Source organism: Leptothrix ochracea (assembly GCF_041083635.1).
Lineage (GTDB): Bacteria > Pseudomonadota > Gammaproteobacteria > Burkholderiales > Burkholderiaceae_C > Sphaerotilus > Sphaerotilus ochraceus.
Genome location: NZ_JBFPHB010000014.1, coordinates 56794 through 114021, shown reverse-complemented (window position 1 = coordinate 114021; position 57228 = coordinate 56794). Strand labels below are relative to the sequence as shown.

The window sequence follows — 57228 nt, the reverse complement described above, 5'->3', positions numbered from 1 at the left end:
AATGCAACCGAACGGCTTTTCCCTCATCCCGGTCACCGACCGGGACCCTCAAGCTGTGGCGAGAGCACTCAAAGGCGCGCATGGGCAGAATGCCGCCTAACCCTTCCTTCAAGCGGACCCGCCTACAGCGGTCCGCTTAAGTCAAACGTTAAGCCGCACCATCCACCATGGCCGCCATATTCGCCTTTAAATGCACCTGCTGCGGTGAGATCCATGAGGGATCTCCGAGCATTGGGTATCGAATGCCTGATCAGTACGCTTGCCTCTCCGAAGAGCAGCGCTCTGCAATGGGCAAGATCAGCAGTGACTTCTGCACCATCACCCACGATGAAGGCACGGACTATTTCATTCGCGCCGTTTTGGAGGTTCCCATCCATGGCGTTGAGGAGCCGTTCCTGTGGGGCGTGTGGGTATCGGCGAGCGAAAAGAGCTTCACTCGCTATGTGCAAACCTACGATTCGCCTGTCGAAGGCGATGGGTTTTTTGGCTGGGTTTGCAATGCGATTCCAGCGTACCCGTATGAGAATTCACGCCCGGCCGATGTAGTCGTGCAGATTGGTGGGCAGCGCCCGAAGGTAGTGCTGCACAAGGGCGAGCATGAAGACGACGCCTTGGTGATCGATCAAGTACATGGAATTTCGATTGCGCGTGCGCAGCAAATTGCGGAGCGTGCATTCCATGCTGCTTAACCACTCGCTCAACCGGACCCGCAACAGCATGCCCCCGCTAGGCCTCATTTCATTCTGGCCCAGCGGCGTCCTGCCTCTGCGTGCCGGTTAGCTCAAACGTTAGATCGCATGAAAAATATCCAAATCATCGACGGCGCAGATAATTGCGTCTACGACATTTTTGCAGCCACTGACGATGAGTTTGCGCTCATATTTCCAACGGGCGAAGACGTGGCATTCATCGATGAAGTAATGACTCGCGGGCCAAAGAGGAAGCTCGACGAAGCCTTCAACAACATATGGTCCCGGCGAATTCGAAAGTCGGACGTACAAGGTATACATGGAACACTCTTCTATGAGCTATCGCACAAGAAGCAGTACTACCCAACTCGGCGTGATGAAGACGCTGGTGAACCTGAGTGGGCCCGAGTTGCGCGAAATCGTTTGTGAGCATCGGGGGCACAGCTTGCGCTCTAACACGCTATTCAAGCCGGATTGCCTCCGGCAACCGGCTTAACCGCATCGTTAGGCCACTTCTAGCTACGACGTATATCATTCGCTAGGGGCGGCTAGAGCCACCACCACTACCGAGCAAAATCTCATTCATTCGCGATTGATCATGCTTTACTGCCAAAGCTGCAACACCGACAACAGTTCGCAAGCCACACGCTGCCAGGACTGTGGCTGCCCATATCTCTTACCGTATGCAGTGGTTCTGGCTCGGAGAGATGGAAAGCTTAAAGGCGTGAAATCTGGGTTTAACTTGCCGGCCGCGCTTTTCGGATTCGTGTGGGCTGCATATCACCGTGCGTGGAATCTTGCCCTCTTCTTGTTCCTTTTTTCGCTCGCACTTGTAGCCTTTAACTCACAGCTAGCAGCAGGAACAAATAGTCTTCTCCTAATGATCGCATTTCAGGCTGCATACATGGTCATTCGTGGGATGTACGCGAACAAATGGTTGCTTCAGGCGCTAAAGCGAAAAGGTTATTCGGAACGGACAACCCCCAACTAAGTTCTTGCACACCTATGTGCCTTAGTGCCCCAGCCTAACCGGGCGGTCAAGCGAACGCCAACAAGGGCCATGGCTTCGCCATTTTCATGGCCCTTGTTTGGTGCCCTGCGCACCTTCGGTGCTCCGGCGCCGCTTACCTCGGCGTTAGGTCTAGCATGCTCATCCGTCAGCTACTCGCCATCGTCATCTTTATGTTTGGCCTTTCATCGGCCAATGCCAGCTTGGTCTGGTCCGCAGTTGCGGTCGATCCAAACCAAATCCAGCGCTTGAAGTCAGACAACGATTTCTTTGAAGTGACGTTCGACAGTGCGCCCGAAGACAGGTCTGTCTACCTCGATAAGGCTTGGCATGGAATTCATTACCTACTCACAGGAAGTTCAACGGCTACAGCTACTTTGGCTTCGAAAGTGATCTTTGGCGGCGAGTCGTTTGGCCCGGATCAAGGTTACGGACAAGCACAGCTCTTAACACCAACTGAAGTCAAAGCGATAGCGGCTCTGCTTACCACGGAGACGCCCGAACGACTCGCTGCCCGTTACGAACCAAAAGCCTTGGAGCGTTCAGAAATCTATCCTTCCGTAATCTGGATTCGGGAGGGAAAGGAAGCGCTTGACTATGTACTCACGTTCTACAGGAAGCTCGTGAAGTTCTATCAACAGGCGGCAGAGCGAGGCGATGCTGTCATCTTTGCTGTCAACTAGACCTAACATGGCGGTCGACCTCGCTCCCTTCGGTCGCTGGACACTGCGCGATAAAGCCGCGCAGCGCCGGTCACCTCTACGTTAGCCGCCATGAACATCGCGCCACGAACAGCCATCGCGTTTGTCGCTGCAATTGCGGCTTCTGCTTGTTCGTTTGAGCTTCCGGAATTGAAGTCCGCGTCCGTTGAAAGCTATTCAAGGGGCGGTCTCATTCAATCGTGGGCACTCAACGAATCTCAACGCAATGCACTCTCGTCATGGTTCAAGCAGCATCAATCGGGTTGGTCTGCTAGCTATGTCTCGTATGCGCCAGCAATCCTAGTTCATGTTTCCTCAGCCCACGAGATCAACTCGGTAGTCAATATCCTGCCGGTGAGCAAAGTCGTGGTCTTCAACAATTCTGGTCAATACGAGCAAAAATTTGATGGATCAGAATTTCAAAAATTGCTGGACATTGTTACTCCCGTGGCGGCTAACCAATCATTCCAGCGGACCGCCTTCGGCGGCCGCTGAATTCAAACGTTAGGCCTCACACAAAACCATGCGCGCACTCCTTATAGCCATTGCAACCCTTGGCTCTCTCGCCGGAGCAGCCTCAGCCCAACCTCGTGAGTCGTTTGATTCAATCTCTATACCGTGTAGCTCAGCGCCTGCGGACGCGCGCACTGAGCTTCCGGCACAGCTCGCGCAATGGGCAACGTTCAGTTGCACGAGGTTCGGTCACGTCGTCAGCGCCGCGAAGGGATGGGTCTGGCACAACCCTCGTACGAATCGCTTTGTTCGTATCTGGTCACAGCCGAGTGATGGAAACCTTCAGGAATCAGGTCACGAGAACTACTTCAAGACACTTGAGTTCCGTCAACTCTCACCGCAAGAGGCTGAATCAGCCAATGCTGCATTGGCCGCCGAGCTCGGCGCCAAGGCGCAACAGGTCGCAGATGCCTACACATTGGTTGTTGTAGACGCGCGCGGTCGCAGCCAGACCACGAACTTCATTCGCGCTGAGGCCAATGTCAGGCTTGGCACGTTCTGGGGCTGGTCATGCACTTCGCCATGCTCCAAGCCTGAGGTCTTCATGGGTTTCAAGCCCTGAGAGTCGCCGGTGAGGCCTAACCAGTCGCTCAAGCCGACCCGCTACGGCAGGCAGCACAAACGCTCCCAGTTCTCGCACTTCAACCAATGCACTTCAACAGCCCCTCCTTCCCCTTCTTCACGGAAACGCCAGCTAGAGCTTTGACGGAAGTTGAACGTAAAGTCGTAGAGAAGTTGCTCGAGCGGCTTGAGCCACGATTCCAGCGGCAAGTAGCTAATCTGCGAGTCGTAGGGCGCTGTGGTTGCTGTCAGTGCCCGACAGTCTTCTTCTTGAAGCATGAGCCTCAAATTCAGGAACAAGACCTGACCACATACGCCGGAAGAGACGAATCCGATGGCATAGTTGCTGCCGTACTCCTCGAAAGGAACGGGCTCTTGTCACAGCTGGAGTTCTACTCAGTCGACGGTCATGATCCGTGGCAAGTACCGAGAGCTCAAGACCTTGAACCATACGCATAGTCGGGCGTCAACTCCAGTGCTGCCTAACCCTTCCTTCAAGCGGACTGGCCTTTGGCCAGCCGCTTAAGTCAAACGTTAGGCCGCAAAGTCCACATGTTCCAGTTCCTCCGCCAGTCCAAGAACGTCCTGCTGCTCAGGGATGCGGATGCATTCTGGAAGTACTGCGATGAAACGCAGCGCTTGCGACACACGCCGAAAGACAGGGCAGAGGAAGAAGAACGTCTTGATCTTCGTGCCGCTCAGAAGATCAAGATGCTTCTCGAAGAAGAGGTAGGTCCTGAAGAAGGCACCGACCCAATCCAAATGCAGAACTGGGACTGGAACGATGATCGCTGCCGCGGAGTCTCTATTCTCAAGAAGTCATTTAGCTCTGAACTGGTTTCCAAACTGCAAGCCGTTCTAGTCGGCGAGTTTGAAGACTTCCACATCATCTTGACTCTGTGCGAAGACTGGAACTCAGAAGCCTGGGGTCATCTTAAAATTGGTGCGTATCAAGTGGCAGTACAACGCAATGTCGCGCAAGCGTACGCGATTGCGGCCTAACCCCTCGCTCAAGCGGAGCGCCAACGGCAGGCCACATGAAGATCGTTCGCATCGTCTCCGCGTGCATAGCATTCTTCGTTGGTGCACTCTCGCTAATTTTTGGTCTGTTATATACGTTCGGACCAAGCTTGGCTTCAAAGACCATTGAACACAACAAGCAGATAGAACAATCGTTTCGCCTTGCCTCGCATTACGTCTCTACATTCAAGGAGACGAATGGGCGCTTGCCTTCTAAACAAGAATTTGAGAACTGGGCGTCAGGTCATCCATCAACACCATACAGCAGCCCTAACGGCATGTGGATTGAATTTAAGTCCTTTCCAGACGAGGCCATCAAAGAATTCGGTAAACCTACAGATGGATCCTACTTGTTGGTTTACTGGCGAGGTGAATGGTTCGAATATTACGCCTCATGGATAGATAGGACGTCGTTGGAATTCGATGAATCAAAATACTATGCACTCGGCAACAAATATGCAGATGGTAGTGTCGTGCTATTGCTGGGGCTGTGCGTAATCCTTCTCGGTCGCAAAATGTGGCCCAACCCATCATTCCAGCGGACCGCCTTCGGCGGCCGCTGAATTCAAACGTTATGACTCTCACATCATGAAGATAACCGTTGCAGCTTTTCTCATCTCTTCTATGGCAACGTCCGCCATTGCGAACGTCACTGATTCAACGGCGCAGCATCCGTTGTATGGAAAGTGGGCATGGACCTATGCAAAGAACAACTGTACAGAGGTGTACGACTACCGCCCAGACAATACTTCCATAGTGACTAGTGGCGAAGAGATAGGCGAGAGCCGATTTACTATTGGCGACAAGCCCGATTTGAATGGGTTCTATCGCATGACGGATGTAGTGACCAAAAGCAATGGTCGCACTGGCTGCGATGGCGAGCCGGGCGGAACGCCCGTTGGTGACTCGGCGACCAACTATATTTTTTTCAACCCCACGAAAAGCGAAATGGTCATGTGCCAAGAGCCGTCCTTTAACGCTTGCATGGGTCCGCTTCGGCGTATCTCGCCATGAGTCCTAACCCGGCGCTCAACCTCGCTCCCTTCGGTTGCTGGACGCTGCGCGATAAAGCCGCGCAGCGCCGGTCACCTCTACGTTAGGTTTCTTATGCGCATTGCAATTGTTGCCTTTGCCATTGTGCTTGCCTTATGGGCAGGTGAGTGGGTCTATCGCAGTTTCCTTCGGCCGATTGACCAACCCACAGAGCAAATGCTCGCGTTGGCGCGTCAATTCAATGACTCTGGTTTGAAGGGGCACATCTATGCTGTAAAGCATGGCTTTCGGCACTCCGAAGTTGTCGCTGCCGCTGCGTTCCAAATTGACGGTTTTCCGTTGCCTGTCTCGTTTGAACAATGCCCTACGGAGGTAGCAGCAGAAGCACACCTGCAATTTATGCAGCGTGGTCCAAACTTAATGCATCCGCAACGCAATGGATTGCTGGTCATGTACCTACCTATGTGGGGTGACGATACAGAGGCAATGGCAAGAAAGGTCACAAATGCGTTCGCTTCGCTCAAAGCCGGAACCTAACCCTACAGGAAGGCACAGCGCGGCACCGAGCCAAATGATCGAGGCTATTCGCGCGAAGCAGAGGAACTCATGAAGCGGCTTCTCCCGGAAGAACTGTCAGCGTTGCTCAACTCGGAAGTCGATGAAATCCTGCCCTCCGCAAAGCCCAAGAAGCGCCTGCCAGAAGACCTTCTTCCAACGAAGAAGGGGCGAGGTCCATGAACAATTCCTCCATGACTATCCGCTCTTCCTATGCCACTTCAGGCCCGAGCGTTTTCCCGCCGGTAAAACTGGTTCCGCCGAGAGTCTCATTCCGCCCACGAGCATTCAGCCGCGCCATAGTCTGTGGCACGCATACAGTGCGGCCTACCCCCTCGCTCAAGCGGAGCGCCAACGTTAGAACTCATGGCCAACACTGAACTGACCGCTCGTGCTTGGGTTGCCGTTCTTGCAAACCGCACCGAGCTTCCGTTCGGATCCAACCTTCGAGAGCACTTTTCACGGGCAAGAATCACTTCTCTGTGCGACTGCGGGTGCAATTCTTTTGAGTGCAAAGTTGAGCCTGACTCCTCGCTCCACCCGCTCTTTGACAGAATCGGTCCTTTGCCTTCCTTTGAAGCGGCGTTCGAGACAAATACTCAGGAGCCGGTGGACGTAATTTTCTTCACTGACGCCAACGGGTACTTGTCCGGAATCGATATCAGCCTTGGTTTATCGAACCACGCGCCAGTGCCCGAGCAGGTCCAACTCGGCAAGCTGCTCTACACCATGCCAGATCTATGAGTTCTAACACTGCGCTCACCGGACAGCCGAACACCGCCGTCCTTCGCTTCGACCGTGGCAGTGCGGCTGCCGGTTGGCTCCACGTTAGGTCGCGCAGGACCCAATGAGTTTTTTCGTAACGCAGTGTGAATACGTCAATCCCAGAATGAACCACTACCTCATCTCGTTTCCCAGTTCTGCCATGAGTCACATTTCCGATGACGACTTCCCGTCAGTAGGAGATTCAGCTCGCGCCGTGATTCGTGAGGCAAAGGCTGCCGGCGTTTATGTGTTTGGCGGTGGAATAGACGAAACAATCCCGTCGGTCCTGGTTACGGGAGAAGGCAAGATTTCTCCTGGAACATATCCGGAGACGAGTAAGTTCAATGGTGGTTTCTGTGTGCTCAAAGTACAGACACGCAAAGAGGCTGAACAATGGGCAGCAAAGATCGCGGTTGGGTGCTGGTGCGCTCAGGAACTTCGACAATTCATGTACGACCCAGAGTCATAAATGCCTGCGAGCGGCCAACACAACTTTACCGCCATCGGTGCGGCCCAACCCCTCGTTCAACCCCCGACGCGCTACGGCAGGCGGGGTTAACTCGAACGTTAGGCGCCTATGAGCAAACCTGCCCTGTCCACACTTGCGGTCCTTGCGTTAGCTTGCGGTGCCTGCTCCGCCGAGCCGCCACTTGCCTTTCCGGCGAACAGCGCGCTCGAAGTCACGATCATTTCTGGCGACGGCGAGCCAAAGCGCTGGAGCATTTCGCCACCCGACCCACGCTACACGCAAATGCACGAATGGCTCGCGCGCAATCAGAGCGGTTGGTCTGCATATCTGGCCACCCAACCGGGTCGTGGCATCCTCGTATCTGCAGGTGAACTCCATATCCAGTTTCTAAGTGCAAGTGCTTTCGCATGTCGCAGCGGCGCTTCATGCCTACAGAAGAGGATACAAGAGGCAGATTATGGGTTTCTCGTCAAGTAGCAGTTCGGGCTCCAGCGCGGCGCCTGACCTTTCCTTCAAGGGGACTCGCCTACGGCGGTCCGCTTAAGTCAAACGTTAGGTCGCACAAAAATTGGGAGAACAGGTGAAGCTCGAAAAGACAACGCTCGTCGGCACGAAGGTCAAGCTTGAGCCGCTCGCTCAGAGCCATCTGCCTGGTCTCGCTGAGGCAATCACTGACGGTGCGTTATGGGAAGTACCAGTCACCATCGTTCCTCATCCGCAAGACCTGCCTCAATTCCTGAGCAACGCCGAGACTGCCTTTCTTGCCCAAAGAGAGCTTGCGTTCGTCACCATTGACATGACCTCAGGGTCAATCGTTGGAAGCACACGGTTCCGCTGCATTGACATCCCACACAAGCGCGTCGAAATTGGCTTCACGTTCATCGCCAAGTCTTGGCAAAGAACCTACGTCAACACAGAGGCAAAATACTTGATGCTTCGTCACGCATTTGAGCAGTGGGATTTCAACCGCGTTGAGTTCCTGACCGATGTCTTAAACACAAAGTCCCGCAATGCCATATCTCGCATTGGTGCGCGAGAAGAAGGAACACTTCGCAGTCATATGGTGATGCGTGATGGTCGTATTCGAGACTCAGTCATGTTCAGTGTCATTGGCACGGAGTGGCCGCTGGTGAAACGCTCACTTGAGGTGAAGCTCGATGCAGCGACCTAACCCGTCGTTAGGTCTTTTTCCAACATCAGGCGGGAGTAAATTTTGTTCTCACGAATAGCGCAAACGCTAAATTTTCTCTACATCGCAGTCGTGCTATTCGGAATGTCCAAGGCGGAGAACGTTGGCCGTGCAAGTCTTGGAGCATCCGTGCTGGTGGCTCTCTCACTTCTTAGTATTGCGGCGTTACACAAGCCACATTTACAGCGGTTGCGGTTAGTCGCCTTGGTAGCTTCAAGCCTATTCGCTGTCCTTGTTTTTGCATGCACAGGCTTCTTGCTTTGGTGTCGCCTAGGCACGATCCCAGCTAAGCCTGTGTTCTTGGCAGCAGTGCTATTTATGGGCATGGTTCCCAGCGTCACAGCCCTAGCTCTCGCAAAATACAAAGGGTAAAAGAGTGTCCCTCCAACCCAGACCTAACCCCTCTACAAGGACTTCCCCATAAATCGATCAAATCGGTGCACTGGGTCCAACACCGCCACAGAGAACAGACTGCACATCGATGAACGGCCTTGTTGAATCCACAGCCACCATCGCATAGCTACCCGTGCAACAGGGCAAATCTCTGACCCAGTGCCCCCAAGCCGCAAAATCTTGGGGGCTTGCTGGCAAATCTTGCCCAGCAGGTGTGCGGAGATTGCCCCCGATGTTTCCGTGCTTGCCCCCAAGTCGCCGGCGCTTGTTCTCAAGCACGGCCATTTTGCCCGCAGATCATGATGATCTCGCCCCCAAGTACAGCGTGCATGGAGGCAAGTGCAGCGATCCTGCCCTCAATGTGTGCGTGGATTGGGGGCAAGCGACCGGGTTTTGCCTGTGGAATCAAGGTGGATCACCCCCAAGGCCAGAGATTGAACAGTGTCGAGCAAGACCATTGACAAGCTCAAAGATCGCATGCGACAACCGCGTTCATCTTTTCGCGAGGCCTCCGATGAACTCAACCACGGACCCTGAGCCGCTTTTGTCATTTGAGAGCGATGCGGCCTGGGCCGTGTGGCTGGCGGAGAACCATGGCGTTTCGTCAGGTGTGTGGCTGCGATTGGCGAAGAAGTCCTCGAAGACTTTGTCGGTCTCATATGCGCAAGCGATCGACGTGGCTCTGTGCTACGGATGGATCGATGGGCAGAAGAAAGGCGAGAGCGAACAGCATTGGTTGCAGCGGGTCACGCCAAGAACACGGACGAGCATCTGGTCGAAGATCAACCGTGAGAAGGCGCTCGCGTTGATCGCAAGCGGTGACATGAAGGCTGCGGGGTTCAAGGAAGTCGAGCGCGCAAAGAACGACGGCCGCTGGAAGGATGCTTACGATTCGGCCAAAAGCGCCACCGTGCCGAGCGATCTTCAGGCGGCCCTGAATCTCAACGCTGAGGCGAAGGCCTTTTTTGCGACGTTGAACGGTCAGAATCGATACGCGGTGTTGTTCAGAATACAGACGGCCAAGAAGCCCGAGACGCGCGCCAAGCGAATTCAGATGTTCGTCGAAATGCTGGGGAAGCACGAAACGCTCCACCCGTGAAAGCCCAACAGTGAAGCAAGACGCATGTTTTGACCCACAAAAACCAAACGGGCCAGCCTCTTGCGAAGCTGGCCCGTGAATTTGGTGCCGGAGAAAGGAATCGAACCCTCGACCTTCTCATTACGAATGAGCTGCTCTACCGACTGAGCTACACCGGCGAAGAACGCAATTATAGCAACAAGAAAGAGCTTTTCTTAAGCCCTTAGCTGGCGTTGCGGTGGTAATCGGTCACGACTTGAACTTCGTTGCGGGAGCCGAGGACCACGGAGACGCGTTCGTGGAGTTGCGTGGGTTGCAGATCCATGATGCGTTCAAGGCCGTTGGTGGCCATGCCGCCGGCTTGTTCGACCAAGAAGGCCATCGGGTTGGCTTCGTACATCAAACGCAGCTTGCCGGGCTTGGTGGGTTCACGGCTGTCCCAGGGGTAGAGGAACACGCCGCCACGGCACAGGATGCGATGCACGTCGGCCACCATGCTGCCGACCCAGCGCATGTTGAAGTCCTTGCCGCGCGCTCCCGACTTGCCTTCAAGGCATTCGCCGATGTAGCGCTGCACCGGCGCGGCCCAATGGCGCTGATTGGACATGTTGACGGCAAATTCCTTGGTGTTAGCCGGGATCTGCACGTTGTCGTTCGTCAGCACGAAGGTGCCTTGCTCGCGGTCAAGGGTGAACATCACCACGCCTGAGCCCACCGTCAGCACCAAGGTGGTTTGCGGACCATAGACGCAATAGCCGGCGGCGGCTTGGCGCTGACCGGCTTGAAGGAAGTCTTGATCGCTCACGCCGATCTGGCCTTCGGGCTTGGTCAGCACCGAGAAAATCGTGCCGATCGAGACATTGACGTCGATGTTGCTGGAGCCGTCGAGAGGATCAAACAGCAACAGGTATTCGCCTTGCGGGTAACGGTTCGGCACGACGTGGATGTCATCCATTTCTTCCGACGCCATGGCCGCCAAGTGGCCGCCCCATTCGTTGGCTTCGATCAGCACCTCGTTGGAGATGACGTCGAGTTTCTTTTGCACTTCGCCTTGAACGTTTTCTGTCCCAGCGCTGCCGAGGACTTCGCCCAGCGCGCCCTTGTTGACGGAAATGGCGATGCGCTTGCAAGCGCGCGCCACCACTTCGATCAGCAAACGCAGCTGCGACGGGATGTTGCCGTGCTCGCGTTGCTGTTCCACGAGATAGCGGGTCAGACTGATGTGCTGGGTCATGAAAGCTCTTTCAGCAAAGAAGGGGAGGGACAAGGTTCGGCATTGTCCCTCAGCTTTTGTCAGAAAAACGTCAGATTGAGATTTCTTGACTCAATCAGGGCTTGCCTTATGCAGCCAAAGCCCGCGAGACGATCTCGCGCACATCGGCCGACAAATCGGGCTTGGCCGCCACGCGTTGCAGCGCTTCTTGGGCCGCGCCGCGTTGTGGCTCAGCCAAGGTGCGCCAACGGTCCAAGCCCCGCGCCAAACGGGCCGCGAGCTGACGGTTGATGGCGTCGATCTCGATGACCTTCTCGGCCCAGAAGACGTAGCCGGCGGCGTCGGCGCGGTGGAAGGCGGCTGGGTTTTGCGCCAGCGCCATCAACAAGCTGCGCGCCCGGTTCGGGTTCTTGACCGAGAAATCGGGGTGCTGCGCCAAAGCCTTGACGCGGGCAAAAACCCGGCCGTTCGACTCAGGGGCCGTGGCTTGCAGGGTGAACCACTTGTCGATCACCAGCGCTTCGTCACGGAACTGGGCGTGGAAACGCGCCAGCGCCGGCTCAGCCAATTCAGCATGGGCCTGCACCAAAGCGCTCAAAGCACCCAAGCGGTCGGTCATGTTGGTGGCGTCCTTGCAGCGCTGATAAGCGCGACCCGGCCAAACGGTGTCGCCGCTGCGAGCTGCGTCGAGCACCAAGTTGGCCAAGGCCAGATTGGCCAAGGCGCGCCGACCGCTGGAGATGGCGTCAGGCGAGTAGCCGCCGGTTTGGGCGTGCTTGTCCCACACCGCCGCCCAGTCGGCATGCAAGGCTTGGGCGAGCTGGGCACGGAAGGCGTCGCGCACGCGGTGGATCGTTTGTGGGTCCACCGCCACGCCGCGCTCCACCAAACGCTCGGCCACATAGCTTTCGCTCGGCAGGGTCAGCAGCAGTTCACGGAAGGCTGCGTCCAAGCTCTCGTCGCGCAGCAGGGCTTGCATGGCGTCGATGAAGGCCGCGTCCAAGGTGGGTTCTTCGCCGTTCTGATCCGCTTGCACCGCCGCGAGCAGACGTTCCAGCCCGAGTTGCTGGCCGGCTTCCCAGCGGTTGAAGGCGTCGCTGTCATGGCGCAACAAGGTCAGCAGATCGTCTTGGCTGGCCTGGGCTTGCAAGATCACCGGGGCCGAGAAGCCGCGCAGCAGCGAAGGCACCGGTGCGCTGTCAAGGTTGATGAAGGTGAAGCTCTGGCTGGCTTCTTCCAGCACCAACAAGCGCTCGGTCGGGCTGGCAAGCGGGCCACCGACGAACTGCATCGGCAAGGCACGGCCTTCGCGGTCCAGCAAGCCCAAGGCCACCGGGATGACGAAGGGTTGCTTCTCGCTTTGGCCGGGCGTGGCCGGGCAGCTCTGGCTGAGCGTCAGGGTGTAGCGCCGGTTGTCAGCGTCGTACTCCCCGCTGGCTTGCACACGCGGCGTGCCTGATTGGGCATACCAGCGCTTGAAGGCCTCCAGCCGTGGGGCCAAGGCGCTGTCGGGGTTGGCATCGCTGATGGCTTGGGCAAAGTCGTCGCAGGTCACGGCTTGGCCGTCAAAGCGCTCAAAGTAGAGCGTCATGCCGCGTGCAAAGCCTGCGCGGCCCACCAGCGTGGCCATCATCCGCACCACTTCCGCACCCTTTTCGTAGACGGTCGAGGTGTAGAAATTGTCGATCGCTTGGTAGCTGTCCGGACGCACCGGGTGCGCCATCGGGCCGGCGTCCTCAGCGAACTGGATCTGGCGCAGCTGGCGCACGTCTTCAATGCGCTTGACCGCACGGGCCGACGGTGAGCCGGCCATGTCTTGGGTGAACTCTTGGTCGCGGTAGACCGTCAGGCCTTCTTTCAGGCTCAACTGGAACCAGTCGCGGCAGGTGACGCGGTTGCCGGTCCAGTTGTGGAAATACTCGTGGCCGACCACGGCTTCGACGTTGCCAAAGTCCACGTCGGTGGCGGTGGCCGGGTTGGCCAGAACAAACTTCGTGTTGAAGATGTTCAGGCCCTTGTTTTCCATCGCACCCATGTTGAAGTCGCTCACCGCGACGATCATGAAGCGTTCCAGATCCAGGCTCAAACCAAAGCGGGCCTCGTCCCAGATCAGCGCGGCCACCAGCGACTGCATGGCGTGCTCGGTCTTGTCCAAGTCGCCCGAGCGCACGTAGACCTGCAAGAGATGATCCTTGCCCGTGCGTGAAACCACGCGCTGCTCGCGGCAGACCAAGTTGGCGGCCACCAAGGCAAACAAGTAGCACGGCTTCGGATGCGGATCGACCCAGACGGCGTAATGCCGGCCGTGGTCCAAGTCGCCCGACTCTACCTTGTTGCCGTTCGACAGCAGCACTGGGTAGCTCTGCTTGTTGGCGCGCAAGGTGACCTTGAAGGTCGCCATCACGTCTGGGCGGTCGAGGAAGAAGGTGATGCGCCGGAAACCCTGCGCCTCGCACTGTGTGAAAAACCCGCCGCCTGAGGTGTAGAGCCCGTTCAGACGGGTGTTCTTCTCGGGCGAGCAGGTGTTGCGAATTTCGAGCTGGAAGGGCTCGCTGGGCAGGTTTTCCAGCACCAGCTGGCCGTTCTCAAGCCGGAACGAGATGCTTTGACCATTCACCTGCACCCGGGTGACGGTGATGTCTTCACCGTCGAGACGCAAAGCCTCGTGGTGGCCGGCGAACGCGCTGTTGGGTTCGACCTGCATCCGACTGATGACCAAGGTCTTGATCGGGTCGAGGTCAAAACTCAGATCCACGCTGCGGATCCAGTAAGCAGGGGCGCTATACAGCTCGCGCCGCACCAGGGTTTCAGTGCCTTCACGCATGGGTTGGCTTGCTCCGGAATGCTCGAATAAGGGGTGCAGGGCAGGGAACGGCTTAAAGCCCCTGCTTGAGGCTGGCTTCAATGAAGGCGTCGAGATCACCGTCCAGCACTTTTTGCGTGGCGCTGATTTCAACGTTGGTGCGCAGATCCTTGATGCGGCTGTTGTCCAGCACGTACGAGCGGATCTGATGGCCCCAGCCGACATCGGTTTTGGTGTCTTCAAGCTTCTGCTGCTCTTCCATGCGCTTGCGCATTTCAAAGTCATAGAGGCGCGAACGCAGGCGCTTCCAAGCCACATCACGGTTGCTATGTTGGCTGCGACCGTCTTGACACTGCACGACGATACCGGTCGGGATGTGCGTCAAGCGCACGGCCGAATCGGTCTTGTTGATGTGCTGACCCCCCGCGCCCGAAGCGCGGAACGTGTCGGTACGCACATCGGACGGATTGATGTCGATCTCGATCGAATCATCGATTTCCGGGTAAACGAAGAGCGACGCAAACGAGGTGTGCCGTCCGCCCGAGGAATCAAACGGGCTCTTGCGCACCAAGCGGTGCACGCCCGTTTCGGTGCGCAGATGACCAAAGGCATAGTCGCCTTCCACCTTGATGGTGGCGCTCTTGATGCCTGCGGTGTCACCGTCGGTGAGGTCTTCGACCGTGGCGGTGAAGCCCTTGCGTTCGGCGTACTTGAGGTACTGACGCAACAGCATGCTGGCCCAGTCACAGGCTTCGGTGCCGCCGGCGCCGGCTTGGATATCGACGAAGCAGTTCATCGGATCGGCCGGGTTCGAGAACATGCGGCGGAATTCGAGCTTCTCGATCATCGCCCGCAGCGTGGCGGCTTCGCCTTCAATGACTTCGAGCGAATCGAAATCGCTCTCGGCCTTGGTCATCTCGTACAGCTCGATGTTGTCGGCCAACTGACCGGTGAGGTGGTCGATGGTGCCGACCACTTCTTCCAGCGAGCGCTTTTCTTTACCCAGTTCTTGGGCGCGTTTGGGATCGTTCCACACGGCTGGATTTTCCAGCGCGGCGTTGACTTCACTCAGCCGATTCGACTTGTGTTCGTAGTCAAAGATACCCCCTGAGCGCGTCAGTGCGCGCTCGCAAATCGGTCAGCAGGGTGCCGATTGCATTGATACGTTCGATGTCCATGAGTGGATTCCTTGCGAATCCGCGATTTTCTCACGTCAGTCAGCCTTGCTTGAACTTTGTAAGTCCAGCGCGCTGGTGATGGCCTTGAACAAGGCCAAGGTTTCGGCCTCGCGAAAGCTCGTTTCGTCGTTGGTCGTGCCGTAACGATGGTTGGCCGAGGTCTTGGCAATCACCACTTGGTGGGCAGGATCAATGTAGATAAATTGGTTGTAGACCCCCATGGCCGTGTAGGGCCCATCCACGGCCTCGGGCACCCACCACAAATAGCCGTAGCCAAAGGGCGAATCGGCGTTGGCCCGTGCGCCGGGCAGCAGGTGTGGGGCATCCGGATGATGCGACGCCGCGATCCACGCCGCTGGCACCAGTTGCTCGCCTTGCCAGCGACCGTTTTGCAAGCAGAGCTGGCCGATGCGGGCGTAGTCGCGCAAGGTGACGTTGATGCCGCCGGCGGCAAATTCGGTGCCGGTGTCGTCCAGCAGCCAGTCGCCGTCAGCGCTCATGCCCATGCGCGACCACAGGCGTTTTTCGAGGTAGGTGGCCAGCGGTAGCACGGTGGCATGACGCAGGGCCAAGCCCAGCACCTGCACGTCCAAGCTGTTGTAGCGGTTGAAGGTGCCGGGCGCGTGCTCACGCGGCAGGGTGCGGGCAAAGTTCACCAGCGAGCCGCCCAAGGCAAAGGTGCGCCCAAAACGCATCACGTCCGAATCGCTGTTGCTGTAGTCCTCACTCCAGCGCACCCCCGAAGACATCTGCAAGGCTTGCTTGAGGCTCACGCCCTCATACGCCGTGCCAGCAAGCTCTGGAGCGTAGCGAGTCAGCGGGTCGTCGATGCTTTGGATCAAACCGTCTTGCACCGCCAAGCCGACCAGCAGCGAGACCACCGACTTGCCCACCGACCATGACATCGCGTGGCTGCTGGCGTCGTTGCCGCGCCCGTAGTGCTCATGGACGATCTGGCCGTTCCTCATCACCAGCAAGCCGGTGGTGTCGGTGTCTTCCAACAACTTGGTCGTGGATTTGCTTTGGCCGTCAAACACATAGCTGCTGGGCATGTTCAAGGCTGGGCCGATCGGCAGCACCGATTCCGGGCCGCTGCGATGAAAGACCCGCACCGGAAAGATCTGGTCCATGTGGCGGAAGTGCTCGGCCTGCTCGCTGCCGTCAAAAACATGCAACACAAACCAGATGCGCCGCAGCTCGCGCTGATACGCCCACCCGGCGATCAAGACGCCGCCAAGCAGCACCAAGGCGATGATGGCTAGACGACGGGACAGATGATGGGAGAGATGATGCGATCCGCGTGGACTCATGATCCTTGCTCCTTGGGGCTGACGCCGCCGGTTTGTCGTTGGCGGCGGAAGGCTTGTCGGCGTTGATCGGTGGCGTCTTGGCTGTAAAGATCGACCACCAAGCGCTTGAAGCCCGCGCGCAGTTCGTCGGTGCTCATCTCGGTGGGCTCGACGTTCAGATCAAACAGCGTGCAACGCTCCCACGCTTCGGGCTCAATCAATCGACCTGCTTGCAGCATCTGCTGGTAGTACGGGGTACCGGGGAAGGCGGTGGGGAGGGTGATCTGCACGTCATAAGGGGCTACGTCGGCCACGAATGCCCGTACCTGATCAAAGATCTCCGGTCCCTGACCGTCCAAGCCGATCACAAAACAAGCGTTGACCGTGATGCCGTGCGATTGGATGGTTTGAACCGCCTGGCGGTAGCTGTCAACGTGTCGCCGTTTCCAGTCACGGCGCAGCTCCAAGCCCGCCAGACCTGCGGCGTTGGGGCTTTCAAAGCCGATCAGCACTTGCGCACAGCCCGCGCGGCGCATCAAGTCGAGCAGCTCTGGGTCTTCGTGGATCGAGAGGTCACTCTCAGCAAACCAACGCACATGCCTTTCGGCCAGCGCTGGTAGCAGGGCTTTCCAGTAGCGCGCATTGACAAAGGCGTTGTCGTCGGCCAGTTCGATGAAGGCGTTGGGCCAGCGGGCACAGATGGCGTCCACTTCGGCCAAAACCCGTTCGATCGGCTTTTGCTTGTAGTGCCGTGTCAGGAGAATGGAGCTGGCGCAGAAGCTGCACTGCCACGGACAGCCTCGGCTGGTCTGGACCGTGAGGCGGTTGTAGCGCGACAGGTCCAGCAGCTCAATCGCCGGTAAGGGGGCTCGGGCCAAATCGAAGGACCGGCCACGTGCGTCGTAAAGGGGCTTGAGCTGCCCCTGTTCAGCGTCGCTAAGGAGGTCTAGCCACACAGGCTCACCTTCGCCAACCACGGCGGTGATGCCGCGCGCGATGGCCTCGTGCGGCACGCTGGTGACGTGCAAGCCACCCATCACCACGGTGATGCCTTGCTGGATGTAGTGCTCGGCCACCCGGTAGGCGTCGTGGATCTGTGCGCTCAGACTGGAGATGGCGACCAGATCCACATCGGTGGGCAAATCGAGCAAGGTCTGCTCACCAGCGTTGGGGCCGAGTGCGGTGACCTCGATGTAGCGCTGCTGGTGATGTTTGGGCGTCAAGCCTGCCAAGGTCAGCAAGCCCAAGCTGGGCAGCGAGGCAATCAGCTTGCCGCGCTCGACAAAGCCTGGCAGCGTCAGCCCCAAGGCCATGAGTTCAGGATCACAGGCTCGTACGCCACTCATGGCGATCAAGGCAATACGTAAAGAGGCTGCCATGTTCTCTCAACCCTTGGTGGTGCGGACTCGGCTGAGCCAGATCAGCCGTCCATAGGCCGGTATCACCACGGCCGACAGCGCGTAGGCCAGCCACGTCAGGCCGAGCAACACGTCGCCGGCGGGTTGGCCGGGCATGAACTGAGTTGGACTGTTGCCATGACCATTCATCTGCGCCACCACGGCAGGCAGCACACCCAGGGCGGACAAGCTGTCCATCAAAAGCACCAAGGGCAAGACCAAGGCGACGCCCAACTGGAGGGTGGATAACTTGACGGCTCGGCGCAGAAACACGCCCAGCAGCGCCACGCGCCATGTGGCCACGATCAGCAAGGTCCACGATTGGGCCGCTTGAGCGGTTTCAGTCGCCACGAGGTGTGCCCATGGGATGGCGTACAGAAACGCTGGTGGGGCCGTCAAGGTGACGAAAATCAGCACCTGTTGGTAGCTTTGCGTGGGCCGAAGCGGTAAGAGCAAGGCCCACAACAGCCCGGCCATGAAGAACACATAGGCCACCGAGACCCCGCCCAGTTGTTGCCAGAGGCTGGCGTGCGGCTGATCCCAAAATCGGCCCACCCCAGCCAAGGCCGTCAGCCCGAGCCCGAGCGCCAGATAAGCGGAGCCCTCTCGTCGCCAGTCCACCGCCATGGATCGGAACGTCAGCAAGCGCCATTCGTTCAAGAGCATCGTTTGCCATGAGATACGCATGATCTTTCTCCTTGGGTCGTGTGATGTCATGCACGGAGGCTTTGCACAGATTGCTCCAATGGACTTGTTTTTGATAGCCTTGGGAGGGGTCATCGAGGTGGCGACTTTGATCAGGATCAGGACTCGGCGTCTACGATGTCCATCTTTTTCAAGAGGCTTGTATGACCGACACCCTCAACCACAACAGCCGCTACAACCGCGCGGTGTGGTTCGACATCTTCGTGAACGACTTGGACCGGGCGATGGCCTTTTATCGGGCGGTGCTGGGGTGTGCGATCAGCAAAGAAAACGATCAGGGTCGCACCTTTGCGGTCTTGGCGGGGTTGGGCGGCAACAGTGGCAGCTTGATCCCGGTGCGCGAAGTCCTCGCGACTCAGGGTGTTCATGCGGCGGCAGGCGTGCTGCTCTACCTCAACGTCGAGGGTCGGCTGCGCGATGCGCTGGCTGAGGTGCGTCGCTGTGGGGGCGCGGTCTTGGAAGATGTGCGCCCGATGGGCTTGCACGGTTTTCGGGCGGTGGTGCTTGACAGCGAAGGCAACCGCATCGCGCTGCACGCACCGCAGGACCGTTGAGTCCCCGCCAGTTACCCAGTCACACTTCTGTAACTTTGAGGCGCTTTAATCCGCCCCTTTGTGAGGACAACCCTGATGACCTTGGATCTGTGGAAGCGATGCGCCTTGGGCGTGGGGCTGCTGGTTTGTCTGGGCAGCCATGCCCAAGCTCAAGCCCAAACGCAGGATGCTGCTGCTCCCGAGACCGAAAACCAGACCGCGCGCTGGCAGATCACCTACAACGGTCAGATGCATCCGAGCTTTGGCGCGGCCTATACCGGCCCGAACAGCATCGTTCCCGGACATGAACGGATGTACACCCTCTCGGCCACCGCCTTTTTGGGCTGGCGGCCATGGCAGGGGGGGGAGCTGTATTTCAACCCCGAGATGGCTCAAGGCGTGCCGTTTTCGACCAACTTGGTGGGCTTGGGCGGCTTCACCAACGGCGAGATCACGCGGGCTGCGGGTGAAGCGCCGGTGTTCTATCGCCAGCGGCTTTTTTTGCGCCAAACCTGGAACCAAGGCGGCGGTACCGAAGCGGTCGAATCGGACTTGAATCAGATGGCCGGCACGGTGGATAAAAACCGCTGGGTGCTGACGCTGGGTAACTTCTCGACGCTGGATGTGTTTGATCCGAACACCTACGCCAAGGACCCGCGCACCCAGTTCATGAATTGGGGCAACTGGACCTACGCGGCCTACGACTACGCAGCCGATGCACGTGGTTTCGGCTGGGGTTTTGCTGCCGAGTGGTATCACGACGATTGGGTGCTGCGCTTTGGGCGCATGTCCGGGCCGAAGGAGCCCAACATGCTTGAGGTCGATTTGGCTTTGGCCCGCCATTTTGGTGATCAGGTGGAAGTGGAGCATGCGCACACCTTGGGCGGTCAGCCCGGCAAGGTGCGCCTACTGGGTTGGCGCAATCGGGCGCAGTTGGCCAACTTTGACGACGCCTTGGCGTGGCTTCAGGCCCACCCGGGCCACTACGCCGACCCAACAGCGCTGTTTCAGGTGCGCGCGGGTGACCAATGGAAATACGGCGTGGGCCTCAACCTAGAGCAAGCGCTTAGTGCCCACACGGGCCTGTTTCTGCGCCTGATGCAAGCCGATGGCCATACCGAAACCCATGCCTTCACCGAGGTGGATGGTTCTTTCTCCTCCGGGGTGTTGATCAAGGGTGCGGCTTGGGGCCGTGAGCAAGACAGCGTGGGCGTGTCCTTGATGGCCAATACCTTGTCCGATGCGCGCCGGCACTTCTTGGAAGCCGGCGGCACCTCGTTTTTCATCGGTGACGGTGCCTTGCGTTATCGCCCCGAAACGATCTTCGAGGGCTACTACAGTTGGGAAGCCTTGAAGCGTCTCTGGCTGAGCTTGGACGTGCAGCACATCCAGAACCCCGCCTACAACGCCGACCGAGGCCCGATGACGGTCTACGCCTTGCGGATTCACACTGAGCGCTGAGCCAGCGGATTCGGTGTGGGCTCGGCGATCTTGTGCAGCACGTTGCGGTCGGTGTGGTGAAAGGGTTCATCCCGGCCTTGGATCTGCATCACGGTGTCTTGTTCATACGACCATGTGCCGTCTTCGGGGTGCAGGGTCACCGTGATGCGGAACTCGGTGGTTTTGAAGGCGTGGTGCAAGAAGGGCGCTGAGCAGATGCCGAAGGTGTCAAGACCTTGGGTGGCGAGCAGCTCGAAGGTGGTGGCGTCGGCGGTGGTCTGGCCCGAGGCGAGGGCCACCAAGCCGCGCGGGATGCTGAGCGTGTGGATCACGCTGCCGGTGGCAGGCTCCCACAACCAGTAGCCGACTTGCTCGTGATAGGTCTTGCGCTGATCGGGCTTGGTGATGTGGGTGTGATAGCGCAGACCGTAGAGCAATTGCGGGCCGTTGGTCTGCGGATCAATCGGTTGCAGCTCGATGCGTTCCACATACGCCTGCTTTTTGGGGCCTTCGGCCTTCGGTTTGACATCGAGCCCTCGGGTGCCTTGCCAGATGCCGGCCATGCCGCGCAGCGGGCCAAGGTGGGCCAAGGTGTCGGTGTCGATCGGGTAGGGCTCGGTGTAGATGTCTTGGGTGTCATTCATGGCGCTATCCTAAGCTGCACAATCACGCCCCATGCAAATCGGAACCCTTCCTCGTTGTTTTGCCCTGGTGCCTTGTGCGGGCGTGGGCAGCCGTGCCGGTGTGGGCGGCCCCAAGCAATATCACCCGGTGGCGGGCCGCCCCGTGGTGGCACATACCTTGGCCGCCTTGGCCCAAGTCAGCCGCTTGGAGGCTACCTTGGTGGTGCTTTCGCCCGAAGATCGCCAGTTTGAAGCGGTGGTGCCGGGCTTTGAGGGCGAGCGCGGCTGGGTGGCGCGCTGCGGTGGTGCCACCCGGGCTGAGAGCGTCGCAGCGGGCTTGCAAGCCATGCTGGAGCGCGGCGTGCAGCCGCACGACTGGGTGCTGGTGCATGACGCTGCCCGCTGCCTGATCCAGCCGGGTTGGGTGGACCGACTGCTCGACGCCTGTGCCGACGACGAGGTGGGCGGCTTGCTGGCGCTGCCGCTGGCCGACACGCTCAAAGAAGAGGTTGGCTCAGCCGACCTCACCAGCCCGGGGCCTCGCGTAGCCCGAACCATCGACCGCAGCGGCAAATGGGCCGCGCAGACGCCGCAAATGTTTCGCTTAGGCCTGCTGCGCCCAGCCCTGCTGCATGCCCAAGCCAGCGGATCGGCCGTGACCGATGAATCCAGCGCCATCGAAGCCTTGGGCCACGCCCCGCGCTTGGTGCGCGGCGACGCCTTCAACGTCAAAGTCACTTGGCCCGAAGACTTTGCCTTGGCCGAGCGGTTGCTGGGGGGACGATGAATCGCCGGGCCATCGAACAGCTTGTGCATGAGCGGGTGCCGGATCTGTGGGCGCTCTACGCTTTTGGCAGTCGGGTGCAAGGCACGGCCGGGCCTGAAAGTGATTTGGATTTGGCCGTGTTGGTGGCGGGCTATGCCGAGCCGCTGGGGCTTTGGGAGCTTGCTGGCGATCTTGCCGACGTGGCCGGTTGTCCGGTCGATTTGCTGGATCTGCGCGCCGCTTCAACGGTCATGCAGTACCAAATCATCACACTGGGGCAGCGTTGGTGGGCCAAGGATGTGCAGGCCGGGATCTTTGAAGCCTTCATCCTGAGCGAGAAGACGGCGCTCGATACGGCCAGGGTGGGCTTGTTGGATGACATTGCCAAGGAGGGCGTGATTCATGGTCGATGACGTTTTGCTCAACAAGGCCGCCACCATTGAGCGCTGCGTTCGCCGTGTCCATGAAGAGTACGACCGTGACCCTGCGGGTTTCGCCACCGACTTTACCCGCCAAGACGCAGCGATTTTGAACATCCAACGGGCTTGCGAGGCCGCGTTGGACATGGGCCAGCACCTTGTGCGGCGTGATCGCCTTGGTGTGCCGCAGAGTGCGCGCGATGTGTTTACCTTGCTTGCTCAGTCCGGGCGTATCGAGCCGGATCTGGCCGAGAGCCTGAAGCGCATGGTGGGGTTTCGCAACATCGCTGTGCATGACTACCAAGCGCTGCAATTGCCCATCACGGTGAAGATCATCACCGTGCATTTGGACGAGTTCCTGCGCTACAGCAAGACCTTGCTGCAAGCGGGCTGAGAACGGTCAGCGCATTGCCGGGTAGTCGATGTAGCCCTGATCGCTGCCGCCGAAGAAGCTGTTGCGGTCGGCGGCGGTCATCGGCGCTCCGGCCTTGAGCCGCTCGACGAAGTCCGGGTTCGCCAGCACGAACTGGCCGTAGGACTCCAGATCCGCCAGTCCGGTGGCCAGATCGGCACCGATCGCGTCGCGCGCCCGGCTCGGTCGGTTCAGGATCAGCGCCTGCTTCCAGAGCGCGCGCAGATCGGTCAGCAGGGCTTCGTTGCCCAGATGCATCATGTGCAGGTAGGCCAGACCCAGCCGGTTGAGTTCCGCCACCAGATGGCGGTACAGATCGGCCGCCTCGGGGCCTTCGTCGATACCCGACATCGGATTGCCGGGGGAGAGGCGAATGCCGGTGCGATCCGCACCGATTTCCTCGGCGATGGCCTGGGCCACCTCGACGGCGAAGCGGGCGCGGTTGGCGATCGAGCCGCCGTAGTCGTCGGTGCGGGTGTTGGCACTGATCGCCAGGAACTGATGCACCAGATAGCCGTTGGCACCGTGGATCTCGACCCCGTCGGCCCCTGCGTCGATGGCCCGGCGCGCCGCATGGCGGAAGTCAGCCACGGTCTGGCGTACCTCTTGGACAGACAGCGCACGCGGCTCCGGAATCGGCAGCATGCCCTTCAAGGTGAACATCGGCACGCCCGGCGCGATGGCCGACGGCGCCACCCCGGGCCGGTGATGGGGGGTGTTGTCGGGATGGGAGACGCGCCCGGCATGCATCAGCTGGATGAACAGTCGGCTGCCCCCGGCGTGGACCGCGTCCGCAATCGCCCGCCAACCGGCCACATGCGCATCGGTGTGGATGCCGGGGGTGGTCAGATAACCCTGCCCGTCCTCGCTGGGCTGGGTGCCCTCGCTGATGATCAGGCCCACGCCGGATCGCTGCGCGTAATACGTCGCCGCAGAGGCTCCAGGCGTGCCATCGGGCAAGGCTCTGGAGCGGGTCATGGGGGCCATGACGAGACGGTTGCTCAACGCGTAGCGGCCGAGACGGGTCGGCTCGAAGGGGTGTTGATTCATGAACGGACTCCTTGAGGGGCATGCCAAGTGGGCGACAAACTGCATCATCCATGAATCCATCCACGGGATGAAGTCACAATTCTGAGAATGATTGATGCATGGATGGAGCAATGAGATGGTGCCTCTGAACGACATGGCGCTTTTCGTCGAGGTCGTGCAGGCCCGCAGTTTTCGGGGGGCCGCCGAGGCGACCGGGGTCCCGAACTCGACCCTGTCGCGTCGGATCGCTTTGCTGGAGAAGTCGATCGGTCTGCGCCTGCTGCATCGCACGACCCGCCGGATCGAAGTGACCGAAGCGGGGCAGATCTATTTCGAGCGCTGCCGGCGCATCGTCGATGAGGCCCGCCTCGCCCACGAACAGCTGGGTGAACTCTCCGCGCAACCCAGCGGCGTGCTGCGAGCGTCGCTGCCGGTGGATTTCGCCACCATCTACTTGGCGCCCTTGCTGACCGAGTTTGCCGACCGCTATCCGGGGATCAGCTTTGAGTTCGACCTGACGCCGCGCCGGGTCGATTTGGTGGCTGAGCCCTTCGATGTCGCCATCCGGGTCGGGGAACAACCCGACTCGGCGTTGATCGCCCGGCAACTGGCCCGACTGACCGCCTGTCTCTATGCCGCGCCGCGCTATCTGGAGCGCATGGGCGAGCCGCAGCATCCTGCGGATCTGGTGCGACATCAGTGCCTGGGGTTTCCAAAGTCGGGCCCTTGGGTGCTGCACCGCGAACAGACGGCAACACCCGAGACCGTCGAGATCCGGGTCGGCGGGCGCTTTGTGCTCAACAGCGTCGGCATGTTCCGGCGCCTTGCGGTCTTGGATCAGGGCATCGTGCTGCTACCCGAGGCGGTGGTGGCTGACGATCTGGCCTGCGGTCGCCTGCGGCGCGTCCTGCCCGGCTGGCACGGCACACCGACGCCGATCTATGCGTTGACCGAGACCCGGCTGCTGCCGGCCAAGACGCAGCGCTTCATCGAGTTTTTGCAGGAGAACTTGCGCTCCCCAACCCTCGCCGATCACATCCCGGCGTAATTCGGTCCGCCGCCGCCTTCGGGGGTGACCCAGACGATGTTTTGGCTGGGGTCTTTGATGTCGCAGGTTTTGCAGTGGACACAGTTTTGGGCGTTGATCTGCAAGCGGTCGCTGCCGTCAGCGGCTTGGACAAATTCATAGACCCCGGCGGGGCAGTAGCGTTGTTCGGGGCCGGCGAAACGGGCCAAGTTGAGCGCCACCGGCACCGCAGCGTCCTTCAAGGTCAGGTGTGCAGGCTGGTTTTCTTCGTGGTTGGTGTTGCTGAGAAACACCGAAGAGAGGCGGTCGAAGGTCAGCTGACCGTCCGGCTTGGGGTAGTCGATCTTTGGGCACTGATCGGCTGGCAAGAGATACGTGTGGTCAGCGGCCGGGCGGTGTAGGGTCCACGGCGGGGCTTTAAAGCCGATCTTGGGCAAGAGCCACTGCTCAATCCCCGTCATGAGCGCGCCCACGGCTTGGCCCTTCTTGAACCACTGCTTGAAGTTCTTCGAAGCTTGCAGCTCGGTGTAGAGCCAGCTTTGCTCGAACGCCTTCGGGTAGGCCTCCAGCTCGTCTTGAAAGCGGCCAGCGGCCAGCGCTTCGACGGCGGCATCGGCACAGAGCATGCCGGTCTTGATGGCGGCGTGGGTGCCCTTGATGCGGCTGGCGTTCAAGTAGCCGGCTTCGCAGCCGATCAGCGCGCCGCCCGGGAACACGGTTTTGGGCAAGCTCAGGATGCCGCCGGCCGTGATGACGCGCGCACCGTAGGCGACGCGTTGGCCGCCTTCAAACCAAGGCCGAATCTTGGGGTGTGTCTTGAAGCGCTGGAACTCTTCAAACGGCGAGAGCCATGGGTTTTTGTAGTCGAGCCCGACCACAAAGCCGACCGCCACCTTGTTGTCTTCAGCGTGATAGAGGAACGAGCCCCCATAGGTGTGGCCATCCAGCGGCCAGCCGGCGCTATGCACCACCAAGCCGGGGTGATGCTTGCTCGGGTCGATGTCCCAAACTTCCTTGATACCGATGCCGTAGCTTTGCGGGTCTTTGCCAGCGTCAAGGTTGAAGCGTGCGATGACTTGCTTGCCCAGATGACCGCGTGCGCCTTCGGCAAAAACGGTGTACTTGGCGTGCAGTTCCATGCCGAGCTGGAAGTTGTCGGTCGGCTCGCCGTCCTTGCCCAAGCCCATGTTGCCGGTGGCCACGCCCTTGACGCGCCCTTGTGCGTCGTAGAGCACTTCAGCGGCGGCAAAGCCCGGGAAGATCTCGACGCCCAAACCTTCAGCTTGCTCGGCCAACCAGCGAGTCAGTGCGCCGATGCTGAGGATGGTGTTGCCGTCGTTGTGGAAGCAGTCGGGCAGGAAGAAATCCGGCGTTTGGCGGGCGTCAGTTGCAGTGAGGAACAGGAAACGATCTTCGGTGACCGGCTGGCCGATGGGGCAGCCGCGTTCTTGCCAGTCGGGGAAAAGTTCCTGCAACGCCCGTGGATCCATGATCGCGCCCGAGAGGATGTGCGCCCCGGGCTCCGAACCTTTCTCCAGCACCACGACCGAGACCTCTTGGCCTTTCTCGGCCGCTTTTTGCTTGAGGCGAATCGCACACGACAGGCCAGCGGGCCCGCCGCCGACGATCACCACGTCGTAGTCCATCGATTCACGCGGGCCAAATTGGGCGATCAGGTCAGCAGCCGTCATGTTGTTGTTCCTCATGCACTTCGGGGTCGGGGAGGGCGCAATTCTAAAGGACGGTTCAAGGGGCAGAACCGCTGGGCCTGCGTGCTATCGTCACCGTTCACGATAAGACCCTTTTGCAGGATGCAGCCCATGAGTTACAGCATTGATTTGTCAGGCCGGGTGGCCTTGGTGACCGGCGCTTCGAGCGGCCTAGGCACCCAGTTTGCGTGGGCCCTGAGCCGCGCTGGCGCTGCGGTGGTTTTGGCCGGTCGGCGGCCTGAGCGGCTGAAGGATTTGCGCGCCGCCATCGAAGGCGAGGGCGGCAGCGCGCACGTGGTGGCGCTGGATGTGACCGACATGGCCAGCATCAAGTCGGGGGTCGCCCACGCCGAAACCGAAGTCGGTACGCTTGACATCTTGGTCAACAACTCGGGCGTGAGCACGCGTCAGAAGTTGCTTGATGTGACGCCGGACGATTACGACGAACTGTTTGACATCAACGTGCGCGGCGCTTTCTTTGTCGCCCAAGAAGTGGGCCGGCGCATGGTGGCGCGCTCACGGGGTGCGGCGCCAGGCACTTTCACCGGCGGGCGCATCGTCAACGTGGCCTCCACGGCGGGTTTGCGGGCTTTGAGCCAGATTGGCGTTTATGCCATGAGCAAGGCAGCGGTGATTCACATGACACGTGCCATGGCGCTGGAGTGGGGCAAGTTCGGTATCAACGTCAACGCCCTGTGCCCGGGCTATGTCGAGACCGATCTGAACGCCGCCTTTTGGGACACCGAAGCCGGCCAAAAAGTGGTTCAGAGCTTGCCGCGCAAGCGCTTGGGCCAACCCCACGATCTGGACTTGGCGCTGCTGACGCTGTGCGCCAACGAGAGCAGTTTCATCAACGGCACGATCTTGCAGGTGGACGACGGCCATGGCCTCTGATTCGCGTTTTGATTTGCGCTTCGAACTGCCGCCGGATCTGACGCCGTGTTTCGAGATGGTGATGCCGATTCGCTGGGGCGATATGGATGCCTTTGGGCACGTCAACAACACGGTGTATTTCCGCTATTTGGAGAGCTTGCGCATCGAATGGCTGCGGTCGCTCGAAGGCGCAGAGCCCTTGGGGGCGGAAGGCACCGGGCCGGTGATCGTCAACGCCTTTTGCAACTTCTATCGTCAACTGACCTTTCCGGGCGACATCTTGGCCAAGCAGTACTTGGGCGCGGTGGGGCGCAGCAGTGTGGATATCTATGGCACCTTGGAGCGTGTCGATGAGCCCGGTGTGATCGTGGCTGCCGGTGGCGCCAAGACGGTTTGGGTGCACTACGCCCAGCAGAAATCGCAACCCTTGCCCGAGCGGCTCAAGCGGGCTGCAACGCCCCCCGTACAATCCGGCCCGCTTTTGCCTCCCTGACCCTTTTTCAACCTGCCTCAACCTGCGTGGTGTCCATGTCGTCCATGTCTGATCGTCTTGCCGTTTTGCCGCAATACCTGCTGCCCAAGCAGGCCCTGACTTCGTTTGCAGGCTGGGTGGCAAGCAAGGAACGCGGTGCGCTGACCACGGCGATCATTCGGCGCTTTGTGCGGCGTTACCACGTGAACATGGCCGAGGCCGCCAACCCGGACATCGCCAGCTACGCCACCTTCAACGACTTCTTCACCCGCGCCCTCAAGCCGGGTGCGCGGCCGTTGGCTGAGGCGCGCTTGATTTGCCCGGTGGACGGGGCGATCAGTCAGTTTGGGCCGATCCAGCGCGATCATATCTTTCAAGCCAAGGGCCATCGCTACAGCACCACCGCCTTGGTGGGCGGCGATGCAGCTTTGGCCACCAAGTTTCAAGACGGCGCGTTTGCCACGCTCTACTTGAGTCCCCGCGACTACCACCGCATCCACATGCCGTGCGCCGGGCGACTGCTGAGCATGGTGTATGTGCCGGGCGAGCTGTTTTCGGTCAATCCGACCACTGCGCGTGGGGTGCCGGGGCTGTTTGCGCGCAACGAGCGCGTGGTTTGCGTTTTTGAAGGTGTTGACGGACCTTTTGTGCTGGTGCTGGTGGGGGCCACCATCGTGGGCAGCATGGCCACGGTTTGGCACGGTCAAGTCAACCCGCCGCGCCCGGGCGAGATCCGCCGTTGGGACTACGCCGATCAAGACATTCGCTTGGCCCAAGGCCAAGAGATGGGGCGCTTCTTGCTCGGCTCCACCGTGGTGATGCTCTTTCCCAAAGGGCCCAAGCCAGTGCGTTTCAACGCTGCTTGGGTGACGACGCGGCCCATCCGTTTGGGTGAAGCGATGGGCGAATAAGCCCAAGCCCGGACCGCGATGTTGTTGCTCGCCCCGATGGAGGGGCTGCTGGATTTTTCGCTGCGTGACATCCTGACCCGTGCTGGCGGCATTGATCGCTGCGTGTCGGAGTTCGTGCGTGTCACCAACACCTTGCTGCCGGAGCGGGTGTTCTACCGCATCGCGCCAGAGTTGCTCCACGGGGGTTGCACGCCCGCTGGGGTGCCGGTGCGGGTGCAACTGCTGGGCTGTGATCCCGTGTGCTTGGCTGAAAACGCTGGGCGCTTGGCCAGCTTGGGGCCGGCCGGTATTGATCTGAACTTTGGCTGCCCAGCCAAGGTGGTCAATCGCCACGGCGGTGGGGCTGCGTTGTTGGAGACACCCGAGCGCATCGCCCAGATCGTCGAAGCCGTGCGCCGCGCTGTGCCCGCCGACATGCCGGTCTCGGCCAAGATGCGTTTGGGCATGCGTGACACCGATTTGGCGGTGACGTGCGCTCAAGCGATCGAGGCCAGTGGTGCGTGTGAGTTGGTGGTCCATGGCCGTACCCAAGTCCAAGGCTACAAACCTCCGGCCTATTGGGACGAGATTGGTCGGGTGCGCGCATCGGTGTCGATCCCGGTGATTGCCAACGGCGAAATCTGGTCGGTGGCCGATGCCCAGCGCTGCCGGATGGAGTCCGGTTGCATGGATTTGATGTTGGGGCGCGGCATGGTGGCTGATCCAGGCTTGGCGTGGGCGATTCAACAGGCTGACCATGGCACGATGTCCGATGGGCCCGGACCGGGTCTGAGTTGGTCCGCCCTTCAACCGTTGTTGCTGGCTTTTTGGACGCTGACCGAGCGGCTTTTTGAGCCGCGTCACCGTGCGGGTCGGATCAAGCAGTGGTTGCACATGCTGGCCCGAAGGCATCCTGAGGCCTTGGCCTTGCATGCTGAGTTACGGACGGAAAATGACCCCCTCATCGTCGAAGCTCGGTTGTTTCCGATCCCATAACCCCGTTGTTCAAGGTTTGGCATGTTCCTGCGAGTGATTCGTCTTGCGGCTTGGTGGCCGGCCTTGGTGGCCGCCCAACGAGCAGTGATGTTCTCGCTGTTTGTGTTGATCACCCTCTGGGTGGCCGTGGCGTATGAGATCCACCGGGAAGATCAGGAGGCTTTGCATCATGCGCAAGTCACGCTGACCAACTTAAACCGTGCCTTTGCCGAGCACACCGCCAAGACCATCCAAGGGGCGGATCAAGTGGCGCGTTTTGTGCGTGCGCAGTATTTGGAGAAGGGCGATCACCTTGATATTGCCAGTTTCCTGCGCCACCAAAACCTCATCGATACGGACTACCAGTTGGTCAGCATCATTGATGCTCAGGGCTGGTTGGCGTATGCATCCAAGCCCTTTGAACGTCTTGATTTGCATGACCGAGAGCATTTCCGCGTTCATACCTATGGCAATGAAGATCGACTGTTTATCAGCAAACCTGTGCTTGGACGGGTGTCTGGAAAGTGGTCGATTCAAGTGTCCCGGCGCATCACCGATCCGAGGACCCATGTGTTCAAGGGCGTGGTGGTGGTGTCCCTGTCACCGGACTATGTTGCAAGCTTCTTCCAAGGGGTCAATTTGGGCCCCTACGGGGTGATGGCCATGGTCGGCATGGAGGGGGGCATTCGTGCCCGTGCTCCGCCCATTGACCTGGGAAAAATGACGGCTGGCTTGGATGTGCCCACCGCCGCTCAGACCCCGGGGATGTCGATGATGGCCTTGATGACTTATCCGGAAGGCATGACGCGCAGCGTGAGTCAGATCGACGGCGTGGAGCGCCTGTGGGCCTTTCAGCGACTCAAGGCGTACCCCACGGTCGTGATCACGGGCATGGGGGTGACCGATATTGATGTCGATACCAAAGCGCGCGCGTGGGTCTACAAGATGGTCGCCGGTTTGCTCTCGGTGGTGTTGGCGGGGTTTTTGTTCAGTTTGATTCTCAGCGCGCGTCGGCAAGGAGACATCGTGGCGCAGTTGCGTCAGAGTCAGCAACAGGCCCAGACCGCCAACGAGATGAAAACGCGGCTTCTGGCCAGTGTGTCGCATGAACTGCGCACGCCGCTCAATGGCATCTTGGGATACGCCGAGTTGATTCGGGATGGCACCACGCCCGAGGAAACCCAAGAATTCTCCGAGATCATTTTTCACAGCGCTCAGCATTTGGGGGGGCTGGTCAACGGCTTGCTGGATATGGCGCGGATTGAATCGGGGCGCATGATTTTGCGGGTCGAGGAGGTCGATATCTTGGCCTGTGTCCGACAGATCTACGGCGTTCATGCTTTGCAGGCGAGCGAGACATCCATCGCTTTTGTGTTGGATTTGCCCCCCCATGTGGATGCCACCGCTTGGCATCTACGGACCGACGCCATCCGAGTGACGCAGATTCTGACAAATATATTGTCGAATGCTTTCAAATTCACGACCAAGGGGGAAATTACGTTGTCGATGCGACGCCAAGACCCCCGTTGTGTTGTATTGCGTGTCCAAGACAGTGGGATTGGCATGTCACAGCAACACTTGTCGCAGGTCTTTACACGTTTTCATGCCATGACCCGCGATCCTGACGAACCGATTCATGCTCAGCAAGGTGCAGGGATCGGGTTACCTCTGGCCAAGGAGTTGGCTGGATTGCTTCATTCCCATCTGGAGATTGAATCCAGACTGGGTCGCGGCACGATCGTGACGTTGCGTCTGTCCGATATGCGCGCCGTCCAACAACCTCGATGACAAGCTCTGCATGACAACAACGATGACCTCAAAACGTGCGCTGGTGGTGGACGATAACTTGCTGAACAGCCGGTTGGTTTCGCTCTTCTTGCATCGCTTGCACTGGGACACGCTGGTGGTGGATAGCGGCGAAGAGGCGCTGAAGGTGCTGCGGCAGAACCACACGCCGGCACCCGATCTCGTGCTGCTTGATCTACGCATGCCCGGTCTCGGGGGGGAAGCCGTTTGCCGATTGATTCGGGACGATATCGGTTTGAAGAGCCTGCCCGTGGTCGCCTATACCGCGCACAGCATGCCCGAGGAGCGGGTGCGGATGCTCGCCATGGGTTTCAATGGCTTGTTGGTCAAACCGATTTCTTTCAACGATGTTTGTCTGCTCAGCAACGAGTTTTCACCGCCCGAAACCCAGCGGTGAGTTCGTGCATCAGCATCAGCGATGCAGCCATTGAATCAACGCTTCGTGCGTGATCAAAGCGACCTGATCGGTGCCTGAGGTGGTGTCGAGCCAGACGGTCTCCAGCCCCGCAAACGCGACGTCGTAGTGCGGGCGCTCGTTGCCGATTTCAAGCACCAACACGGCGTGCTCGCTCATGACACCCAAGACATCACGCATCAGATTGCGGATGAAATCCATGCCATCGCTGCCGCCTTCCAGGGCCATGCGCGGTTCGGCCAAATATTCCGCCGGTAGCCGCGACATGGAGGTGCTGTTGACGTACGGTGGATTGCAGAGAATCAGGTCATAAGGGCCACGAACTTGGGTCAGGCCGTTGCTTTCGATCAGCGAGATGCGTTGCGATAGCCCGTGGCGTTGCACGTTGATGCGCGCCACATCGAGCGCGTCGCGTGACAAATCTGCGGCATCCACCACCACTTCGGGCCAGACCATGGCTGCCAGCACCGCCAAGCTGCCATTGCCGGTGCACAGATCCAGCACATGACGTGTTTGCTCGGTGAGCCAAGCGTCCATGCTGCCGTAGGCAATCAGCTCGGCGATGAATGAGCGCGGAATGATGACCCGCTCATCGACGTAAAACGCCACCCCTTGCAACCACGCTTCGCGGGTGATGTACGCCGCAGGAATGCGGCGGGTGATGCGCTCGCTGATGACTTGTCGTACACGCGTGGCTTGCTCGGGAGCCACCACCATCTGGGCCAGCTGATCGAGTTCGTTGACGGGCTTGTTGAGGGCCCACAAGGTCAACCAAGCGGCCTCGTCGAAGGCATTGGTGGTGCCATGACCAAAGGACACCCCGGCGCTGTGCAGCCGCGAAGCCATGGCATCCACCAGCGCCATCACGGTGATCGGCACGGCGGCAGCTGAGGGGGCTGCCGAGGCTGTGGTCGAGGTCGTTGTTGCGGGCGACTCCGAATTTTGGCGATGGATGCCCGAACCAGTCAGCGACCCTGTGCCCATCACCATCGGTGCTTCGGCCACGCTGCGCCAGCGCATCAAGGCATCGCGACTGACCAACACCACTTGATCGAAACCGGCATGGGTGTGCAGCCACACCCCCTTGAGATTGGGGAAGGCTGCTTCAAAGGCGGAACGTGCATGACCAATTTCCAGCACCAACCCGCCTTGAGCTGACAGCACTTCAAGCCCATGACGCAGCAACTCGCGGATAAAGTCCATCCCGTCGGGGCCGCCATGCAAGGCGATGGGCGGTTCAACACGCAATTCATGGGGCAATTCGCCGTATTCAGCGCTGCTGAAGTGCGGTGGGTTGCACAAGATCAGATCGTAGGGGCCTCGTACATGGGCCAGAACATCGCTTTTGATGAGGGTGATGTGCTCCGACTGACCGTGTCGCTGCACATTCATCCGGGCCACTTCCAACGCGTCTTGCGAAACATCGGCCGCGTCGATGTGGACGTTGCGCCACATCATGGCTGCGAGCACCGCCAAGCTGCCATTGCCGGTCCCGAGATCAAGCACGCGCTGGCTACGTTCATTGAGCCACGTATCGAGCGCTCCAGAGACGATCAGCTCCCCGATCAAGGAGCGTGGCACACAGGTGCGCTCGTCGATATAGAACGGCACGCCCTGATACCAGCACTCGCGAATCAAGTAGGCCGCAGGCATTTGGCGGTTGATGCGTTCCGACACGAGGCGTTGGACATGCACCACTTGCTCGGGATCGACCGGCGCATGAGCGACGTTGTCGAGCGTTTCGTGGGGCATGTCCAGCGTCCACAGCACCAGCAGGCATGCTTCATCAAAGGCACTGCTGCTCGGATCCATCCAAATTTTGGCTTGGGCCAAGCGTGCTGCCACAGCATCAATCAACGCTGCGATCGTCAGTTCAGGGGTTGGCTTGATGGCTTTCGCCGTCTGGGCGTCACGGCTCATGTCAGCAAGTTCTCCAAAGTTGTACGGTAGATCAAGGTCAGCGGGGCCAAGTCTGCCACCGCGCAGCATTCATCGATTTTGTGGATGGTGGCGTTGAGGGGCCCCAATTCCACCACCTCGGGGCAGATCTGAGCAATGAAGCGCCCATCCGACGTGCCTCCGGTGGTGGAGAGTTCAGCTTCTAGCCCGGTGACATGGCGAATGGCGTCTTGCACGGCACCCATCAATGGGCCGGGGCGGGTCAAGAAGGGCCGTCCTCCCAGCGTCCACGCCAAGTCGTAGGTCAGTGCGTGCCGATCCAGCAGCGTGTGGACGCGAGCCTTGAGCTGCTCTGGCGTGGATTCGGTGGAAAAGCGGAAATTGAAATCAATCACCAGCTCACCCGGAATGACATTGGTCGCCCCGGTGCCGGCGTGGATGTTGGAGATCTGCCAACACGTGGGTGGGAAATGGTCGTTGCCAGCATCCCATACTTCGGCCGCCAGCTCTGCCAGGGCGGGTGCCGCCTGATGAACCGGATTGCGTGCCAGATGCGGGTAGGCGATGTGACCTTGGATGCCCTTGACGCTTAAGCGGCCGGAGAGCGAGCCCCGACGACCGTTTTTGATCATGTCACCGAGCTGGTTCACGGAGGTCGGCTCACCCACGATGCAGGCATCGAGGCGCTCACCGCGTGCTTGGAGCCACTCGCACACTTTGACCGTGCCATCGATCGAGGGGCCTTCCTCATCGCTGGTGATCAAAAACGCCAAACGCCCCTTGTGTTCAGGGTGATGGGTCACAAAGGCTTCGCTGGCCACCACCATGGCCGCCAGCGAACTTTTCATGTCCGCCGCCCCCCGGCCAAAGAGCTGACCGTCACGGTAGGTGGGCACAAAGGGATCGCTCTGCCAATCGGCCCGTGGACCTGTGGGCACCACATCGGTGTGGCCGGCAAAGACCAGCGTGGGGCCGGGCAGGCCGCCCTCACGCACCGCCCATAAGTTATCCACGGGGGCCTCTGGCGGTCCCCAGCGCAAGGGCTGGCACGTGAATCCCAAGGCGGTCAGGCGCGATGCGATCAGGGCTTGGCAGCCTGCGTCTTGGGGGGTGATGGAGGGGCGGGCGATGAGCTCTTCAAGCAGGCTCAGTGTGGCATCAGCAGCAGATATGGGCACGGGAAAACCGTTCAGTCTCAACGCGGTGGCATACCGGGGGGGCGTCGCAGGGGCGGCGGTTGTTCCGGCTCCACCACGTCCAGGGTGATTTCAGTGAAGGATGGGCCCACTTCGGCCTCTTCTTCCTTCTCGGGCGCTCGTTTGCTCTGGTTGTTTTCGTTTTGCAAGCGCCAGAGCAAATTGGTGGGTGAGTCGGCGTGGTGCAAGCCTTCTTCGCGATTCACCACGCCTTGGGTGATGAGTCGGGCAATGTCTTGCTCGAAAGTTTGGGAGCCTTCTGCGATCGAGCGCTCCATGGCTTCTTTGACACCCGAGAAGTTGCCTTGCTCGATCATCTCGGACACCAACTTGGTGTTGAGCAACACCTCCACGGTGGGAATGCGGGTGCCAAAGAAGGAGCGCATCAGCCGTTGAGAGATCACGGCTTTCAAGCCTGCGGCCAAGTCGGCCAGCATGGCGGGGCGGGCATCGGCCGTGTAGAAGCTCAGGATTCGGCCCAAGGCGTGATAGCTGTTGTTGCCATGCAAGGTGGCGAGCACCAAGTGCCCTGACAAGGCATAGGACAGCGCTGCTGTCATGGTTTCACGATCCCGGATTTCGCCGATCATGATGCAGTCCGGCGCTTGCCGCATGGCGTTGCGCAGCCCGATCTGGAGGGAGTCCACGTCGCGTCCGACTTCGCGTTGATTGATCACCGACTTGCTGTTGGTGAACATGAACTCGATCGGATCTTCGATGGTGAGGATGTGGCTGGTGGTGTGGTGGTTGCGATGGTTGATCATCGCCGCCAAAGTGGTGCTTTTACCGTTGCCGGTGGCTCCCACCAACAGAATCAGGCCTCGCATTTCCAGTGCCAAATTGCCCAAGGACTCCGGCAAGCGCAGGCTCTCCAAGGGCGGAATTTCTGGTGGAATCCAGCGAAAAACCGCCGCAATGGAACCGCGCTGCTTGAAAGCGGAAAGCCGAAACAGTCCCAAGCCTGGCATCGGCAAGCCGACATTCAACTCATGGGTCTCGTCGAGTTCTTCAAGCTGCTGTGCGGTGAGGACTTCCGCCAGCAACTGGCGCGGTTGCTGAGGGGACAAGCGCTCATGGGTCAACGGCACCATCTGACCGTTGACTTTGATCAAGATCGGCACGTTGGCCGACAGGATCACATCCGAGCCTTTGCGGTCGGCCATCAGCTTCAGCACGCGCTCCATGCTGCCTTTGTTCAGGCTTGCACTGGCGGATGCTCCCGAGTTGGGACTGCTACCGCTGCTGGCACCCCCGGTGTTGCCGACAGCGGGGCTGCGTTTTTCCTTGTTCATCGGCAATCCAGTGGGGTCAGAAGAGCTCATGGCTAGAGGGGGTGGCGGAGACTTGGGACTCTTGGGACTTCAGTCGCGCAGCAAATCGTTGATGCTGGTCTTGGCCCGGGTTTGGGCATCGACCTTCTTGACGATCACGGCGCAGTAAAGGCTGTACTTGCCATCGCTGGAAGGCATGTTGCCGCTGACCACCACCGAACCTGCCGGGATACGGCCATAGGTGACTTCGCCGGTCGCGCGGTCGTAAATTTTGGTGCTTTGGCCGATGTAGACGCCCATCGATAACACCGAGTTTTCTTCGACGATCACGCCTTCGACCACTTCGGAGCGCGCACCGATGAAGCAGTTGTCTTCAATGATGGTCGGGTTGGCCTGCATCGGCTCCAACACGCCGCCGATGCCGACACCGCCAGAAAGATGCACGTTCTTGCCGATCTGCGCGCAGCTGCCCACAGCGGCCCACGTATCGACCATCGTGCCTTCATCGACGTAGGCGCCGATGTTGACGTAGCTCGGCATCAGGATCGCACCCTTGGCGATGAAGCTGCCGCGTCGCGCCACAGCGGGGGGGACCACGCGCACGCCGGTGGCGCGCAGTTCAGCTTCGCTCATGCCAGCGAACTTGGTGGGCACTTTGTCGAAGAAGTTCAGGTCACCGCCGCCTTGGACCACGTTGTCGTTGAGACGGAAGCTCAGCAGCACCGCCTTCTTGATCCACTGGTTCACCTGCCACTGACCGACGCTTTGACGCTCAGCCACTCGGATCCGGCCCGCATCGAGTTCGCTGATGACGTGATTGACCGCGTCGCGCACTTCAGCGGGGGCTGAGGCGATGGAGAGGTTGGCGCGGTCGTCCCACGCAGCGTCGATGACTTGTTGGAGTTGGTTGGTGGACATGGATGGGTTGTCTCGTCAAAAAGAAAGGTGTTTTAAGAATCAGTTTTGCGCATGAATAAAGGTGCGGATGCGTTGCGCCGCCTCCAAGCATTCATCGACGCTGGCCACCAAGGCCATGCGAACCCGCCCGGCACCGGGGTTGAGCCCATGCGCCTCACGGGCCAAATAGCTGCCGGGGAGCACGGTCACATTGTATTGAGCCAGCAAGGCGCTGGCGAAAGCGACGTCCGACCCACCACCGATGTGCTTGGGCACTTCGGCCCAAAGGTAGAACCCAGCATCTGGAAGCGCCACCGACATGACTTCGGCCAAGATCGGCGTGACTTGAGCGAATTTCTGCCGATACAGCGCCCGGTTTTCGACAACGTGGGCTTCATCGTTCCAAGCGGCGATGCTGGCTTGCTGCACGGTCGGGCTCATGGCGCTGCCGTGGTAGGTGCGATACAGCAAGAAGGCTTTCATGAGCTCGGCGTCACCCGCGACAAAGCCTGAGCGCAGCCCCGGCACGTTCGAGCGCTTGGACAGACTGGTCAGCAGGACCAAACGCTTGAAATCGGTGCGGCCAAGTTTGAGGGCCGCCTCTAGGCCGCCCAGTGGCGCGGCATCTGGGCCTTCGCGGAAATAGATTTCCGAGTAGCACTCGTCGGAAGCAATGACAAAGCCGTAGCGGTCGCTCAGCTCGAACAGCCGGGCCCATTCGTCCAAGGGCATCACTGCCCCGGTCGGGTTGCCGGGTGAGCAAACGAAGAGCAGTTGGGTGCGCGCCCACGTGGCTGCGTCGATCTGCGACCAATCGGCGGCGAAATTGCGTGTCGGGTCGCTGTTGGCGAACACCGGTGTGGCCCCGGCCAAGAGGGCGGCACCTTCGTAGATTTGATAGAACGGGTTCGGGCACAGCACCACCGGGCCGCCCACATCTTGGTGCTGACGGGGGTCGATCACCGTTTGGGCCAAGCTGAAGAGCGCCTCGCGCGAGCCGTTGACGGGCAGCACGTGGGTGGCGGGGTCGAGGCTGACGCCGTAGCGGCGTTGCAGCCAATCGGCGCAGGCCCGGCGCAGGCTCAGGTCGCCCGCTGTGGCGGGGTAGCTGGCCAAGCCGTCCAGCGAGGCGCAAAGCCGCTCTTTGATCAGCGCTGGGGTGGCGTGTTTGGGCTCACCCATGCCCAGACTGATGGCGGAGAACGCCGGGTTGGGTCGAATGTCTTGGATGAGGGCGCGCCACCGTTCGAACGGATAGGGCTGCAAGCGCGAAAGCAAGGGATTCATGGGCGCGGATGATACGGATTCAAAGCCCGATATCGCGACTGATCTCTGCGAAAAGCCCCAGAAAAGCCGGATCGCTGTGATCCGAAAGCAGCGCAGTGTTGTCGAATGAGCCCGCAAACTGGTGTTCTGCATGCAACCAATCTTGGGGGGTCAAGGCATCCCGTGCAATCGGCAGAAGGATGTTTTCTTCGACTTGAATGTGCGCTGTCATGGCGCGAGACAGGATTTCCAGATGCAGCTGTAGGGTGTGCAGCAGCAAGTCGTCGATACGCCCTGAACTGACGCAGGCATCGACCGCTGCGGCCACGCTGCGCACCAAGTCGTATTCACGCTTGTGCTCCATCTCCAGCCGATCGAGCAAGGCACGGTGCTCAGGGGCCCGTTGCCGCAGGACCTGATGCAGGGCTTCTTCTTCTCGGCGGTGATGCCATTGGCTTGGGAAATCACGCAGGTAATGCACCATGCGGGCCAGCGCCGGCAGATTGAGGTTGGGGGAGCCAGACCCTGTGTTGGGTGTTTGGACCATTTTCTGGGCGGCTCGCAACACCGTGCTGATGGAGCGATGCTCATCTTGCAAGATGGCAACCACTTTGCTGGTGGCCGCCCTTGGATCGTTGGCTTCAACCCGCGTGACCAGCAGTGCAATCTTGGTTTTGTGCAGCACCTGCGAGGTGTTGGAGCCCGAAAGGACGCTGCTCGGGCCGTGCGAGGCCATCACGATCAAATCGCAGTGGTGTTTCTGGGCGGCGGCCAACACCGCTTCGGCGGGATGATCGCTGGCGGCCAGCTCCACTGCACATGGCACGCCCATGCTGGCAGCGGCGGTACTGGCTTTGCTCAAGATGGCTGTGCCAGCTTTTTGGTCGGTGGCACTCTCAGGCGCATGCAGACTGCTTGCGCGGACTGCATGGAAAAATGTGATCTTGGCGTGTAGCGATGCTGCCAAGCGAATCGCCTCACCGGTGTTGAAGGCCGATAGCTCGGTGCTGTCTAGCGGAACGAGCAAATGACGATACATGGCAAAGTAGGGCGCAGGCCACACGTTTAGATGTGTGCAATGGTATCATGCGACCCCTCCAAAAAGCCCGCATCAAGACGGGTTTTTTCTTTTATATCAATCACTTACGTATGCGTCTGACCTCTCTCAAGCTCTCGGGTTTTAAGTCCTTTGCTGAGCCCACCCAGTTCCAGTTGCCCGGTCAGCGGGTGGGTGTGGTGGGACCCAATGGCTGCGGCAAATCCAACATCATCGACGCGGTGCGTTGGGTATTGGGGGAGTCCAAAGCGTCCGAATTGCGCGGTGAGTCGATGCAAGACGTCATCTTCAATGGCTCCGGCCAGCGCAAGCCGGCCAGTCGGGCCAGTGTGGAGTTGGTGTTTGACAACACCTTGGCGCGGGCGGGCGGGCAGTGGAATGCTTTTGCCGAGATCGCGGTGCGCCGCACGCTCACCCGCGACGGCACCTCGACCTACTACATCAACAACCAAGCGGTGCGTCGGCGCGATGTGCATGACGTGTTTCTGGGCACGGGCCTAGGCCCCCGGGCTTACGCCATCATTGGTCAAGGCACCATCAACCGCATCATCGAATCGCGCCCCGAAGAGTTGCGCTTGTTTTTGGAAGAAGCTGCCGGGGTGTCGAAGTACAAGGAGCGTCGTCGCGAAACCGAGTTGCGCCTGCGCGATACCCGCGACAACCTGACCCGGGTCGAGGACATCTTGCGCGAGCTCGGGCTTTCGTTGGAAAAACTGGAGCGCCAAGCCGAGGTCGCCACGCGCTTCAAGACCTTGCAAGACAGCGGCACGCTTAAGTTGCATCAGCTTTGGTTCCTCAAGCACCGTGAAGCGGCCCAAGAGGCCGAGCGGGTCGGCCAAGCGCTCCATGATGCCGCCACGGCCCTTGAAGGGCGCATGGCGTCTTTGCGCCACACCGAGGCGCAACTTGAAGAAGTGCGCCAAGCGCATTACGCCTCCAGCGATACCTTGATGCAGGCGCAGCGCCATCTGGCCGAAGTTGGGTTGCAAGTCAGCCGCTTGGAAGAGCGGGTGCGTTTTGCCCAAACCAGCCGCGAACGCATCGCGCAGCGTTTGGCCGAGTTGGCGCGCCTTGATCAGCAGTGGCAAGACAAGGCCCAAGCTGCTCAAGCTGAGTTGGCAACCTTGCAAGCTCAGTTGACGCAGGCCGAGGAGAGCGTCGCAGTGCTCGACGCGCAGATCGAGCAGCAGCATCTTGACTTGCCCGATCAGGAGGCCCGGCTCATGCAGGCTCAGGCCACGCGAGACGCTCAGCGAGCGCAGATCAACAGCCTTCAGCAGCAGCGCCAAGTCTTGGCGGCTGAGCAGCGCAGCTTGGTCGAGCGGGAACAGGATTTACAACTCCAGCACGACCGGGTTCAGGCCGAGCGCCAACAGCACGATGACGCTGAATTGGAGCGCCTCGAAGAGAGCCAAATCGCTTTGGCCGAGGCCGAAGAACGTTGGGCCCAAGCCCAAGCGCGGGTCGAACAGGCGACCGAAGCGACGCAGACGGCCACCCAAGCTCATCAGCAGCAACAGCAACTCAGCTTGCAAGAAAGTCGCCGGCACGCCGAGCTTGGGGCCAAGTTGACCGCTTTGCGCGCTTTGCAGGAAAAAGTTCAGCGCAGCGGCCGTTTGCAGCCGTGGTTGCAGCGCCGGGGGTGGCAAGACCGGGTCGGGTTATGGCAACGCCTGACGGTGGTGGCGGGCTGGGAGCAAGCGCTTGAGGCGGTGCTGCACGAGCGGCTGCACGCCCTCGAAGTCGATGCGCTGGAGCCCTTGGCCAGCCTTGATCAGGATGCGCCGCCAGCGCGATTGGCTCTGCACGGTCCGGCCCTTGACGGCGTCCTGTCCGGGGTGTCGTTGGGGGGGCGCCCCGGCTGGATACGGCTGCGCGATCACGTCCGCAGCAGCGGTGACGAGACGGTGGACGCGCTGCTGGACGACTGGTTGAGCGGCTGGTTCACGGCCAAAACGCTGGAGCAAGCCTTGGCGTGGCGCGCGCAGCTTGGCGCGGGTGAGTCCATCGTCACGCCAGCGGGGCACTGTGTGGGTCAGCGCGCAGTGCGCTTTTTTGCGCCGGACTCTGAGCAAAGCGGCTTGCTGCAACGGGCCCAAGACATCCAGCATTTGGAACGTGAGCTGCATGCTCAGACCCTGATCAGCGACGAAGCACGCCATCGACTGGTCCGTACGGACGAAGCCATGCAGCAAGCCAGCCAGCAGTTGGCGCAGGCGCGGCGCGAAGCGGTCGCGGCGCAGAGTCAGGCGCACGCCTTGCAGATTGATGTGACGCGGCTGTCGCAGCGCTTGGAGCAATCGACCCGTCGTCGCCATCAGCTTGACGGTGAATTGCAGGCGTTGACGCAGCGTTTCGAGCTGCTGGGGCAGCGGCGTTTGGATGCTGAGGCCCAGCTCGAAGGTCTGGCGGAGGCGTTAGTCGAGGCGCGTGCTGAAGAGGTGACGCTTGACGCGGCCTTGCAGCACAGTCAACGCCACTTGAGCGAAGTACGGGCCGGTCTGGCGCGCACCGAGCGCGCGGCCCAAGAGGTGCATTTCACCGTGCGCTCCTTGAATGAGCGCCTGCGCGAACAGCAGCGCGTGATCACCATGGCCGAGCAGCAGTTGCAGCATCACGCCCAAGTGCGCACCGAGCAAGCCACGGAGCTGGGGCAGCTGGATGACAGCAGCACCGAAGCGCAGCTGCAAGAAGCGCTGGCGCTGCGCGTCGATGCCCAAGAGGGTCAGGAGCTTTTGCGCCAAGCGCACGAAGCCTTGGCGCAGCAGTTGCGGCAGTTGGACGAGGAGCGGCTGCGCTGCGAACACAGCTTGCAGCCGCAGCGCGACCGCATCTCGGCCCTGCAACTTGAAGCCCAAGCGGCGCAGCTCAGTTGTGCGCAGTTCATGGAGCAACTCACCCAAGCCCAGGTGGACCTGGGCGTGCTGGCGCAGAGCGTTGAAACGGGTGCCGTGCGGCTGCACGGCCTGCAAGCTGACATCGACCGCACCCAGCGCGACATCAACGCTTTGGGGCCGGTGAATTTGGCAGCTTTGGACGAGCTGAGTTCGGCGCGTGAGCGCAAAGGCTTTTTGGATCAGCAAAACGCCGATCTGGTCTCAGCCATGACCACGCTGGAAGAGGCGATCGGCAAGATCGATCTTGAGACCCAGGCGCTCCTTCAGCAAACCTTCGACACGGTCAACACCCATTTTGGCGAGATGTTTCCGCGTCTTTTCGGTGGCGGTAACGCGCGCTTGGTGATGACGGGGGATGCGGTGCTTGAAGCGGGGGTCCAGGTCATGGCCCAGCCGCCGGGCAAAAAGAACAGCACCATCCACTTGCTTTCCGGTGGCGAGAAGGCGCTGACCGCGATTGCGCTGGTGTTTGCCATCTTCCAGCTCAATCCCGCGCCCTTTTGTTTGCTCGATGAAGTCGATGCACCGTTGGACGATGCCAACACTGGGCGTTACGCCGCTTTGGTGCGCAGCATGTCGAGCCAGACGCAGTTTTTGTTCATTTCCCACAACAAGATCGCGATGGAAATGGCGGAGCAACTGGTGGGTGTGACGATGCAAGAGCAGGGTGTTTCGCGCATTGTGGCGGTGGATATGGACGATGCCATGGCCATGGCGCAGCCGGCTTAAGGCATGATTCGCCCCCTGGGTGTGCAGTGCACGTAATGACTCCTAAAACATCGGATCGGGCGGATGAATTCCTTGCAACTCTGGCTGGCTTTGCTCGGCGCTTGCGTGCTCGCGATTCTGTTGTTTCAAGCCCTCTGGCTCTCACGTCGGGTGCGCAAGCATCAGCGTACTGAACCTGTGATGGGGCAGGGCGGTGATCCGGTGGGTCTGATACCGCCGGGGGCACGGGTCCATGAGCCTTTGATGGGTGTGACGGTGCCGGTTTCTGAGGGGCCGTTGGGCGGCGGTGTGCCTTCTGCGGCCGCCCCCTCAGCAGCGGATCGTTTGGATCGTGTGACGGTGGTGACGGGTGATTCAACCGTTTCTGCTGTTTCTGCCGTTGCAGCTGCGGATACTGTGCCTGCGCCGCCACCCCGTCGGCCGGCATTGGGGGCGCGATTGGATCCGTTGATCGACGCGATTGCGTTGTTGCGCATCGACGCACCCATGCTTGGACAAGGCGTGATCGCGCACATGCCCGTGAGTCGTCGGGCTGGCAGCAAGCCGTTTCTCATCGAAGGCTGTCAGAGCCAGACCCGGCAGTGGGGTGGGGTGGCTGCGGATGTCGAATACCGTGAATTTCGAGTGGGTGTGCAGATGGCCAATCGCCACGGCCCGCTCAACGAGATTGAATATTCCGAGTTCGTGCAAAAGATCCAAGCCTTTGCCGATGCCATCAGCGCGAGTCCCGACTTTCCCGACATGCTCAACGTGGTGGCGCGTGGGCGTGAACTGGATGCTTTTGCGGCCCATCTCGACGCCCAACTGATCATGCGCTTGCGCACGCAGCCGCAGCGGGCGCCGTGGCCGGTGAGTGCGGTGCAGTGGCACGCTTCTCGGCATGGCTTTGTGGCCGGCACCACCCCGGGCCGATTGGTGCTGCCGGGGCGTGAAGAAGGCTCGCCGCCCATTTTGAGTCTCGAATTTGATGCGCAGGCTGCCTTGGCCGACAACCCCCATGACGCGCAGGTGAGCGAGTTGGTGCTGGCGTTTGATGTGCCGCAGACCTCGGTGGTCGATCAGCCGTTCAACGCGTGGTGCGCGGCGGGTCAGGCGCTGGCATTGGGCTTGGAAGCCGAAGTCACCGATGACCAAGGCCGGGAACTTTCACCCAGTGTGTGGCCGACGATCGAGCAAGACCTGAAAGGCCTCTATCGCCAAATGCGTGAGCACGGCCTGTCGGCCGGAGCGCGTTCCACACGCCGCATGTTTAGTTGATGTCATGACCCAGGCTGATCTTTTTGCGGGTGCGCTTGTGCCCGATCCCATCCCTGAGTCGTCGGGTCCGGTGCAGCGGGTGGCTGAGTTGCGCCGCCAGTTGCAGCATCACGCCCACCGCTATTACGTTTTGGATGCGCCGGAGCTGCCGGATGCCGTCTATGACCGCCTGTTTGCCGAGTTGCAAAGCTTGGAGGCCGATCACCCCGAGCTGCGCAGCGCCGATTCGCCCACGCAGCGTGTCTTGGGCACGGTGCTCGACGGCTTTACCCCCGTGCGTCACGCGCTGCCGATGCTCAGCATCCGCACCGAAACCGACACCACCGCCGCTGGCGCTGAAGCCTTCGATGCGCGGGTGCGGCGCGAGTTGGGCTTGATGGCCGAAGATCCGCCGCTTGAGTTTGTCGCCGAGCTGAAATTTGACGGACTGGCGTTGAATCTGCGCTTTGAACACGGTGTGCTGGTGCAGGCGGCCACACGCGGTGACGGTGAATCCGGTGAAGACGTGACGCACAACATCCGCACCATCCGGCAAATTCCTTTGCGCCTTCAAGGCTGCGAGGCTGCTGTGCTCGAAGTGCGCGGTGAGGTCTACATGCGCCGCGATGATTTTGAAGCGCTCAACGAGCGCCAGCGTGCCTTGATCGCCGCCGGGGCCAAGGGCGAAAAAACCTTCGTCAATCCGCGCAACGCGGCTGCCGGTGCCGTGCGCCAACTCGATGCTGGCATCGCTGCCAAGCGCCCGTTGAGCTTTTTTGCCTACGGTTTGGGGGACGTTCAAGGGTGGGCTGTGCCCCCGACCCACAGCGCTTTGCTCGATGCTTTGGCCGCCATGGGCCTGCCGGTGTGTGCCGACCGGGTGGTGACGCGGGGCGCTGCGGGTTTGGTGGATTTTCACCGCCTGATGGGCGAGAAGCGCGACGCGCTGCCTTTTGATATCGACGGCGTGGTCTACAAAGTCAATGATCGCGTCCTGCAAGAGAAACTCGGCTTTGTGAGCCGCGAGCCGCGTTGGGCGGTGGCGCACAAATACCCGGCGCAGGAACAGATCACCCGGCTCTTGGACATCGACATCCAAGTCGGGCGCACCGGCAAACTCACGCCGGTGGCCAAGCTCGAACCCGTGTTTGTCGGCGGTACGACCGTCAGCAACGCCACGCTGCACAACGAAGACGAAACCCGCCGCAAGGATGTGCGCGTGGGCGACAGTGTCATCGTGCGCCGGGCGGGCGATGTGATCCCCGAAGTGGTGGGTGTGGTGCTTGAGCAACGTCCACCTGAGGCCACTGCCAGCGAGCCTTTTGACCTTTACAAGCGTTTGGGCGGGCAATGCCCGGTGTGTGCCAGCCCCATCGAGCGCGAAGAAGGTGAAGTCGATTGGCGTTGCTCGGGTGGTTTGAGTTGCCCGGCACAGCGCAAGCAGGCCCTGCTGCACTTTGCCAGTCGCCGCATGATGGATATCGAAGGCTTGGGCGACAAGCTGGTCGATCAACTGGTCGATGCGGGCCTCGTGAACGGCTTGCCCGATCTGTACCGGCTCAGCTTAGAAAGCTTGGCCACTTTGGAGCGCATGGGTGAGAAGAGTGCCGCCAACTTGATCGCGGCGATCGACAAGAGTAAATCGACCACCTTGGGGCGTTTTCTCTTCAGCTTAGGGATTCGCCACGTGGGTGAGAGCACCGCCAAAGACTTGGCGCGCCATTTCGGCAGCATCGAGCGCTTGATGGATGCGCGGTTGGAAGAGCTGCTCGAAGTGAGCGATGTGGGCCCGGTGGTGGCGGCCAGTTTGCGGCATTTCTTCGATCAGCCTGATCAACCCAAGACGCACCGCGAGGTGGTGGCGCAGTTGATCGAAGCCGGCGTGCATTGGCCCGACGAGGTGGGCACGGCCAGCGATGCGCCACGGCCCTTGCTCGGCAAAACCTTGGTGCTCACCGGCACCTTGCCCAAGCTCAGTCGCGACGAGGCCAAAGCCCTGATTGAGGCCGCTGGTGGTCGGGTGAGTGGTTCGGTGTCGAAAAAAACCCACTATGTGGTGGCCGGCGCTGAAGCCGGTAGCAAACTGGACAAAGCCCGGGAGCTGTCGATTCCGATCGTCGATGAAGCGGGTTTGTGGGCATTGCTCAACACCCCGTAAGACCCTGACCATTTACGTGGATGCCATCGCCCGCCATGATGGGCGTCATCATGAACACGTGGCGATGGTTTTCGCGATGGTTGGGGCAGCGGTTTTGGCGCTTCTGGGCGTGGACGCTGGTGGTGGCGTGGGGTCTTGGGGGGGGCATGATCCGTCCGGCGGTCGCGTCGGATCTGATCGGCGCCGATGATTTTCTGGTCATCAAACTGCGTGACATTCAACGTGAATTCTGGCAAGGTCCCCTGATCATCCGCTCTGGGGGCACCTACAGCGGCCATTGGTTCAGTGACAAGCCCGACGTGCCGGCGGTGCAGATCGATACAGCCGAGCCGGTGGTGATCCAAGACTGCCAGATTCGTAGCCGCTCAACGCTGATCCGCGTGCTCAAACCGGGTGCGCAAGTGACGGTGCGCAATTGTCGGGCGTCGGCCTTGAATCCCCAGGCATATGGCCGTGCGCATGGCCGTTTTTTCACGGCCTTTCGCCCCGATACGGTGGTGATTGAGCACAACTTGCTGGAAAACACCGCCGGTATTCATTTGAACGGGGCCTTTGTGTCCAGCCGGAAGATTCAAATTCGCTTCAACCGGGTGAGCAACATCGTTGGTCTGCAAAGCAATGGGATGGGGGGTTACTTGGACGGCAGCGCCGCGCCTGTGCAGTTTCTCAACCTAGAACGCATCCAGTCTTCGGCGATCGATGTGGGTTGGAATGAAATCATCAACCAGCCGGATCAAAGCCGGGTGGATGACAACATCCGCATCTTCAACAGCCGAGGGGGCGGGCCCAAGGCACCGTTGCTGATTCACGACAACTTTGTCCGCGGCGGCTATCCCTTTCCCAGCCAGTTGTCGAACTACAGCGGCGGCGGCATCGTGATCGATGGCGTCGGGGCCAAGGACCAAGAGCAGTCAGCCTATGTGCATGTCTTGGATAACCAAGTGATCAGCACCACCAACTACGGCATCGGTATTTCAGCCGGGTATCAAAACATCGTCAGCCGCAATCGCATCTTGGGTGCCAATCGGTTGACGCCGGGCATTCGGGCGCCCGCCGCCAACGTCGGCTTGTTTGTGCGTGACTACAACGGCTATCGCCTGCAAGGGCTCTTTCGCGGCAACCGGGTGATCGGCAATGTGGTGGGCTGGCATCGCTCAGACGGGCAGCGCAATGACGAATCCTTCAGCGACTGCGAACCTTCGCTTTGCTCGGACGTGATTCATTGGCCGGAAGATGTGACCTTGAGCGACGAGGCTGAAGAAGGGCGTCGTTGGCGTGCCAAGCTCAAAGCTCAGCGATTGAGTCTCGGTCCGTCGGCTGATTTGTGTGCACCGCCCTTGCCTGTGTCACAGGCGCAGCGCGATCTGTGGTTGGCCAGTGCACCCTTTGAGATCGCCGAGCACCGTGGCGAGGATTGCAGCAGTGCGCCGACGCATTCCCCCAACCTCAAAAGCCGCCCAAGCGAAACACTTACTCGGCCCCGCCGACCATGACGTGGCTGAAGCCGCCGTCCACGTAGGTGATTTCAGCGGTCATGCCTGAGGCCAGATCGGAGAGTAAGAACGCCGCCACGTTGCCGATTTCTTCGATCGTGACCACGCGGCGCAGAGGTGAGTTCTGGGCGAACAAGTTGATCAGCTTGCCGAAGTCCTTGATGCCACTGGCTGCAAGCGTCTTGACCGGGCCGGCCGAGATGCCGTTGACCCGGATACCCCGTGGGCCAAGGTTGGCCGCCAGATAGCGCACGCTGGCTTCGAGTGAGGCCTTGGCCAAGCCCATGGTGTTGTAGTTGGGCACCACCCGCATGGCGCCCAGATACGACAGCGTCAGCATGGAGCTGCGCTCGCGCAAGAAGGGTAGCGCGGCTTTGGCCATCGCCGGGAAGCTGTAGGCCGAGATGTCGTGGGCGATGCGGAACGACTCGCGTGACAGGCCTTCCATGAAGTCACCCGCAATGGCTTCACGCGGCGCAAAGCCGATGGAGTGCACAAAACCGTCAAAGCCGTCGCTCCATACGCCGCTGAGGTCGTTGAACAGGCGATCAATCTGTTCGTCGCTGCCCACATCACAGTCGTAAATCAGAGAAGAGCCAAATTCGGCGGCAAATTCGGCGGTGCGTTCCTTGAAGCGTTCGCCGACATAACTGAAGGCCAGCTCGGCACCCTCGCGGTGGCAGGCTTTGGCGATGCCGTAGGCGATGGAACGATGGGACAACAGTCCGGTAATCAGGAGGCGCTTGCCAGCGAGAAAACCCATGAAGGCTCCAAGTGAATGAGATCGATAGCGTGCGATTTTCTCATGGCACCTTCATGGCACCTGCTTACGGCCGCATTTCAGCGCCGTTGCGGCTCACCCTCTGTGACCGCGACAATCCATCCATCACCGACCCTTGGCCGGAGTTGTTGCCAAGAGCGCCGTGGTCGCGTATGATCGGCGCTTCGCTAAATCGCTGAATGGGCGGGGGAATCCAGCCCATTTTTTTTTGCTTTTTTTCATTTCAGCGCAAAGCGCTCCTTTGCGCTCTAAAAGGTCGATGAACTGGCAGCAGACTGTCGAGAAAACCGTCTCAGGACTCGGTTACGAGTTGGTCGAGTGCGCCTTCGCCCCCCGGGGGCTTTTGAGCGTTTTTATCGACCGATTGCCGGGTCATGTGTATCCGACAGGCCCCGGAGAGTCTGTTGCGGTCGAGGACTGTGAACTGGTGACACGCCAGTTGCAGTACGTCCTTGAGGTTGATGGCTGTGACTATGCGCGGTTGGAAGTTTCTTCACCGGGACTGGATCGCCCCCTGAGAACGGTGGCGGACTTTGTTCGCTTTGAAGGCTCAGAAATCGATGTCACGCTGAAACTGGTTTTCCAAGGCCGCAAGAAATACCGAGGGACGCTGCGTCTTGTGGACGCAGGTTACGAGTTGCTGTTCAAGGACGGCAAGGAAGAAAAAATTCTGGGATTTGTACTTCCTGAGGTTCGTGAGGCCCGTTTGGTGCCGGTGATCGACTTCAAGAAGGGACGCAAGCGTCGTGCAGGGGAATCTGACGATGCAACGGGCGAAGCCGGAGGTCACGAAAAATGAATCGCGAACTGTTGATGCTGGTCGATGCGATTTCACGCGAAAAGAGCGTGGATCGGGATACCGTGTTTGCTGCTGTTGAGGCAGCGTTGGCGTCGGCCACGAAGAAGCTTTACGAAGGTGAAGTGGATGTTCGTGTGGCCATCGATCGCGAAACCGGGGGCTATGAGACCTTCCGTCGTTGGCGTGTCGTGCCCAATGAGGCTGGTTTGCAGTTGCCGGATGCAGAAGTGTTGCTGTTCGAGGGCTTGGAGCAGATTGCTGACGTCGAAGTCGGCGACTACATCGAAGAAGCCATCGAGTCGCTGCCCATCGGTCGTATCGGTGCTCAAGCGGCCAAGCAAGTGATCTTGCAAAAAATTCGTGACGCCGAGCGCGAGCAGTTGTTGAACGATTTCCTGTCCCGTGGCGACAAGATCTTCGTTGGCACCGTCAAGCGGCTCGACAAGGGTGATCTGATCATCGAAGCAGGCCGCGTTGAAGGCCGCTTGAAGCGTGCAGAACTGATCCCGAAGGAAAACCTTCGCGTCGGTGACCGTGTGCGCGCCATGATCATGGAAGTTGATTCGACCCTGCGGGGTCCGCAGATCGTGCTCTCGCGCTCGTCGCCGGAGTTCATGATCGAGCTCTTCCGTCAAGAAGTGCCTGAAATTGAACAGGGCCTCTTGGAGATCAAGAGCTGCTCGCGTGACTTGGGTCTGCGCGCCAAGATTGCTGTGGTTTCGCACGACAAGCGGGTCGATCCGATCGGTACTTGCGTCGGTGTGCGTGGTTCGCGTGTGAACGCAGTGACCAACGAATTGGCTGGCGAGCGCGTGGATATCGTCCTGTGGTCTGCGGATCCGGCCCAATTTGTGATCGGTGCTTTGGCGCCGGCCAACGTGCAGTCGATCGTGGTGGACGAAGAGCGTCACGCGATGGACGTGGTGGTGGATGAGGAAAACCTCGCCATTGCCATTGGTCGTGGCGGTCAGAACGTGCGCTTGGCGTCGGATCTGACCGGCTGGAAGATCAACATCATGACTGCCGAAGAATCCAAGGCCAAGCAGGCCCAGGAGTCGGACGGCATTCGTAAGTTGTTTGTTGAAAAGCTCGATGTGGATCAGGAAGTCGCTGACATCTTGATCGCTGAAGGGTTTGCTAGCTTGGAAGAGATCGCCTACGTGCCTCTCCAAGAAATGCTGGAAATTCAATCGTTTGACGAAGAAACCGTGCAAGAGCTGCGTACCCGAGCCAAGGATGCGCTGCTGACCATGGAAATCGTCAAGGAAGAAAAAGTGGATGAGGCCTCTCTGGATCTGCGTGATCTCGATGCAGGGCTGACTCCGGAGTTGATCGCAAAGCTGGCCGATGGTGGGGTGCATACCCGTGATGATCTGGCTGATTTGGCGGTTGACGAATTGACCGACATGACCGGTGTTGACGAGGCTCAGGCCAAGGCGCTGATCATGAAGGCTCGTGAGCACTGGTTCAACGTCTGAGACTTTTGATCAGGCACCCAGCCATCACCGCAACCGTATTTCTCTAGGAACAATCGACATGGCCGTGACTACCGTTGCCCAGTTCGCTGCTGAGCTGAACCGCTCGGCATCGGCGCTGCTTGAGCAACTTCAATCTGCTGGCGTCAACAAGGCCTCGGTTTCCGATGCTTTGACCGAGTCAGACAAGGAAAAGTTGCTTGCCTATCTGCGTTCGACGCATGGCACGGCAGCGGGTGACCGCAAGAAAATCACGCTGCTGCGCAAATCGACCAGCGAAATCAAGCAAGCCGATGCGTCGGGCAAAGCCCGCACCATCCAAGTGGAAGTGCGCAAGAAGCGGGTTTTCATGCAGCGTGCTGACGCAGGTCAAGGAACCGGTGTCACCCAAGGTGCTGTCGATGCCGTTGATGCCGCCATTGAGGATGCTGATCAACTGGACGTTGTCGCCGTTGATCAGGCCCAAGCCCACGTTGAAGAACAAGCTCGGCGTGAGCAAGAGGCTCAGCGCCAAGCGGAATTACGATTGATCCAAGAACAAGAAGCAGCTTTGCAACGCGAACGTGAGGCGCAAGAGCGTCGTGAGCGTGAAGAGGCTGAACGGCTGGCGCGTGAGCGTGAAGCCGAAGAGCGCGCTGCCGCCGAAGCGGCCAAAGCAGCCGCTGAAGCTGCGGCTGCCAAAGCAGCCGCTGAAGCCGCTGCCCTCGCTGCAGCTCAAGCTCGTGCTGCCCAGCAACCATCGCAGTCCGTTGTGCAAAAGACACCCGAGAAACCTGCCGCCGTTGGCGGCCCGGCTCGCCCCGAGGCCGCTCGTTCGGTCCCGACATCGAACGCCCGACCCACGTCACCGACAGCCGTCGTGACACCCCCGGTTCAAACGCCCCAAGCCACGACCACCGTGGCGCGTCCGGGTGTGCCCGTGCGTGTTGTGAAGGCTGCGGACATCGCTGCAGGCGCAGCGCAGAAACAAGCCGATGTGGACGCTCGCCGCCGCAAGGCTGAGGCTGAAGCGGCGGCGATTCGCGCCATGATGTCGCAGCCCAAGAAGGTGCTGACGGCCGCCAAGAAGCCTGAAGAGCCCAAGCCAGTCGTCGCAGCGCCGGCAGCGGGTGCGGCTGCCGGTATCAGCGGCACGATCCACAAGCCGAAATCGGGTGCACCGGGTGCGGCAACGCCTGCGGCCAACGCGGCGGCCAAGCCCGGCGACAAGAAGTCGGTCAAGTCGGAGAAGTTGTCTTCGAGCTGGGCTGATGACAAGAAGCGCGGTGTCGCGGCCAAGCCGGGCACCACAGGGCCGGGTACCGGTCCGGGCGCCCGGCCGGGGGCTCCTTCGGGCGCTCGCAACGGCAACAACTGGCGTCCGGGTGGCGGCTCCAACCAGCGTGGTGGGGCTTCGTCATCGCGTCGTGATGGCCGTGGCCATGACAACAATGCGCAGAGCTCGTTCAACGCTCCGGTTGAGCAGCAAGTGCAAGAAGTGCACGTGCCTGAGACCATCTCGGTGGCCGATTTGGCGCACAAGATGTCCGTCAAGGCTTCTGAGGTCATCAAGCAGTTGATGAAGCTCGGTCAGATGGTCACCATCAACCAGCAGCTCGACCAAGAAACGGCCATGATCCTCGTCGAGGAAATGGGCCACAAGGCTTTTGCGGCCAAGCTGGATGATCCGGAAGCCTTCCTTGAAGAGAACGCCCCGGCTGTGCCGTTGGAGCTGACGTCGCGGGCTCCGGTCGTCACCATCATGGGTCACGTCGATCACGGCAAGACCTCGCTGCTCGATTACATCCGCCGCACCCGTGTGGCAGCGGGTGAAGCGGGCGGCATCACGCAGCACATCGGCGCTTATCACGTCGAAACGCCGCGCGGCATCATCACCTTCCTCGACACCCCGGGTCACGAAGCCTTCACGGCGATGCGTGCCCGTGGTGCCAAGGCCACGGACATCGTGATCTTGGTGGTGGCCGCCGATGACGGTGTGATGCCCCAGACCAAGGAAGCGATCCACCATGCCAAGGCGGCGGGCGTGCCCATCGTTGTGGCGATGAACAAGATCGACAAGCAAGGTGCCAACCTCGACCGCCTCAAGCAAGAGCTGGTGGGCGAATCGGTGGTGCCGGAAGAATTCGGTGGTGATTCACCCTTCGTGGCGGTGTCGGCCAAGACCGGTCAAGGCATCGACGACTTGCTGGAGCAAGTGCTCTTGCAAGCCGAAGTGCTGGAGTTGACCGCTGCCAAGAACGCGCCGGCCAAGGGTCTGGTGATCGAAGCCAAGCTCGACAAGGGTCGTGGTCCGGTGGCGACGGTGCTGGTGCAGTCCGGTACCTTGAAGCGCGGCGATGTCGTGCTGGCGGGTCAAAGCTATGGCCGCGTGCGCGCCATGATCGACGAAACGGGTCGTGCCGCTCAAGAAGCGGGTCCGTCGATCCCGGTTGAAATCCAGGGTCTGACCGAAGTGCCGCGTGCGGGCGACGAATTCATGGTGTTGGCGGACGAACGCCGTGCCCGTGAAATCGCCACCTTCCGTCAAGGCAAGTACCGCGACGTCAAGCTGGCCAAGCAGCAAGCCGCCAAGCTGGAAAACATGTTCGACCAGATGGGTGCAGGCGACGTGCAAACGTTGGCCCTCATCATCAAGGCCGACGTGCAAGGTTCGCAAGAAGCGTTGGCCACCTCGTTGCTCAAGCTCTCGACCCCCGAAGTCAAGGTGCAGATCGTGCACGCTGCCGTCGGTGGGATCAGCGAGTCGGACGTCAACTTGGCGCTGGCCTCCAAGGCGGTGGTCATTGGCTTCAACGTGCGTGCCGATGCCGGTGCGCGCAAGTTGGCCGAAGGCAACGGCGTGGATCTGCGCTACTACAACATCATTTATGACGCGGTCGATGAAGTGAAGGCCGCCATGTCCGGGATGTTGGCTCCTGAACAGCGCGAAGAAGCGCTGGGCAATGCCGAGATCCGCACGGTGTTCGTGGCGTCCAAGATCGGTACGGTCGCGGGTTGTATGGTCACCAACGGTGTGGTGCGTCGTAACGCGCGCTTCCGCCTGCTGCGTAACAACGTGGTGATCTACACCGGTGAAGTTGAGTCCATCAAGCGCATGAAAGATGACGTCAAGGAAGTCAACGAAGGCTTCGAATGCGGCATCAAGCTCAAGAACTACAACGACATCTTTGAAGGCGATCAGCTCGAAATCTTCGAGATCAAGGAAGTGGCTCGCACGCTTTAAAGCGCACGGGCTCTTTCCTGGGGCCCCGCCGCAGCCGGCGGGGCTTTTTGCTTGCACGGTCCTGAAACGGTCTTTGACCCTCCCACGCTTTCCATGCGACACAAGCACGCTTCCACACCCAATCGCAGTTTTCGCGTAGCCGACCAGATCCAACGTGATCTGGCCGAACTCATCCGTGATCTCAAGGATCCGCGCGTCGGTTTGCTGACGATCAATTCGGTCGAAGTCACGCCCGATTACGCCCACGCCAAGATCTACTTTTCGTTGTTGGTGGGAGACTCCGCCGCCTGCGAGACGGCCTTGAACGAGGCTGCGGGGTATCTGCGCAACGGCTTGTTCAAGCGTTTGCAGATCCACACCGTGCCGACGCTGCATTTCCACTTTGACCGCACCACCGAGCGTGCCGCCGAGTTGAGCGCCCTGATCATTCAGGCCAACGCCACCCGAGCGCGTGAGGACTGAAGGCTGAGGATCGATGACCGGATCGCCGTCACCGCGCATACGTCTACCACGCCGGGCTTTGCACGGCGTGTTGCTGCTCGATAAGCCGCACGGCTGGACGAGCAACGACGCGCTGCAAAAAGCCAAGGGCATCTTGCGCGCGGAAAAAGCGGGCCACACCGGCACCCTCGATCCTTTGGCCACGGGCTTGTTGCCGCTGTGCCTTGGCGCCGCCACCAAGTTTTCGCAAGTCAGCTTGGACGCCGACAAAGCCTATCGAGCCACCTTGCAGCTTGGGCAAACCCGTGCTGGGGGCGACTTGGAAGGCGAGGTGCTGTCAGAGCGCCCCGTGCAGTGTGATCGCGCCGCTGTGCAAGCCGCTTGCGCGCGTTTCCAGGGTGTGATCAGCCAGTTGCCGCCGATGCACTCGGCCCTGAAGCATCAGGGCAAGGCGTTGTACGAATACGCCCGCGCCGGCCAAGTGGTGGCGCGTGAGCCGCGTCAAGTCACGATTCATCGCCTTGACATCTTGGCGTGGCACCCTGAGCGCCCCGATGTTTTGGAGATTGAGGTGGTTTGCAGCAAGGGCACCTACATCCGCACTTTGGCCGAAGACATCGGCGAAGCGCTGGGTTGTGGCGCCCATCTCACCGCGCTGCGCCGCACTGCGAGCGGTCCCGTGCATGTTCAGGCGGCCATCACGCTCGAAGCCTTGGCAGCCATGGACGAGAGCGATCGCTTGCGCCACCTGCTGCCTCCTGACGCTTTGCTGGCTGCTTGGCCGGCTTTGACCCTTTCTGCTGACGACGCCGGACGATTTCTGTCGGGTTTGCGTCGGCGTCTTGCGCACCCCGATGCCTCGGCGGTGCGTGTCTACGGTCCCGCTCCCGATGGGGGCGACGGCCCGGGCCTGTTCCTGGGCAGTGCCCACATCACCGCCGGCGAGCTGATCGCCGATCGACTTCTGAGCCCTCTTGAAGTCCAGTCCCTTGCGCCCGTTTCCATTTCGGGCCCTGAACTGGCAACCACACCCCTATGAGCAAGCAAATACGCAACATCGCCATCATCGCCCACGTGGACCATGGCAAGACCACCATGGTGGACCAGCTTCTGCGCCAAAGCGGCACCTTCGCTGAACACGAAAAGGTGGTGGACACCGTGATGGACAGCAACGCCATTGAGCGTGAGCGCGGCATCACCATCTTGGCCAAGAACTGCGCCGTGAGCTGGCAAGACACCCACATCAACATCGTCGATACCCCCGGCCACGCCGACTTCGGTGGTGAGGTGGAGCGCGCCTTGTCGATGGTGGACGGTGTGGTGCTGCTGATCGACGCCCAAGAAGGCCCGATGCCGCAAACCCGTTTTGTGACCAAGAAGGCTTTGGCCTTGGGTTTGAAGCCCATCGTCGTGGTCAACAAGGTCGATAAGCCCGGTGCCAAGCCGGATGCCGTGATCAACGCCGCTTTCGACCTGTTCGACAAGCTCGGCGCCAACGACGAACAGCTCGACTTCCCGGTGGTGTACGCCTCGGGCATCAACGGCTGGACCTCGTTGGTTGAAGGTGCTCCGGGTGAGCAGTGGGGCCCCGACATGTCGGCCCTGTTCAACACCGTTTTGAAGCACGTGCCAGCCCAGACGGGTGATGCGGCTGCACCGTTGCAGTTGCAAATCTCGGCGCTCGACTATTCGACCTTCGTGGGTCGTATCGGTGTGGGCCGCATCAGCCAAGGCACCATCAAGCCGGGCCAAGACGTGGTGGTGATGGAAGGCCAAGAGGGCAAGTCCATCAAGGGTCGTATCAACCAAGTGTTGACTTTCCAAGGTCTGGATCGCTTCCAAGTGACCGAAGCCGGCCCTGGTGACATCGTGCTGATCAACGGCATTGAAGATGTCAACATCGGTGTGACCGTGACCGACCCGCTCAATCCTTGCCCGCTGCCCATGCTGAAGGTGGACGAGCCCACGCTGACGATGAACTTCTGCGTGAACAACTCGCCTTTGGCGGGTCGTGAAGGCAAGTACGTCACCAGCCGTCAGATCTGGGATCGTCTGCAAAAAGAGCTGCAACACAACGTGGCTTTGCGCGTCAAGGAAACCGACGAAGACGGCATCTTTGAAGTGTGTGGCCGGGGCGAATTGCACCTGACCATCTTGCTGGAAAACATGCGCCGCGAAGGCTACGAGCTGGCCGTGTCCAAGCCACGCGTGATGTTCAAGGACATCAACGGCGTGAAGTCTGAGCCGATGGAGCTGGTCACCGCCGACGTGGAAGAAATCCACCAAGGTGGCGTGATGCAAGCCTTGGGTCTGCGCAAGGGCGAAATGCTCAACATGGAACCGGACGGCCATGGCCGCGTGCGCCTTGAGTACCGCATCCCTGCGCGTGGCTTGATCGGTTTCTCGAACGAGTTCATGAACTTGACCCGTGGCTCAGGCCTGATCTCGTCGATCTTTGACGGCTACGAAGGCCACAAAGGTGAGATCGGCGGTCGCAAGAA

General features: G+C 60.1%; 52 protein-coding genes, 1 tRNA gene and 1 pseudogene (2 of these 54 cut by a window edge). 36 read left to right on the top strand and 18 right to left on the bottom strand.

The window, feature by feature from the left end:
- The 14 genes from AB3X39_RS06670 to AB3X39_RS06605 all read left to right on the top strand — a co-directional run.
- On the top strand, positions 1-100 hold part of the coding region annotated (locus AB3X39_RS06670) for a hypothetical protein (protein ID WP_369416575.1) (this coding region is incomplete at its 5' end). The annotated region extends 486 nt beyond the left edge of the window; 100 of 586 annotated nt are visible.
- Positions 101-167: 67 nt separating this feature from the next.
- Complete coding sequence (locus AB3X39_RS06665; RefSeq protein WP_369416574.1) at positions 168-689, top strand: DUF2199 domain-containing protein; 522 nt, start codon at positions 168-170, stop codon at positions 687-689.
- Between the two features lie 108 nt (positions 690-797).
- Positions 798-1118 carry a hypothetical protein gene (locus tag AB3X39_RS06660; protein WP_369416573.1) on the top strand — a complete coding sequence of 107 codons (321 nt, stop codon included), beginning with the start codon at positions 798-800 and terminating at the stop codon, positions 1116-1118.
- Between the two features lie 169 nt (positions 1119-1287).
- Complete coding sequence (locus AB3X39_RS06655; protein ID WP_369416572.1) at positions 1288-1680, top strand: DUF2628 domain-containing protein; 393 nt, start codon at positions 1288-1290, stop codon at positions 1678-1680.
- Between the two features lie 155 nt (positions 1681-1835).
- Positions 1836-2381 (top strand): YfbM family protein, encoded by a 546-nt coding sequence (locus AB3X39_RS06650; protein ID WP_369416571.1) that lies wholly within the window; start codon positions 1836-1838, stop codon positions 2379-2381.
- Positions 2382-2471: 90 nt separating this feature from the next.
- Positions 2472-2894: a hypothetical protein gene (locus AB3X39_RS06645; protein WP_369416570.1), complete on the top strand. Its 423-nt coding sequence runs from the start codon at positions 2472-2474 to the stop codon at positions 2892-2894.
- Positions 2895-4025: 1131 nt separating this feature from the next.
- Positions 4026-4475 (top strand): hypothetical protein, encoded by a 450-nt coding sequence (locus tag AB3X39_RS06640; RefSeq protein ID WP_369416569.1) that lies wholly within the window; start codon positions 4026-4028, stop codon positions 4473-4475.
- A gap of 35 nt (positions 4476-4510) precedes the next feature.
- Entirely contained in the window at positions 4511-5056 is a 546-nt protein-coding gene (locus tag AB3X39_RS06635) for a hypothetical protein (protein ID WP_369416568.1), read from the top strand.
- Positions 5057-5081: 25 nt separating this feature from the next.
- Complete coding sequence (locus tag AB3X39_RS06630; RefSeq protein ID WP_369416567.1) at positions 5082-5507, top strand: hypothetical protein; 426 nt, start codon at positions 5082-5084, stop codon at positions 5505-5507.
- 93 nt (positions 5508-5600) lie between these two features.
- Positions 5601-6023: a hypothetical protein gene (locus AB3X39_RS06625; protein ID WP_369416566.1), complete on the top strand. Its 423-nt coding sequence runs from the start codon at positions 5601-5603 to the stop codon at positions 6021-6023.
- Positions 6024-6407: 384 nt separating this feature from the next.
- Positions 6408-6785, top strand: a complete 378-nt coding sequence (locus tag AB3X39_RS06620) for a hypothetical protein (RefSeq protein WP_369416565.1) — start codon at positions 6408-6410, stop codon at positions 6783-6785.
- 181 nt (positions 6786-6966) lie between these two features.
- Positions 6967-7275, top strand: coding sequence for a YciI family protein (locus AB3X39_RS06615; RefSeq protein WP_369416564.1), 309 nt, complete (start codon positions 6967-6969; stop codon positions 7273-7275).
- Between the two features lie 580 nt (positions 7276-7855).
- Positions 7856-8446 carry a GNAT family N-acetyltransferase gene (locus AB3X39_RS06610; protein WP_369416563.1) on the top strand — a complete coding sequence of 197 codons (591 nt, stop codon included), beginning with the start codon at positions 7856-7858 and terminating at the stop codon, positions 8444-8446.
- A 925-nt stretch (positions 8447-9371) separates the two neighbouring features.
- Positions 9372-9956: a YdeI/OmpD-associated family protein gene (locus AB3X39_RS06605; RefSeq protein WP_369416562.1), complete on the top strand. Its 585-nt coding sequence runs from the start codon at positions 9372-9374 to the stop codon at positions 9954-9956.
- An 82-nt stretch (positions 9957-10038) separates the two neighbouring features.
- Here AB3X39_RS06605 and AB3X39_RS06600 read toward each other — a convergent pair.
- From AB3X39_RS06600 to AB3X39_RS06570, 7 genes are all read right to left on the bottom strand, one after another.
- A tRNA-Thr gene (locus AB3X39_RS06600) sits at positions 10039-10114 on the bottom strand.
- Between the two features lie 44 nt (positions 10115-10158).
- Positions 10159-11169, bottom strand: a complete 1011-nt coding sequence (locus AB3X39_RS06595; RefSeq protein ID WP_369416561.1) for a class 1 fructose-bisphosphatase — start codon at positions 11167-11169, stop codon at positions 10159-10161.
- A 106-nt stretch (positions 11170-11275) separates the two neighbouring features.
- On the bottom strand, positions 11276-13972 hold the full coding sequence (gene pepN / locus AB3X39_RS06590; protein WP_369416560.1) for an aminopeptidase N: 2697 nt from the start codon (positions 13970-13972) through the stop codon (positions 11276-11278).
- A gap of 52 nt (positions 13973-14024) precedes the next feature.
- Positions 14025-15129, bottom strand: a protein-coding gene (gene prfB, locus AB3X39_RS06585) for a peptide chain release factor 2 (protein ID WP_369416559.1) whose coding sequence is annotated in 2 segments (ribosomal slippage) — positions 14025-15047 and positions 15049-15129 — 1104 coding nt in all. Because the reading frame shifts where the segments join, the coding sequence is not laid out codon by codon here.
- A 35-nt stretch (positions 15130-15164) separates the two neighbouring features.
- Positions 15165-16439, bottom strand: a complete 1275-nt coding sequence (locus AB3X39_RS06580; protein ID WP_369416558.1) for a serine hydrolase domain-containing protein — start codon at positions 16437-16439, stop codon at positions 15165-15167.
- Positions 16436-17797, bottom strand: a complete 1362-nt coding sequence (locus AB3X39_RS06575; RefSeq protein WP_369416557.1) for a B12-binding domain-containing radical SAM protein — start codon at positions 17795-17797, stop codon at positions 16436-16438. Before AB3X39_RS06575 ends, AB3X39_RS06580 begins: the two co-directional genes overlap by 4 nt.
- Positions 17798-17803: 6 nt before the next feature.
- Positions 17804-18502, bottom strand: a complete 699-nt coding sequence (locus AB3X39_RS06570) for a hypothetical protein (protein WP_369416556.1) — start codon at positions 18500-18502, stop codon at positions 17804-17806.
- Between the two features lie 161 nt (positions 18503-18663).
- On the opposite strand from AB3X39_RS06570, the gene AB3X39_RS06565 reads away from it, so the two are divergent.
- On the top strand, positions 18664-19074 hold the full coding sequence (locus AB3X39_RS06565; protein WP_369416555.1) for a VOC family protein: 411 nt from the start codon (positions 18664-18666) through the stop codon (positions 19072-19074).
- 75 nt (positions 19075-19149) lie between these two features.
- Entirely contained in the window at positions 19150-20514 is a 1365-nt protein-coding gene (locus tag AB3X39_RS06560) for a carbohydrate porin (RefSeq protein WP_369416554.1), read from the top strand.
- Here the strand turns inward: AB3X39_RS06560 and AB3X39_RS06555 are convergent.
- Complete coding sequence (locus AB3X39_RS06555; RefSeq protein ID WP_369416553.1) at positions 20499-21137, bottom strand: FABP family protein; 639 nt, start codon at positions 21135-21137, stop codon at positions 20499-20501. The two genes, AB3X39_RS06560 and AB3X39_RS06555, sit on opposite strands and share 16 nt — an antisense overlap.
- A 31-nt stretch (positions 21138-21168) precedes the next feature.
- On the opposite strand from AB3X39_RS06555, the gene ispD reads away from it, so the two are divergent.
- From ispD to hepT, 3 genes are read left to right on the top strand one after another with little or no spacing between them, the layout of a single operon-like run.
- On the top strand, positions 21169-21903 hold the full coding sequence (gene ispD / locus AB3X39_RS06550) for a 2-C-methyl-D-erythritol 4-phosphate cytidylyltransferase (RefSeq protein WP_369416552.1): 735 nt from the start codon (positions 21169-21171) through the stop codon (positions 21901-21903).
- Positions 21900-22295, top strand: a complete 396-nt coding sequence (gene mntA / locus AB3X39_RS06545) for a type VII toxin-antitoxin system MntA family adenylyltransferase antitoxin (protein WP_369416551.1) — start codon at positions 21900-21902, stop codon at positions 22293-22295. The genes ispD and mntA overlap by 4 nt, the downstream gene beginning before the upstream one ends.
- Entirely contained in the window at positions 22285-22695 is a 411-nt protein-coding gene (gene hepT / locus AB3X39_RS06540) for a type VII toxin-antitoxin system HepT family RNase toxin (RefSeq protein WP_369416550.1), read from the top strand. Before mntA ends, hepT begins: the two co-directional genes overlap by 11 nt.
- A 6-nt stretch (positions 22696-22701) precedes the next feature.
- On the opposite strand, the gene AB3X39_RS06535 is transcribed toward hepT, so the two are convergent.
- Entirely contained in the window at positions 22702-23763 is a 1062-nt protein-coding gene (locus AB3X39_RS06535; protein ID WP_369416582.1) for an alkene reductase, read from the bottom strand.
- 115 nt (positions 23764-23878) lie between these two features.
- Here AB3X39_RS06535 and AB3X39_RS06530 point away from each other — a divergent pair, with 115 nt between their 5' ends.
- Positions 23879-24790 (top strand): LysR family transcriptional regulator, encoded by a 912-nt coding sequence (locus AB3X39_RS06530; protein ID WP_369416549.1) that lies wholly within the window; start codon positions 23879-23881, stop codon positions 24788-24790.
- On the opposite strand, the gene AB3X39_RS06525 is transcribed toward AB3X39_RS06530, so the two are convergent.
- A complete protein-coding gene (locus AB3X39_RS06525; RefSeq protein ID WP_369416548.1) occupies positions 24775-26460 on the bottom strand; it encodes an electron transfer flavoprotein-ubiquinone oxidoreductase in 1686 nt (561 codons plus the stop codon). The two genes, AB3X39_RS06530 and AB3X39_RS06525, sit on opposite strands and share 16 nt — an antisense overlap.
- Positions 26461-26589: 129 nt before the next feature.
- Between AB3X39_RS06525 and AB3X39_RS06520 the strand changes: the two genes are divergently transcribed.
- Genes AB3X39_RS06520 through AB3X39_RS06495 form a run of 6 tightly spaced genes read left to right on the top strand, consistent with a single transcriptional unit; the run spans position 26590 to position 31891 of the window.
- On the top strand, positions 26590-27372 hold the full coding sequence (locus tag AB3X39_RS06520) for an SDR family oxidoreductase (RefSeq protein ID WP_369416547.1): 783 nt from the start codon (positions 26590-26592) through the stop codon (positions 27370-27372).
- A complete protein-coding gene (locus tag AB3X39_RS06515) occupies positions 27362-27844 on the top strand; it encodes an acyl-CoA thioesterase (protein WP_369416546.1) in 483 nt (160 codons plus the stop codon). The genes AB3X39_RS06520 and AB3X39_RS06515 overlap by 11 nt, the downstream gene beginning before the upstream one ends.
- 44 nt (positions 27845-27888) lie before the next feature.
- Positions 27889-28734 carry an archaetidylserine decarboxylase gene (gene asd, locus AB3X39_RS06510; RefSeq protein ID WP_369416545.1) on the top strand — a complete coding sequence of 282 codons (846 nt, stop codon included), beginning with the start codon at positions 27889-27891 and terminating at the stop codon, positions 28732-28734.
- An 18-nt stretch (positions 28735-28752) separates the two neighbouring features.
- Positions 28753-29709, top strand: a complete 957-nt coding sequence (locus AB3X39_RS06505; RefSeq protein WP_369416544.1) for a tRNA dihydrouridine synthase — start codon at positions 28753-28755, stop codon at positions 29707-29709.
- 21 nt (positions 29710-29730) lie between these two features.
- Positions 29731-31476: a sensor histidine kinase gene (locus AB3X39_RS06500; protein WP_369416543.1), complete on the top strand. Its 1746-nt coding sequence runs from the start codon at positions 29731-29733 to the stop codon at positions 31474-31476.
- A 22-nt stretch (positions 31477-31498) separates the two neighbouring features.
- Positions 31499-31891 (top strand): response regulator, encoded by a 393-nt coding sequence (locus AB3X39_RS06495; RefSeq protein ID WP_369416542.1) that lies wholly within the window; start codon positions 31499-31501, stop codon positions 31889-31891.
- A 15-nt stretch (positions 31892-31906) separates the two neighbouring features.
- On the opposite strand, the gene prmB (AB3X39_RS06490) is transcribed toward AB3X39_RS06495, so the two are convergent.
- The 7 genes and pseudogenes from prmB (AB3X39_RS06490) to AB3X39_RS06460 all read right to left on the bottom strand — a co-directional run bounded on the left by prmB (AB3X39_RS06490) (position 31907) and on the right by AB3X39_RS06460 (position 39477).
- Entirely contained in the window at positions 31907-32773 is an 867-nt protein-coding gene (gene prmB, locus AB3X39_RS06490) for a 50S ribosomal protein L3 N(5)-glutamine methyltransferase (protein ID WP_369416581.1), read from the bottom strand.
- A gap of 153 nt (positions 32774-32926) precedes the next feature.
- Positions 32927-33829, bottom strand: a pseudogene (gene prmB, locus AB3X39_RS06485) (50S ribosomal protein L3 N(5)-glutamine methyltransferase); the annotation flags it as partial.
- Entirely contained in the window at positions 33826-34980 is a 1155-nt protein-coding gene (gene dapE, locus AB3X39_RS06480) for a succinyl-diaminopimelate desuccinylase (RefSeq protein WP_369416579.1), read from the bottom strand. The pseudogene prmB (AB3X39_RS06485) and the gene dapE, both read right to left, overlap by 4 nt.
- Positions 34981-35003: 23 nt before the next feature.
- On the bottom strand, positions 35004-36188 hold the full coding sequence (locus tag AB3X39_RS06475) for a PilT/PilU family type 4a pilus ATPase (protein WP_369416578.1): 1185 nt from the start codon (positions 36186-36188) through the stop codon (positions 35004-35006).
- A gap of 177 nt (positions 36189-36365) precedes the next feature.
- Positions 36366-37193, bottom strand: coding sequence for a 2,3,4,5-tetrahydropyridine-2,6-dicarboxylate N-succinyltransferase (dapD, locus tag AB3X39_RS06470; RefSeq protein WP_369416541.1), 828 nt, complete (start codon positions 37191-37193; stop codon positions 36366-36368).
- A 39-nt stretch (positions 37194-37232) separates the two neighbouring features.
- Positions 37233-38459 (bottom strand): succinyldiaminopimelate transaminase, encoded by a 1227-nt coding sequence (gene dapC, locus AB3X39_RS06465; protein WP_369416540.1) that lies wholly within the window; start codon positions 38457-38459, stop codon positions 37233-37235.
- A 19-nt stretch (positions 38460-38478) separates the two neighbouring features.
- On the bottom strand, positions 38479-39477 hold the full coding sequence (locus AB3X39_RS06460; RefSeq protein WP_369416539.1) for a universal stress protein: 999 nt from the start codon (positions 39475-39477) through the stop codon (positions 38479-38481).
- Between the two features lie 110 nt (positions 39478-39587).
- Between AB3X39_RS06460 and smc the strand changes: the two genes are divergently transcribed.
- The 4 genes from smc to AB3X39_RS06440 all read left to right on the top strand — a co-directional run bounded on the left by smc (position 39588) and on the right by AB3X39_RS06440 (position 48008).
- Positions 39588-43121, top strand: coding sequence for a chromosome segregation protein SMC (gene smc / locus AB3X39_RS06455; RefSeq protein ID WP_369416538.1), 3534 nt, complete (start codon positions 39588-39590; stop codon positions 43119-43121).
- Positions 43122-43184: 63 nt separating this feature from the next.
- Complete coding sequence (locus AB3X39_RS06450) at positions 43185-44378, top strand: cell division protein FtsZ (RefSeq protein ID WP_369416537.1); 1194 nt, start codon at positions 43185-43187, stop codon at positions 44376-44378.
- Positions 44379-44382: 4 nt separating this feature from the next.
- Positions 44383-46515, top strand: a complete 2133-nt coding sequence (gene ligA / locus AB3X39_RS06445) for an NAD-dependent DNA ligase LigA (RefSeq protein ID WP_369416536.1) — start codon at positions 44383-44385, stop codon at positions 46513-46515.
- 50 nt (positions 46516-46565) lie between these two features.
- Positions 46566-48008 (top strand): right-handed parallel beta-helix repeat-containing protein, encoded by a 1443-nt coding sequence (locus AB3X39_RS06440; RefSeq protein ID WP_369416535.1) that lies wholly within the window; start codon positions 46566-46568, stop codon positions 48006-48008.
- Here the strand turns inward: AB3X39_RS06440 and fabI are convergent.
- A complete protein-coding gene (fabI, locus tag AB3X39_RS06435; protein ID WP_369416534.1) occupies positions 47986-48771 on the bottom strand; it encodes an enoyl-ACP reductase FabI in 786 nt (261 codons plus the stop codon). The genes AB3X39_RS06440 and fabI overlap by 23 nt on opposite strands.
- Positions 48772-49048: 277 nt before the next feature.
- Here fabI and rimP point away from each other — a divergent pair, with 277 nt between their 5' ends.
- The 6 genes from rimP to typA form a co-directional block, all read left to right on the top strand.
- Entirely contained in the window at positions 49049-49588 is a 540-nt protein-coding gene (gene rimP, locus AB3X39_RS06430) for a ribosome maturation factor RimP (protein WP_369416577.1), read from the top strand.
- Positions 49585-51066 (top strand): transcription termination factor NusA, encoded by a 1482-nt coding sequence (nusA, locus tag AB3X39_RS06425; RefSeq protein WP_369416533.1) that lies wholly within the window; start codon positions 49585-49587, stop codon positions 51064-51066. Before rimP ends, nusA begins: the two co-directional genes overlap by 4 nt.
- Positions 51067-51124: 58 nt before the next feature.
- A complete protein-coding gene (infB, locus tag AB3X39_RS06420; RefSeq protein ID WP_369416532.1) occupies positions 51125-54286 on the top strand; it encodes a translation initiation factor IF-2 in 3162 nt (1053 codons plus the stop codon).
- 93 nt (positions 54287-54379) lie between these two features.
- On the top strand, positions 54380-54748 hold the full coding sequence (rbfA, locus tag AB3X39_RS06415; protein WP_369416531.1) for a 30S ribosome-binding factor RbfA: 369 nt from the start codon (positions 54380-54382) through the stop codon (positions 54746-54748).
- Positions 54749-54761: 13 nt separating this feature from the next.
- The gene (gene truB / locus AB3X39_RS06410; protein ID WP_369416530.1) at positions 54762-55766 is read left to right on the top strand and encodes a tRNA pseudouridine(55) synthase TruB; all 1005 of its coding nucleotides are present in this window, start codon (positions 54762-54764) and stop codon (positions 55764-55766) included.
- Positions 55763-57228: the 5' portion of a translational GTPase TypA gene (typA, locus tag AB3X39_RS06405; RefSeq protein WP_369416529.1), read on the top strand. It continues 364 nt past the right edge of the window; only the first 1466 of its 1830 coding nucleotides appear in the window; its start codon is at positions 55763-55765; the stop codon falls past the right edge of the window. Before truB ends, typA begins: the two co-directional genes overlap by 4 nt.

Excerpts from the sequence above, each read along its gene's own strand:
- AB3X39_RS06665 (WP_369416574.1), top strand. The coding sequence starts at position 168 with ATGGCCGCCATATTCGCCTTTAAATGCACCTGCTGCGGTGAGATCCAT.
- AB3X39_RS06660 (WP_369416573.1), top strand. The coding sequence starts at position 798 with ATGAAAAATATCCAAATCATCGACGGCGCAGATAATTGCGTCTACGAC.
- AB3X39_RS06655 (WP_369416572.1), top strand. The coding sequence starts at position 1,288 with ATGCTTTACTGCCAAAGCTGCAACACCGACAACAGTTCGCAAGCCACA.
- AB3X39_RS06650 (WP_369416571.1), top strand. The coding sequence starts at position 1,836 with ATGCTCATCCGTCAGCTACTCGCCATCGTCATCTTTATGTTTGGCCTT.
- AB3X39_RS06645 (WP_369416570.1), top strand. The coding sequence starts at position 2,472 with ATGAACATCGCGCCACGAACAGCCATCGCGTTTGTCGCTGCAATTGCG.
- AB3X39_RS06640 (WP_369416569.1), top strand. The coding sequence starts at position 4,026 with ATGTTCCAGTTCCTCCGCCAGTCCAAGAACGTCCTGCTGCTCAGGGAT.
- AB3X39_RS06635 (WP_369416568.1), top strand. The coding sequence starts at position 4,511 with ATGAAGATCGTTCGCATCGTCTCCGCGTGCATAGCATTCTTCGTTGGT.
- AB3X39_RS06630 (WP_369416567.1), top strand. The coding sequence starts at position 5,082 with ATGAAGATAACCGTTGCAGCTTTTCTCATCTCTTCTATGGCAACGTCC.
- AB3X39_RS06625 (WP_369416566.1), top strand. The coding sequence starts at position 5,601 with ATGCGCATTGCAATTGTTGCCTTTGCCATTGTGCTTGCCTTATGGGCA.
- AB3X39_RS06620 (WP_369416565.1), top strand. The coding sequence starts at position 6,408 with ATGGCCAACACTGAACTGACCGCTCGTGCTTGGGTTGCCGTTCTTGCA.
- AB3X39_RS06615 (WP_369416564.1), top strand. The coding sequence starts at position 6,967 with ATGAGTCACATTTCCGATGACGACTTCCCGTCAGTAGGAGATTCAGCT.
- AB3X39_RS06605 (WP_369416562.1), top strand. The coding sequence starts at position 9,372 with ATGAACTCAACCACGGACCCTGAGCCGCTTTTGTCATTTGAGAGCGAT.
- AB3X39_RS06595 (WP_369416561.1), bottom strand. The coding sequence starts at position 11,169 with ATGACCCAGCACATCAGTCTGACCCGCTATCTCGTGGAACAGCAACGC.
- pepN (WP_369416560.1), bottom strand. The coding sequence starts at position 13,972 with ATGCGTGAAGGCACTGAAACCCTGGTGCGGCGCGAGCTGTATAGCGCC.
- AB3X39_RS06580 (WP_369416558.1), bottom strand. The coding sequence starts at position 16,439 with ATGAGTCCACGCGGATCGCATCATCTCTCCCATCATCTGTCCCGTCGT.
- AB3X39_RS06575 (WP_369416557.1), bottom strand. The coding sequence starts at position 17,797 with ATGGCAGCCTCTTTACGTATTGCCTTGATCGCCATGAGTGGCGTACGA.
- AB3X39_RS06570 (WP_369416556.1), bottom strand. The coding sequence starts at position 18,502 with ATGCGTATCTCATGGCAAACGATGCTCTTGAACGAATGGCGCTTGCTG.
- AB3X39_RS06565 (WP_369416555.1), top strand. The coding sequence starts at position 18,664 with ATGACCGACACCCTCAACCACAACAGCCGCTACAACCGCGCGGTGTGG.
- AB3X39_RS06560 (WP_369416554.1), top strand. The coding sequence starts at position 19,150 with ATGACCTTGGATCTGTGGAAGCGATGCGCCTTGGGCGTGGGGCTGCTG.
- AB3X39_RS06555 (WP_369416553.1), bottom strand. The coding sequence starts at position 21,137 with ATGAATGACACCCAAGACATCTACACCGAGCCCTACCCGATCGACACC.
- ispD (WP_369416552.1), top strand. The coding sequence starts at position 21,169 with ATGCAAATCGGAACCCTTCCTCGTTGTTTTGCCCTGGTGCCTTGTGCG.
- mntA (WP_369416551.1), top strand. The coding sequence starts at position 21,900 with ATGAATCGCCGGGCCATCGAACAGCTTGTGCATGAGCGGGTGCCGGAT.
- hepT (WP_369416550.1), top strand. The coding sequence starts at position 22,285 with ATGGTCGATGACGTTTTGCTCAACAAGGCCGCCACCATTGAGCGCTGC.
- AB3X39_RS06535 (WP_369416582.1), bottom strand. The coding sequence starts at position 23,763 with ATGAATCAACACCCCTTCGAGCCGACCCGTCTCGGCCGCTACGCGTTG.
- AB3X39_RS06530 (WP_369416549.1), top strand. The coding sequence starts at position 23,879 with ATGGTGCCTCTGAACGACATGGCGCTTTTCGTCGAGGTCGTGCAGGCC.
- AB3X39_RS06525 (WP_369416548.1), bottom strand. The coding sequence starts at position 26,460 with ATGACGGCTGCTGACCTGATCGCCCAATTTGGCCCGCGTGAATCGATG.
- AB3X39_RS06520 (WP_369416547.1), top strand. The coding sequence starts at position 26,590 with ATGAGTTACAGCATTGATTTGTCAGGCCGGGTGGCCTTGGTGACCGGC.
- AB3X39_RS06515 (WP_369416546.1), top strand. The coding sequence starts at position 27,362 with ATGGCCTCTGATTCGCGTTTTGATTTGCGCTTCGAACTGCCGCCGGAT.
- asd (WP_369416545.1), top strand. The coding sequence starts at position 27,889 with ATGTCTGATCGTCTTGCCGTTTTGCCGCAATACCTGCTGCCCAAGCAG.
- AB3X39_RS06505 (WP_369416544.1), top strand. The coding sequence starts at position 28,753 with ATGTTGTTGCTCGCCCCGATGGAGGGGCTGCTGGATTTTTCGCTGCGT.
- AB3X39_RS06500 (WP_369416543.1), top strand. The coding sequence starts at position 29,731 with ATGTTCCTGCGAGTGATTCGTCTTGCGGCTTGGTGGCCGGCCTTGGTG.
- AB3X39_RS06495 (WP_369416542.1), top strand. The coding sequence starts at position 31,499 with ATGACCTCAAAACGTGCGCTGGTGGTGGACGATAACTTGCTGAACAGC.
- prmB (WP_369416581.1), bottom strand. The coding sequence starts at position 32,773 with ATGGCGCTGGTGGATGCCATGGCTTCGCGGCTGCACAGCGCCGGGGTG.
- AB3X39_RS06475 (WP_369416578.1), bottom strand. The coding sequence starts at position 36,188 with ATGGAGCGCGTGCTGAAGCTGATGGCCGACCGCAAAGGCTCGGATGTG.
- dapD (WP_369416541.1), bottom strand. The coding sequence starts at position 37,193 with ATGTCCACCAACCAACTCCAACAAGTCATCGACGCTGCGTGGGACGAC.
- dapC (WP_369416540.1), bottom strand. The coding sequence starts at position 38,459 with ATGAATCCCTTGCTTTCGCGCTTGCAGCCCTATCCGTTCGAACGGTGG.
- AB3X39_RS06460 (WP_369416539.1), bottom strand. The coding sequence starts at position 39,477 with ATGTATCGTCATTTGCTCGTTCCGCTAGACAGCACCGAGCTATCGGCC.
- smc (WP_369416538.1), top strand. The coding sequence starts at position 39,588 with ATGCGTCTGACCTCTCTCAAGCTCTCGGGTTTTAAGTCCTTTGCTGAG.
- AB3X39_RS06450 (WP_369416537.1), top strand. The coding sequence starts at position 43,185 with ATGAATTCCTTGCAACTCTGGCTGGCTTTGCTCGGCGCTTGCGTGCTC.
- ligA (WP_369416536.1), top strand. The coding sequence starts at position 44,383 with ATGACCCAGGCTGATCTTTTTGCGGGTGCGCTTGTGCCCGATCCCATC.
- AB3X39_RS06440 (WP_369416535.1), top strand. The coding sequence starts at position 46,566 with ATGAACACGTGGCGATGGTTTTCGCGATGGTTGGGGCAGCGGTTTTGG.
- fabI (WP_369416534.1), bottom strand. The coding sequence starts at position 48,771 with ATGGGTTTTCTCGCTGGCAAGCGCCTCCTGATTACCGGACTGTTGTCC.
- rimP (WP_369416577.1), top strand. The coding sequence starts at position 49,049 with ATGAACTGGCAGCAGACTGTCGAGAAAACCGTCTCAGGACTCGGTTAC.
- nusA (WP_369416533.1), top strand. The coding sequence starts at position 49,585 with ATGAATCGCGAACTGTTGATGCTGGTCGATGCGATTTCACGCGAAAAG.
- infB (WP_369416532.1), top strand. The coding sequence starts at position 51,125 with ATGGCCGTGACTACCGTTGCCCAGTTCGCTGCTGAGCTGAACCGCTCG.
- rbfA (WP_369416531.1), top strand. The coding sequence starts at position 54,380 with ATGCGACACAAGCACGCTTCCACACCCAATCGCAGTTTTCGCGTAGCC.
- truB (WP_369416530.1), top strand. The coding sequence starts at position 54,762 with ATGACCGGATCGCCGTCACCGCGCATACGTCTACCACGCCGGGCTTTG.